Source organism: Streptomyces sp. NPDC000983, assembly GCF_040299205.1.
GTDB lineage: Bacteria > Actinomycetota > Actinomycetes > Streptomycetales > Streptomycetaceae > Streptomyces.
This window is the reverse complement of the sequence record NZ_JBEPBM010000009.1, coordinates 169457-227127: the sequence shown is the minus strand read 5'-3', so window position 1 is coordinate 227127 and position 57671 is coordinate 169457. Positions and strand designations below refer to the sequence as shown.

The following is a 57671-nucleotide window of genomic DNA, read 5'->3' as shown; positions in this document are numbered from 1 at the left end:
CGCCGGATGGGCGGCGCAGAAGGCGAGGGCTGCGGCCCGCAGCGTGGTGCCGTGGCGCTCGGCGGCCTCCTTCAACAGCAGTGCCCGGTCGACGAGTTCGGCGGGCGCCCGGGTGTAGTCGTACGTCGCCCGCGGTCCGGGGTCGGCGAGCAGGCCGGAGTTGAAGGGCCCGCCGAGCACCACCCGGGTGCCGCGCTCCAGGGCCGCGGGCAGGAGACGGGTGCGGGCGCTCTGGTCGAGCAGGGTGTGGCGGCCGGCGCAGAGCACCACGTCGACGTCGGTGTCCCGGACGAAGCGGGTCAGCATCTCCGCCTGGTTCATGCCGGCGCCGATCGCGTCGACCACGCCTTCCGCGCGCAGCCGCTCCAGCGCCGGATAGCCCTCCCGGAAGGCCTGTTCGGCGTGGTCGTCGGGGTCGTGGAGGTAGACGAGGTCGACCCGGTCCAGGCCGAGCCTGAGCAGGCTGTCCTCCAGGGTGCGCCGGATGCCGTCGGCGGTGAAGTCCCACACCCTGCGGTGGGTCGCGGGGACGGCGAAGCCGTTGGCCAGGTCGTCGCCGCCCGCGTGGGACGGCTCCAGGCGGCGGCCGACCTTGGTGGAGATCCGGTACGCCTCGCGCGGGCGTTCGCGCAGGGCCGCGCCCAGGCGGCGCTCGGAGAGTCCGAGCCCGTAGTGGGGTGCGGTGTCGAAGCGGCGGATGCCGCGTTCCCAGGCGGCGTCGACCGTCGCCCGGGCCTGTTCGTCGGTGACCTCGGTGTAGAGGTTGCCGAGTGCGGCGGTGCCGAGGCCGAGCCGGGTCACCGCGCCACCGGCCTCGGGCGCAGACCCTGCATACCGCCGTCGACGGCGAGGGCGGTGCCGGTGGTGGCGCCGGAGAGCGGGCTCGCCAAGTAGGCGATGGCGCCCGCGACTTCGGCGGCCGACACCAGCCGTCCGGAGGGCTGGCGGGCCTCCAGTGCGGCGCGTTCGGCGGCCGGGTCGGCGGCCCGGGAGAGCAGTCGTCCGATCCACGGGGTGTCCGCCGTACCGGGGTTGACGCAGTTGACGCGGACGCCCTCGCGGATGTGGTCGGCGGCCATGGCGAGGGTGAGGGCGTGCACGGCGCCCTTGGTCGCGCTGTACAGGGCGCGTTCGGGCAGTCCGGCGGTGGCGGCGATCGAGCAGGTGTTGACGATCGCCGCGTGCCGCGAGCGGCGCAGGTGCGGGAGGGCGGCGCGGGCCGCGCGGACCATGCCGACGACGTTGACGTCGAGGACGCGGTGCCATTCGGTGTCGTCGTTGTCCTCGACGGTGCCCTGGGCGCCGACGCCGGCGTTGTTGATCAGTACGTCGAGTCCGCCGAGCCCGTCGGCGGCGGCGGTGACGGCCGCGCGCACCGCGGTGTCGTCGGTGACGTCGGCGCGCAGTGCGAGCAGGGTCGGGGGCGCCGGGGAGGGGTCGAGGTCGAGGACGGCGACCCGGGCGCCGCGCTCGGCGAGGAGTTCGGCGGTGGCCAGGCCGATGCCGGAGGCGCCCCCCGTCACCAGCGCGGAGAGTCCCTCGAAGTCGCTCATGTCGTGTGCCCCTTCCGGTCGTCGAGGTCGGCGGCCCAGAAGGCGCCGTCCGGGTAGGTGTGGCGCGCGATCGACTCGGGCCGCATGGCCGCGGAGAAGCCCGGCGCGGTGGGTGCCGTGTAGTGACCGTCGCGGATCACCACGGGGTCGAGGAAGTGGTCGTGCAGATGGTCGACGTACTCGATGACCCGGTTTTCGGTGGTTCCGGAGACGGCCACGTAGTCGAACATCGCCAGGTGCTGGACGAGTTCGCACAGTCCGACCCCGCCCGCGTGCGGGCAGACCGGGACGCCGAACCTGGCCGCGAGGAGCAGGACGGCGAGGTTCTCGTTGACGCCGCCGACGCGGGCGGCGTCGAGCTGCACGACGTCGACGGCGCCGGCCTGGAGGAGCTGCTTGAACACCACCCGGTTGTGGGCGTGTTCGCCGGTGGCGACCTTGACCGGGGCGACGGCGGCGCGGATCGCCGCGTGGCCCAGGACGTCGTCGGGGCTGGTGGGTTCCTCGATCCAGTACGGGTCGAACTCGGCGAGTGCTCCCGTCCAGCGGATCGCGTCGGGGACGTCCCAGCGCTGGTTGGCGTCGACGGCGATGCGGATGTCGGGGCCGACGGCCGCGCGGGCGGCGCGGCAGCGCCGGATGTCGTCGTCGAGGTCGGCGCCGACCTTCAGTTTGATCTGGCGGAACCCGTCGGCGACGGCCTCGCGGGCGAGCCGGGTGAGCTTGGCGTCGTCGTAGCCGAGCCAGCCCGGGGAGGTGGTGTAGGCGGGGTAGCCGTGCCGTTCCAGCAGGGCGCGCCGCTCCCCCGCGCCCGCGCGGCCGCGTTCGAGGAGGTCCAGGGCCTCGGCGGGGGTGAGCGCGTCGGTGAGGTGGCGGAAGTCGATCTGGGAGACCAGCCAGGCGGGTTCGGCGTCGGCGAGGAACCGCCACAGGGGCTTTCCGGCGCGTTTGGCGGCCAGGTCCCATACGGCGTTGACGACGGCGCCGATCGCCATGTGCATCACGCCCTTCTCCGGTCCCAGCCAGCGCAGTTGGCTGTCGCCGGTGAGGTCGCGGTACAACGTGCCCGGATCGGCGCACAGTTCGTCGAGCGGGCGGCCCCACACCTGGTCGCGCAGCGCCCGGATCGCGGCGACCTGGACGTCGTTGCCCCGCCCGATGGTGAAGGTGAAGCCGTGCCCCTCGTGCCCGTCGGCGGCGTCCGTGCGCAGGACGACGTAGGCCGCCGAGTAGTCGGGGTCCGGGTTCATCGCGTCGGAACCGTCCAGCTCGCGCGAGGTGGGGAAGCGGATGTCGTAGGTGTCGACGGCGGTGACGCGGGCGGTGGTCGGGGACACGTCGGTGCCTCTCGCTCGGTCGCGGGGCCGGTCCGGGGCGCGGCCCGGCAGCGGCACGATGTCGCATACTTATCAGACCACTCGGCCGACAGAACACCCTTGTGCGCCACATCGGCGGGGTTGACACTCCAAGTGGTCGGACCACTGCCGTGATGCCCGGTCCGTTCCGGTGGTTACACTGCGGCTGACTCGGTGACGGGAGGAAGTGCGTGGACCAGGGGCCGGCCCCGCAGCGGGGCACCGTGACGCAGCGCGCCGTCGAGGAGATCAAGGCGCTGATCGCCGGGGGGCGGCTGGAGCCGGGCGAGCGGCTGCCGACCGAGCGGGATCTCGCGGCGCGGCTCGGGATCTCCCGCAGTTCGATGCGCGAGGCGATCCGGGCGCTGACGGTGCTGGGGGTGCTGGAGGCCCGGCACGGCTCGGGCATCTACGTCACCCGACTGGAGGCGGGCGACCTCCTGGAGGGCTTCGGGGTGGTCGCCGAACTCGCCCGCGGGGAGCGGCTGGTGGAGTTGCTGGAGGTGCGCCGCTCACTGGAGTCGACGGCGGCCGCGCTGGCCGCCGCCCGGATCACACCCGGTCAACTGGCGGAGGTGGAGCGGCATTTGAAGGCGATGGGCGCCACCGACGACCCGGACGAGATCCTCGCCCACGACCTCGCCTTCCACCGGGCGGTCGCGGAGGCGGCCGGCAACGCGACGATGGCCGCGATCCTGGAGGGCCTGTCCTCGCGCACCTTCCGGGCGCGGGTGTGGCGCGGCTACCAGGAGGAGGACGCGTTCGCCCGGACCCGCCGCGAACACGCCGCCATCCACCGGGCGCTGGTGGCCCGCGACCCGGAGGCGGCCCGGGCCGCGGCGGCCGCCCATGTGGGCGAGGTGGAGCGCTGGTTGAGGGAGCGGCCCGAGGACTGAGGAAGGGGTGAGGGTGTGCGCCGTTCGGCCGAGGCACGCCCCGCGTCTCCACGGCGGTTCGCACCGGCACCCCGACGCCACCTCAGCCCGGCAGGACGCGTACCTCCGCGCCGTCGATCTTCTTCCACCAGTGCCCGTACCGCCCGTAGACGCCCGGTTCGCGGTCCGCCAGCAGCGCCGTCAGGGACTCCGCCTCCCGGGCGAGCCCCTCCCAGGCGTCGGCGGGGAGTGCATGGAAGGCGGTCGCCTCGATGCCGCCCCCGGCCGGGCGCCACACCCCGGCCACCCGCCCGTCCACCAGCAGCGTCGGCAGGACGTCCCCGTTGACCCGGATCACCAGCGAGCGGTACTCCGGCGGGATCACCCGGCTGCGGTCGGCGTGGGCCAGCAGCACGCTGTCCCACATCGCCATCAGCCGGGGCGGGGCCGGGGTGTCCTCGCCCGGACGCGGGGCGCCCGGCAGGTCGTACAGGACCGTCCCGTCGGGGCCGGTCAGCTCCTGGAGGGAGTCCGCGAGCGCGCCTACCGCGGTGCGGACCCGGCCCCGCCGCACGGTGGCGAACTGGGCGATGTCGGCCACCGAGGCGGGCCCGTACGCCGCCAGGTACCGCGGGACCAGCGCCCGCAGGGCCTCCTCGGGCCCGCCGGGGCAGCGGTCCCCGGGTCCGGCGAGGTACGCCGGGGACGTGCCGAACGACCACGGCGGACCGGTCACCGCGTGCACCAGCGGGGCGTAGGACCGCATCCCCCACCAGGCGCCGTCCTGCCGCTCCGCGCCGACCCGCGCGCCGAGCCACGCCGTCAGCTCGCCGTTCGACCGCGGCCGATCCGCGAACTCCAGCAGCCCAGGCTCCAGTTCGGCGGCGTCGACGGGGGTGAGACCGGCGGCGGCGAACCGGGACCCGAGCCGGGAGGCGTGCAGCGTGGGCCGCATCGCCTCCCGGAGCGTCGGATAGTCGTCCCGGTGCACGGCGTGCAGGGTGATCCGCAGCAGCGTCGCCTTCAGCAGGGTGCCGTCGGCGAAGGCGGCGTCCAGATCGGCGGGCGCGAAGCCGGAGATCCGGTTCCACAGGGCGAGGTACGGCGACGCCGGCTGCTGTGCCTGGAGCGCCGTCAGCCGCCGTACCGCCTCGGCGGCCGTCAGCGGCTCCCGGTTCAGCAGCAGTTGGCGGCCGAGGGTGGCCCGGTTCAGTTCCCGCGCGCTGATCTTCATGCGGGGATTGTGCCGTCAGGACCTCCTCAGCCGCAGCGTCCTCAGCTCGAAGGGCCGCAGCCGTACGGCGATCCTGTTGCCCTCGCAGGCCGTGGCACCGTCCGGCAGGGGCCGTTCCAGCAGGTCGGTGGCGGTGGCGTCCGCCACCTCGAACCCGGCGGTGAGGGTCGCGCGGCAGCGGCCGCCGTGCGCCTCGTGGAGGCGGACGACGACGTCGCCGCTGCCGTCGTCGGCGAGCTTGACGGCGGTGACGACGACCGCGTCCCGGTCGACGCCGACCAGCGGGGCGACCTCCGCCGCCCCGGTGCGGGACCGCACGGGGAGGTTGATCCGCCAGCCCTCGCGGACCGCGTCGCCGATGTCGGCGCCCGGCACCAGGGCGTGCCGGAAGCGGTGGACGCCCTGGTCGGTCTCCGGGTCGGGGAAGCGCGGGGCGCGCAGCAGGGAGACCCGGACCGTGGTGGTGGTGCCGTGGTCGCCGTCGGTGCGGACGGTGCGGGTGATGTCGTGGCCGTAGGTGGAGTCGTTGACGACCGCCACGCCCCAGCCCGGCTCCTCCAGGTGCACGAACCGGTGGTTGCACGCCTCGAACTTGGCCGTCTCCCATGAGGTGTTGGTGTGGGTGGGCCGGTGGAAGTGCCCGAACTGGGTCTCGGACGCGTACCGTTCGGCGTGCACGTCGAGCGGGAAGGCGAGCTTGAGGAACTTCTCCGTCTCGTGCCAGTCCACCTCCGTCTCCACCACCAGCCGCCGCTCCCCCGGCGCGAGGGAGAGCACCTGGACGACCCGGGACGCCCCGAAGGACCGCGTGACCCGCACGCCGTCGCCGTCGGGGGCGATCTCGTCGGCGTCGGTCAGGTCGGTGACGGTGTTGCGGTAGAACGCGTCGACGTCCCAGGCGTCCCACATGTTGGGGAAGTCGGGGTGCAGTTGGAGCAGGTTCCCGGCGCGGCCGGGGGCGATCGTCTCGCGGTCGGCGGCGAGGTCGAGGGCGGAGACGACCAGGCCCCGGCCGTCGATCTCGACCCGGAGCAGCCCGTTGTCGAGGACGTGTCCTCCGCCGCGGCGCGCGGTGACGGTGGTTCGGCCTTCGGTGACCGGGGTGCGGGCGCCGCCCGCGGGGACGCCGTCGCGGGTGTGCGGGGCCGGGTTGAACGCCAGCGGGACGGAGCCGTCGCCGGCCAGGGCGTGCTGCGCCGCGTCGACGATCGCCTCCAGTTCGCCGGCCAGCCGCTCGTAGGTGGCGCGGGCCTCCCGGTGCACCCAGGCGATGGACGAGCCGGGCAGGATGTCGTGGAACTGGTGCAGCAGCACCGTCTTCCAGATCCGGTCCAACTCGGCGTACGGGTAGGGGAATCCGGTGCGTACGGCGGCTGTCGCGGCCCACAGTTCGGCCTCGCGCAGGAGGTGTTCGCTGCGCCGGTTGCCCTGTTTGGTGCGGGCCTGGCTGGTGAGGGTGGCGCGGTGCAGTTCGAGGTAGAGCTCGCCGACCCACACCGGCGGGTTCGGATACTCGGCCTCGGCCTTGGTGAAGAACTCGGCCGGGGTCTCCCACACCACGGTCGCCGAGCCTTCGAGGTCGCGCAGCCGGGCCGCCCTGGCGACCGTCTCCCGGGTGGTGCCGCCGCCTCCGTCGCCCCAGCCGGTGGGTGCCAGGGAGTGCCGGGCGGCGCCCTTGTCCCGGAAGTTGCGGGCCGCGTGGGCGATCTCGCGGCCCGTCATCGCGCAGTTGTAGGTGTCGACGGGCGGGAAGTGGGTGAAGATCCGGGTGCCGTCGATGCCCTCCCAGGTGAAGGTGTGGTGGGGGAAGCGGTTCGTCCGGGACCAGGAGATCTTCTGGGTGAGCAGCCAGCGGGCGCCGGCGGCCTTGATGATCTGCGGGAGTCCGGCGGCGAAGCCGAAGGTGTCGGGCAGCCACACCTCCTCGTTCTCGATGCCGAACTCGTCGAGGAAGAAGCGCTTGCCGTGCACGAACTGCCGGGCCATCGCCTCCGAGCCGGGCATGTTGGTGTCCGACTCCACCCACATCCCGCCGGTCGGCACGAACCTGCCGTCGGCGACCGCCTTCTTCACCCGCGCCCAGACCTCGGGCCGGTGCTCCTTGACCCAAGCCCACTGCTGCGCCTGGGACATGGCGAAGACGAACTCCGGTTCGTCGTCGAGCAGGGCGGTCATGTTGGCGGTGGTGCGGGCGACCTTGCGGACGGTCTCGCGCAGCGGCCACAGCCACGCCGAGTCGATATGGGCGTGGCCGACGGCGCTGATGCGGTGGGCGGAGGGCACGGCGGGCTCGGACAGCACGGTCTCCAGCCGGGCCCGCGCCTGGGCGGCGGTGCCGTTCACGTCCTGGAGGTCGATGGCGTCCAGGGCCCTCTCCACCGAGCGGAGGATCTCCCAGCGGCGCGTGGAGTCCACGGGCAGCTCGGCCATGAGTTCGCCGAGCACCTCCAGGTCGATCACCAGTTCCCACACCGTCTCGTCGAGGACGGCCAGGTCCATTCGGGTGAGGGTGTACTGCGGCTCGTCACCCGCGGTGTCCCTGTCGCCCAGCCGTGTGGGCAGGAAGGGGTGGTGGTCGAGGATGACCGGGTTGGACGCGGCCTCGACGTGCAGCCGCACCTCCTCCTCGCCTGCGACCGGCGCGCCGATCCGCACCCACTGGTTGCGCGGGTTGAGGCCCTTCACCGGGGTGCCGTCGGGCCGGTACACCAGGCCCTCGCACTGGAAGCCGGGCATGTCCTCGTCGAAGCCGAGGTCCAGGACGGCCTCCACGGTCCGGCCCGCCCACGCCTCGGGGACGGTGCCGGTGACCCGGAACCAGCTCGTTCCCCAGGGCGCGCCCCAGCGGGCGCCCACCTCGATCGGCCGGGGTTCGGCCGCCAGTCCCTCGGCGACCGGCACGGGCTCCCCGGGCGCGTGCCACACCGCCACGTCGAGGGGGACCGACTCGGGGTACACGGCGGGGCGGATACGTTCGTCGAGGACACGCTTGAGGCGGGCTTCGACCAGGTCGCGGTCGTCATGCATGTGGGGCGCTCCGTAGGTCGTCCGGGTGCGGGTGTTACCGGGAGGGGCACGGTCGCTGTGACAGCTGTGTACTGGTGTGGTCTACACCTCCCCTGCGGCACCGGCTTCGAACCGCCCGGCGGGGCGTGTGCGAGGGCTTGGCGGGGCGGTGCGGGTGACACCGGAGGTTCGACGCAGGTGACACCCCGCGAGGCGTGCACGGGTGACACCCCACGGGGCGGTGCGGGTGACGTCCGGCGGGGGAGAATGGGTTCATGCGGCTGCGCGCACTGGCCTCGGCCGCCGCCGGACTGACGCTCCTGGTGGGGGCGGGCTGCACCGGCGGCGGTGACGAGAGCGCGCGGAGCACCCCGTCGGCGACCCCGAGCCCCCGCACCTCCGCCGCCTCCCCCACGCCCACCCCCGCCGAGCCCGTGGACCCGGTGTCGATCCAGGCCCTGATCGAGCGCGAGCACCGTGGTTCGGGCCTGCGTCTCGGCACGGTCCTGGCCCGCACCGACGCCTACACCTCGTACGCCGTGACGTACCAGAGCGACGGGCTGACCGTCTCGGGGCTGATGAACATCCCCGCGGGCAAGGGCCCGTTCCCGGCGCTGGTGCTCGCGCACGGGTACATCGACCCGGCCGTGTACACCACCGGCCGCGGCCTGGCCCGGGAGCAGGACCTGCTGGCCCGCCGGGGCTACGCCGTCCTGCACACCGACTACCGCAACCACGCCCGCTCCGACGACGACCCCGACAACGACGTGGGCCTGCGCCTGGGCTACACCTCCGACGTGATCGGCGCGGTGCTGGCGCTGCGCGACTCCGGCCGGCCGGAGATCGACGGCGACCGGATCGGGCTGCTCGGCCGCTCGATGGGCGGCGGGGTCGTGTACAACACGCTGGTGGTGGCGCCGGGGCTGGTCGACGCGGCCGTGGTCTTCGCCCCGGTCAGCGGTCGCCCGCAGGACAACGTCGACCGGTTCCAGCGCGGCGAGGGCGACCCGCTCGCCGCCGAGATCGACGCCGCGCACGGGACGCCCGAGGAGGACCCGGAGTTCTGGCGGAACGTCTCGCCGCTGACCTTCGTGGACCGGGTGACCGAACCGCTGCTGATCCACCACGGCACCGCGGACGACACCTGCCCCCTCGCCTGGACCCGGCGGACCGTCGCCGCGTTCGAGGGCGCCGGCAAGGACGTGGAACTGCGCCTGTACCGGGGCGAGGGCCATACCTTCGGACCGCGCTGGCCGGACTCGATGGAGGCGACGATCGCGTTCTTCGAACGGCATCTGCGCTGATCCGCACTCTCGACGCGGGGCCCGGCGGCGGGCAGAGTTCTCCTCGACGTACGCGCGAGTAATGAGGAGCCCCCGTGACCAGCTGGGTCGGCCTGACCGCCGTCGAGATCGCCGCCGCCGTACGGGAGAAGCGGGCCACGCCCCGGGAGGTGGTCGCCGCGCACCTCGACCGGATCGCGCGTCTGGACGGCCGGGTCGGCGCCTTCCGCACGGTGCGCGGGGAGGCGGCGCTCGCGGAGGCGGAGGCGGTCGGGGCCCGCGGCGATCTGGCCGAACTGCCGCTCGCCGGGGTGCCGGTGGCGGTCAAGGACAATCTCGCGGTGGCCGGAGAGTCGCTGCGGGCGGGGTCGGCGGCGACCTCCGACGCGCCGGTCGCCGACGACCATGTCACGGTGGCGCGGCTGCGCGCGGCGGGCGCGGTGGTGGTGGGGCTGACCAATGTGCCGGAGCTGTGCGTGTTCGGCACCACGGACGGGGTGCACGGCACCGCCCGCAACCCGTGGGACACCTCGCGGTCGGCGGGCGGCTCGTCGGGCGGCAGCGCGGCGGCGGTCGCCGCGGGACTGGTGCCGCTCGCGCTCGGCAACGACGGCATGGGCTCCCTGCGCATACCGGCGGCCAACTGCGGCCTGGTGACCCTCAAGCCGGGGCACGGTGTGGTGCCGGCGGGCATCGGCGAGGGCGACTGGTTCGGCATGTCGGAGAACGGGCCCCTCGCCACGACGGTCGAGGACGCCCGGCTGATGCTGTCGGTGCTGGCGGACACGGAACTGCCCGCACCGCCGCCGGGAGGGCTGCGGGTCGCGGTGTCGCTGCGCAGTCCGATCGCGGGGACCCCGGTGAGCGGCCCGTACCGGGCGGCGGCGCGGGAGACCGCGGGACTGCTGATCAAGGCGGGCCACCGGGTGCGCCGCGCCGATCCGCCGTACCCGCTGTCGCTGGGGCCGACCTCGCTCGTCCACTGGACGGCGGGCACCGCGGTCGACGCGCGGGGCCTGGACCGGCGGTCGCTGCACCGCCGGACGCGGGTGCACGCCGCGATCGGCCGGCGCTCCGAGGGCCGGGCCGGGCGGGGTGCGGCCCGTGAAGAACTGCGGCGCCGCCTGGGGCCGTTCTTCGAGGAGTACGACGTGCTCGTGACCCCGGCGCTGGCCCGGCGGTCTCCCGAGGCGGCGCCCTGGCACGAGCGCGGGTGGCTGCGCAATCTGCTGGCGAACACCTCGTACTCGCCGTTCACCCCGCCCTGGAACCTCACCGGCTGGCCCGCGATGGCCGTTCCCGCGGGCACCCTGCCCTCCGGGGCGCCCCGCGCCGTGCAGCTGGTGGGGCGACCGGGGTCCGAGTCCGTCCTGCTGGAGTTGGCCGGCCAGTTGGAGCGGCTGCGTCCCTGGCGGCGGACGGCGCCGCTCGACGAGGAGTGAGCACGAACGTCCGACCGTCCCGGCAGGGCCCGGCGGTCAGAGCGTCTTGTGCATGATGTGCAGTCCCACCCGGCCGTGGCGGGGGTGGTCGAAGGCCTCGGGAACGGTGCCGAGGACGGTGAAGCCCAGGGACTTCCACAAGCCGACCGCGGGGTTGGTCTCGACGACGGAGTTGAAGACCATCGCTTCGAAGCCGTGCGCCTTGGCGGCGGTCAGGACGTGCTCGGCGAGCGCGCGGCCGTAGCCCAGGCCCGCGTGGTCGGGGTCGACCATGAAGCCGGCGTTGGCGACCCGTGCGGCGGGGCCGCCGTAGTTGGGGGTGAGGTAGGCCGAGGCGACGAGGGTGCCGGTCTCGTCCTCGACGACGTAGACGCGCTTCGGGGGGCTGGTCCACAGGGCTCGGGCCGCCTCCTCGGAGGTGTCCCGGGCCCAGGTGTAGGTCTCCCCGGCAGAGACGACACGGTGCCAGAAGGGCCAGATCCGCGGCCAGTCGTCGGCCGCGGCTTCTCTGATCTGCATGGGCGCCAGTCTCGCACGCCCATGCGATCGTCAAGGCAGGAAGGTCGGCCGCCTCAGTCCACGCTGGGCAGGATGTGGGGCTCGGCGAGGTCGTCCTCGTAACCCGCGAGGCGGATCGGGGCGGACCTGGCCCAGACGTCCAGGCTGCCGAGCTCTCCGGGCCGACGGCCCGCGCGCTCCGTACGCTCCTTGGGGCGTGGTTCGCGCTTGGTCTTCTCTGGTGTCACCGCGCACTCCTTATGTGTCGGGTCACCCTCGGGACGGCTGCGCCGGGGCCGTTGTGCCCCGCGTCTGCGGCCCCCTCGGATATGAGTCGAAAGGCAGTTCGGACGCGGTGGCGCCGGTTTCTCGTGCGGAGCTGGCCGATGTGAACCGGCTGTCCCGGGACGGACCGTGGGTGTGGGTGGGACCCAGTAGTGCTGTCCGCCGGCTACAGAGTAACCAAATGAGCGGACCCCCGCTCTATGGCGCTGAAAACTCGGGGTTACTGTCTGAAGACGTCCTGTTTTCTCCCCACGCTACTTCACTCTTCCGAGTTCAGTCGCCGTTGGCCGGTTCGCAAGGCGCCCATGGTCTGCTCGGGGGCGGCAACGGCACGTCCGGCGGGGAGGACTGACGCGTGGAACTGCGCAGTGTCGAAGAGCTGATGGATCTGCTGTACGCCTGCCGGGGCACCGGGCCCCTCCCCGGTCGCGGGCCCGACCCGTACCAGCACGCGCTGCGCACCGCCGCGTTGCTGCGGCGCCGCCGGCCCGCCGACAAGGAGCTCCAGGTGGCCGGGCTGGTCCAGGCGATCGGCCCGCTGCTGGGCCCCGGCGACCGGGCCGGCCGCGCGGCCGACGCCGTACGCCACCTGCTCGGCGAACGGGTGGCCCGGCTGGTCCGCGCTCAGGCGCGGGAGTCGGGACCGGCCGACGACGACCTGCTGCGGCTGCGGCAGGCGGGCGAGGAGAGCCACTGCGCCGCCTTCGACGCCGGGGTGCTGGAGGACTGGCGGACCGTGCTGGAGCTGCTGGCGGCCCGCAACTCCCGCCTCGGGGCGGTCGACTGACGTCCGGCCGGTCCGGCCGGACGTCGACCGTCTACCACTTGCCCGGCGCGTAGTCCTTCATGAAGACGCCGTACAGGTCCTCGCCCGTCTCGCCGCGGACGATCGGGTCGTAGACGCGGGCCGCGCCGTCGACCAGGTCGAGGGGGGCGTGGAAGCCCTCCTCGGCGAGGCGGAGCTTGTCGTAGTGCGGGCGCTCGTCGGTGATCCAGCCGGTGTCGACCGACGTCATCAGGATGCCGTCGGACTGGAACATCTCCTGGGCGCTGGTCCGGGTCACCATGTTCATCGCGGCCTTGGCCGCGTTGGTGTTGGGGTGCCCCGCGCCCTTGTAGCCGCGGCCGAACACGCCCTCCATGGCGGAGACGTTGACGACGTAGGCGCGGCCCGAGGCCGCCTTGGCCGCCGCTTCCGCCATCACCGGGCGGAGCTTGCTGATCAGGATGAACGGCGCCGTGTAGTTGCACAGCTGGGTCTCCAGCAGCTCCACCGGGGAGATCTGCTCGATGGTCTGCACCCAGGTGTTGGTGTCCACGACGTCGGGGACGAGTCCGCCCGCGTCGATGGCGGTGCCGTCGCGGTGCCGCTCCACGCTGGCGTTCCCGGCGACCAGGGCCAGGTCGGCGACCTGCTGGGCGTCGAGCCCCGAGACGCCGAGCGGGAGCGCGGTCAGGCCGTCCACGGCACCGGAGTTGAAGGCGCCGATGACCTGGTGGGCGGGGAGTTCACCGGCGGGCAGCGGCGCCGACTCGCCGTCGACGAGGGCGGCGTAGGCCGCGGGCAGCCGCCGTACCGTCTGGGTGGCGTTGTTGATCAGGATGTCCAGCGGGCCCTGCTCGGTGAGCCGGTCGGCCAGGGCGACGGCCTGCGCCGGGTCGCGCAGGTCGATGCCGACGACCTCCAGGCGGTGGATCCAGTCCGCGGAGTCGTCCATCGCCTTGAAGCGGCGGATGGCGTCCTTGGGGAACCGCGTGGTGATCGTGGTGTGGGCGCCGTCGCGCAGCAGCCGCAGCGCGATGTACATGCCGATCTTGGCGCGGCCGCCGGTGAGCAGGGCGCGCTTGCCTGTCAGGTCCGCGCGGACGTCGCGCTTGGCGCGGTTGACGGCCGCGCAGTCCGGACAGAGCTGGTGGTAGAAGTAGTCGACCTCGACGTAGCGCGCCTTGCAGGTGTAGCAGGAGCGGGGGCGCTGGAGTATCCCGGCGATCCGGCCGGCCTCGGTGACCGAGGAGGGCAGGATGCCCTCCGTCTCGTCGTCGATGCGCTGGGCGGAGCCGGTGGCGGTGGCCTCGGTGACCGCCTTGTCGTGGGCGGTCTTGGCGGCCCGGCGCTCCTGGCGGCGGCGCTGCTTGACCGTGCGGTAGACGCCCGCGGTGGCCCGCCGGACGGCGATGGCGTCGGGGTGGTCGACGTCCAGCCGGTCGAGTTCCTCCAGCACGTCGAGGCAGACGGCCAGCCGCTCGGGGTCGATGCCGGGGCCGTGCACGACCTCTTCCGGGGTCGCCGTGCCTTCCTCTGTCACCGTCATCGCCGCTGCCGTTCCCTGCTCACCCGTGCGGCGCTCCGACCGCGTCCGCTTTCGAACGGGGAATTCTACGGAGCGCCGGGCGTGAGAGCCAAAATGCGGTCCGGTCAAGGGTCGCAGGCGGTGATGAGCGTCTCCACCTCCGCGGTGAGGGCGGCGGCGAGCCGGTCGAGGTCGGGGACCGCCTCGCCGTCGGCGACCAGGCCGTAGTGGACCTGGCCGCGGTAGGTCGAGACGGCCACCGCCAGGGACTGGCCGCGGGCCAGGGGCGCGTAGGGGAAGACGGCGGTGACCGGGTTGCCGCCGAGTTTCAGGCCGAGGCTCGGCAGCGGGACGCTGGTGACGAGGATGTCGAACCAGAGCCGGGCGGCCTGGCCGACGAGGGGGCCGCCGAGCCGGTGCCCGAGCGCGGGGACGTGATCGGCGAGCAGGGCCACGGCGCCCGCGCCGCGGTTCGGGCCGGCGTCCTTGTTGCGGTCCATGGCGGCGCGGACGGTCTCCAGGCGGCGCAGCGGGTCGGGGTCGTCGACCGGCAGCCGCATCAGGTAGCCGGAGAGACGGTTGCCCTGGGGCTGCGCGGTGCGCGGGCGGCGCCTGGAGACGGGGATCAGGGCGCGGGGTGTGACGCCCTCGCTGCCGTCGCCGCGTTCGTCGAGCCAGCGGCGCAGGGCGCCGGCGACGACCGCGATCAGTACGTCGTTGACGGTGCCGCCGACGGTCTTGCGCACCCGGTGCACGTCGTCGAGGTCGATGACCACCCCGGCGGTGCGCCGGGTGCCGCCGACGGCCGGGGCGGTGAGCGCGGGGACGGGGCGCGCGGCCAGGGTGGACACGGCGACGGAGGCGCCGATGTCGAGGGCCCGGCCGACGTCGGACAGGGCGCCGCGGACCAGGCCGGGCAGCTTGCGCACGTCCGGCAGCAGACCCCGGGCGGGCTCGGCCGGGCGGGGCCGGGGCGCGGGCAGGTCCATCGGGTCGAGCACGGCCGCGGCGAGGGTCAGCGCGCGCAGCCCGTCGGCGAGGGCGTGGTGGAACTTGAACAGTACGGCGAAGGAGGCGCCGTCCGCGCCGGGCAGCACATGGGCCTCCCACGGCGGCCGGCCGCGCTGCAGCGAGCGTTCCATCAGCCGTCCGGCGACGGCCTGGAAGTCGTCGGTCGGGGCGTGCAGCCGTACGTGGTCGAGGGGGTCGAAGTGGGGGGCGGCCTCGCGGGTGGCGCCGCCGAAGGCGAGCGGGCGCGGGCCGAGGGGCTGCCAGACGTCCCTGATCCGCATCCGCAGACCGGGGACCGCGGCGGCGCGGGCCGCGAGCAGGTCGGCGGCGTGGGCTCCGGCCGTGGGCGAGTGGGCGGTGAAGACACCGAGGGCGCCGAGGTGCATGGGGTGCTGCTCGGACTCGATGTTCCAGAACGCCAGGTCGAGAGGGGCCAGCAGATCCGGGTTCAAGGGCTTGCCTCACGTCGACGACGGGTGGGCAAGCAGTCAACCGCCATGCCGTGATTACGGTCAAGTACGATCAGGATACGCACAGTTAACACCAGATTAAGTCCACCTCTTGGCCGTATCACCGGCCTCCCCGGCCGCAGCCGTACCGGGGGCCACGGCGCGGCGGCTCAGGGCACCCGCTGGCCCTTGCCGAGGGCGATGACGCCGCCCGGGGAGACCGTGTACAGCTCCGCGTCCCGCTCCGGGTTGACGCCGATCGTCGCGCCCGGCGGGACCTCGACGTTCTTGTCGAGGACCGCCCCGCGCACCACCGCGCCCCGGCCTATGTGGACGTTGTCGTGGAGGATCGAGCCCTGCACGACCGCCCCCGGGTCGACGACCACGCCCGGCGAGAGCACGGACCGGGTCACCTGGCCGCGGATCAGGCACCCGGCGCTGATGATCGACTCCCCCGCGATGCCGCCCGCGTTGAACCGGGCCGGGGAGAGCTGGCCGGAGTGCGTGTAGATCGGCCACTGCCGGTTGTACAGGTTGAAGGCGGGGCGCTCGGCGATCAGGTCCATATGGGCGTCGTAGTACGCGTCCAGGGTGCCGACGTCCCGCCAGTAGCCCTGGTCCCGGGCCGTCTCGCCGGGGACGTGGTTCTCGCCGAAGTCGTACAGCTGCGCCTCGCCGCGCTCGGTGAGCTGGGGCAGGATCGAGCCGCCCATGTCGTGCACGGAGGAGTCGTCCTCGGCGTCCCGGTGGAGCGCCTCGACCAGGGTCTTGGTGGTGAAGACGTAGTTGCCCATCGACGCGAAGACGTTCTCGGGGTCGTCGGGCAGTCCGGGCGGATCCGCGGGCTTCTCCAGGAAGCCCTCCACCGTACGGCCGTCGGAGCCGGGGCTGATCACCCCGAACGACGAGGACTCGGCGCGCGGGACGCGGATCCCGGCCACGGTGACCCCCGCGCCGGACTCGATGTGCTGGGCGAGCATCTGGCGCGGGTCCATGCGGTACACGTGGTCGGCGCCGAACACCGCGACGTACTCGGGGCGTTCGTCGTGGACCAGGTTGAGCGACTGCAGGATGGCGTCGGCGCTGCCGAGGTACCAGCGCGGGCCGAGGCGCTGCTGGGCCGGGACCGGGGTGACGTAGTTGCCGAGCAGGCTGGACATCCGCCAGGTGGTGGTGATGTGGCGGTCCAGCGAGTGCGACTTGTACTGCGTGAGCACGCAGATGCGCAGGATGTCGCCGTTGACGAGGTTGGACAGCACGAAGTCGACGAGGCGGTAGGTGCCTCCGAAGGTGACCGCGGGTTTGGCGCGGTCCGTGGTCAGCGGCATCAGGCGCTTGCCTTCTCCGCCCGCCAGCACGATCCCGAGCACCGAAGGTCCGCCACGACGCATGCCCCGCTCCCCTCACCGTGGTTGATCCATCCCTGCCCCGGCGGGCGGCCCCCTACGCCTGTTCGAGGATCTCCTCGTAGAGGCGGACCGTGCGCCGGGCGACCGCGTCCCAGCCGAACTCCCCCACCGCGCGCTGCCGTCCGGCCTCGCCCATGGCGCGGGCGCCCTCCGGATCGCCGAGGACGGAGTCCAGGGCGCGGGCCAGCGCGCCCTCGAAGACCTCGGGGTCCTCGTCCACGTCGACCAGCAGCCCCGTCTTGCCGTCCTCGACGACCTCGGGGATGCCGCCGACCCGGGAGGCCACCACGGGGGTTCCGCAGGCCATCGCCTCCAGGTTGACGATGCCGAGCGGCTCGTACACCGAGGGGCAGACGAACGCGGCGGCGTGGGTGAGGAGTTGGATCACCTCGGGGCGCGGCAGCATCTGCGGGATCCAGTGCACGCCCGCGCGGTGGTGGCTCAGCTCCTCGAAGAGTTCGCGGAACTCCCGGTCGATCTCCGGGGTGTCGGGGGCGCCGGCGCAGAGCACGACCTGCGCGGCGGGGTCGATGTCCCGTACGGCGCGCAGCAGATGGGGCACGCCCTTCTGGCGGGTGATCCGGCCGACGAACAGGACGTAGGGGCGGGTGCGGTCCAGGCCGACCCGGTCGAGCACGTCGGTGCCGTGGTCGGGGCGGTACAGGCCGGTGTCGATGCCGTTGTGGACGACGCGCACGCGCGCCGGGTCCAGCGCCGGGTAGCAGGCGAGGATGTCCTCGCGCATCGCGGCGGACACGGCGACCACCGCGTCCGCGCTCTCGGCCGCGGTGCGCTCCGCCCAGCTCGACAGGGCGTACCCGCCGCCGAGTTGCTCGGCCTTCCAGGGGCGCAGCGGCTCCAGGGAGTGCGCGGTCATGACGTGCGGGACGCCGTACAGCAGCTTGGCGAGGTGGCCGCCGAGGTTGGCGTACCAGGTGTGGGAGTGGACGAGTTCGGCGCCCTGGAGGGCGGCGGCCATCGCGAGGTCGACGGAGAAGGTGCGCAGGGCGTCGTTGGCGGTGTCCAGCGCGGACCAGGAGCGGTGGCGCAGCACGCCCTCGGCGCGGCCCTCTCCCCAGCAGTGCACGTCGAGGTCGACGAGGCCGCGCAACTCCCTTGCCAGGAACTCCACATGGACGCCCGCGCCGCCGTACACGTCCGGCGGGTACTCCCGGGTCAGCAGTCCCACGCGCACCCGCAACCCCCTGTCTCGGCCGAGGTTCCATGGTCACCCAGATGCGGCGCGCGGGGAAGAGCGCGGGGGCCGTGCGAAGCAGCAGTCGCCGCAGACGCCCCCGCCGGGCACCCGGTAGTAGAGGCAGCAGCTGCGCCGCCGGAACGCGGTCCCGGTCAGGGTGCCGGTGCCGGCGAGGAGGGGGTGGCCGAGGAGCCGGGCGGTGAGGGCGCGGGTGCGCTCGGCCTCCTCGCTGCGGCCCCGGGTCCGCGCCCACTGCTCCAGCAGGCGGGCGGAGCCGGCGAGGGCGGAGGCGACGTTGCCCCACAGCAGGCCCTCGGCGATTCCGTAGCGGGTGCGCACCAGGTCGGTCAGTGGTCGCAGGTGGCCCTCCAGCACGGTCTCCGCGAGGTCCCCGGGTGCCGGGCGCACCTCGGTCAGCCACAGGTCGTCGGGGGCGCCGGCGTCAGGGTCCCAGCGCAGGATCTCGGGGTCGAGGTCGGGGAGGGTGCCGTAGCGGACCGCGCAGCCGAGCGCCACCGACCAGAGCCGGGCCGCGAGCCCCTGCTGGGCCACGGAGGCCGCGACGCGGGTCTCGGGAGCGCGCAGGGCCGCCCCCACCTTCCGGACACGGAAAGTCATAGAATCGACGTAAACATCCGATGTTCCGCCGCCGTACGTCTCCGCCAGCGTCGGCAGGGGGCGTGCGGGCGCGTCGGAGGTGCGTAGTACGAAGAAGCCGCCGAGCGGTCGGAGCGCGGTGAGGCCGGGGTCGAGGTCCACGAGGAGCAGTAGTACCAAGTCCGGCCGTAGAACCCTCAGGGGGTGTCACCCACCCTGGGGAGGACGAGTCACGCTCCGTACTCCATCGGTAGTAGGAGTCAATGCCTGCTCAGGTACGACGACGGGAAGAACTTTTGAGGGCATCGTGTTGGCTATGGAAGCCGACCGTTCGCCGCGCGGGACGAAGAGTCCTCGCCTCACGCAGAGGAGCAGCTCATGAGCGCCCTCGCGTTGTCCGTGCTGCTGTCGCTCGTCTCCGCCGTGGCGTACGCGGGCGGGGCGATCGTGCAGGAGCACGTCGCGGTCTCCACACCCGGGACGCAGTACGCGTCGCTGCGCCGGCCCACCTGGTGGGCCGCGGTGGCGCTCAACGGCCTGGGCGGCCTGCTGCACGTGGTGGCCCTCGCCCTGGGTCCACTGAGCCTGGTTCAGCCGCTCGGCGCGCTCACCATCGTGTTCGCGCTGCCGATGGCGGCGCTCTTCGTCGGCCGCAAGGCCGGAGCCACCGCCTGGCGGGGCGCCATCATGGCGACCGTCGGTCTGGCCGGTCTCCTCTCCCTGGTCGGCGCCTCCGAGGCGCAGTCCCTGGACACCGCGCAGCGCACCGCGGTGGCCGCGGTCACCGTGGGCGCCGTGGCGACCCTGACGATCGCGGGCCGGGCGGCCCACCGGCACCCGGTCGTGCGCAGCGTGCTGCTGGCGACCGCGTCCGGCATCGCCTTCGGTATGTCCTCGGTCTTCACCAAGCTCGTCGCCGTCGACTGGAACGGCGGGGTGACGGCGGGCGACCTGCCGTCGCTGGCCGTCATCGGCGTCTTCGCCACCGCCGGTCTGCTGCTGTCGCAGGCCGCCTACCGGGGTGCCGGACTCGCGGCCCCGCTGGCCGTGCTGACGGTCGTGAACCCCGTGGTGGCGGCCGCGGTCGGCATCACGATGTTCGGCGAGACCTTCCGCTACGGCACCACCGGCACGGTGCTCGCGCTGGGCTGCGGTGTGGTCGCAGCGGGCGGTCTGATCCTGCTCACGACGGAGCGTATCCAACGCACCGAGACACACCCTGTTCCGGTTCCGCGGCCGGAACGACCCGCCCCCGCGGTGAGCGCCGAGGACCTGCTGATCGTGCTCCCCGAGCCGCTGCCCAACGCGGTGATCCCGGCCCCCGCCCGGTCCACGGCGAAGGGCGACGCCCCGGCCCCGGTCGCGCCGCCCCACCCCTACGGACCGTTCTACGGCGGCCCGTACGTCCCGCTGCCGGTCCTGGACCGGCACCGTATGCGCGTCAAATCCTGACGCCGCCCGCCCTGAGGTAGGCGACCGGGTCGATGTCCGACCCGAAACCGGGCCCCGTCCGCACTTCGAAGTGCAGATGCGGGCCCGTGCTGTTGCCGGTGGAGCCCGAGCGGCCGACCGTCCGGCCCGCGCCGACCTGCTGGCCGGTGCGCACCGAGATCGCCGACAGGTGGGCGTACTGGCTGTAGCGGCCGTCGGTGTGCCGGATCACCACCTGGTAGCCGAAGGACCCCTCCCAGCCCGCGCTGACCACCCGTCCGTCGGCCACGGCCTTCACGGAGGTGCCGGTGGGCACGGCGAAGTCGACGCCGGTGTGGTAGCCCTTCGACCACAGGCTGCCCGCCTTGTGGTACGGCGTGCCGGTGGGGGCGCTCACCGGGGAGACCATGGTCTTCGTGGAGGCCGCTTGCCGCGGGGTCTCCTTCTTCTCGGCCTTCTCGGCCTTCTCGGCCTGCTTGGGCTTGGTGGCCTGCTTGGGCTTGGTGGCCTGCTTGGGCTTGGTGGCCTGGCCCGAAGCGGCGCGCTCCGGCTCGGCCTTGGTGGAGCCGCCCTTCAACGCGAGCCGCTGGCCGGGCAGGATGAGGTCCGGGTCGGCTCCGACGGTGCTCCGGTTGGCTTCGTACAGCCGCTGCCAGCCGCCGCGCACGTCCTGCTCGTCGGCGATGGTGGAGAGGGTGTCGCCGCGGACCACCGTGTACATCTCGGCGCGGCCGGCCCGGGACTGGGGTGTGGTCTGCGGCCGGACGTCGGCGACGGTGGTCTTCGGTGTCGGCGCGTCGCCGCCCCGGGTGAGGCCGGCCCGTACCGAGCAGACCGGCCAGGCGCCGGGTCCCTGTCCGTCGAGGACCTTCTCCGCCACCGCGATCTGCTCGTCCTTGGTGGCCAGATCGGCCCGCGGGGCGTACCGGGTGCCGCCGTACTGCTCCCAGGTGGACTGGGCGAACTGGAGTCCGCCGTAGTAGCCGTTGCCGGTGTTGATGTTCCAGTCGTTGGTCGACTCGCACGCGGCGACCTTGTCCCAGGTCTCCACGTCGGCCGCCTGCGCGGTGCCGGTGCCGATGAGCGGGATCGCCATCCCGGCGCTGCCCGCCGTGACGGTCAGCGAGGCTCGGTTGATCCTGTTCGGCTGATACCGGCGGTGTCTGCCGCGAACGGCCATATCGGTGCCCCCATCGACATGCGTCAAGTGGGGCCAAAAGTATGCGCTCGTAACAGGCCATGACAAGAAGGCAATCGGCCGTGCTGTGGCTCAAGGGACAGGGGGCGCACTTCCGTTGGAATTCGACTGAGGCGGCGCACCCTTTCCGTGCGTATCTGCCTGTGAGACAGCGCACTGCCCGGAAGTGCGGTCGGCGTACCGGCACGTCAAGATGGTCACTGCGGCAGACTGGCGGGCACGACCGGCACCACGTATACCGGATTTCTTAGGAGCCAACCGAATGAGCACTTCAGCCCAGATCGGCGTGACGGGTCTGGCGGTCATGGGCCGCAATCTCGCCCGCAACTTCGCCCGCAACGGCTACACGGTCGCGGTGCACAACCGGACGTCGGCGCGGACCAACGCGCTGGTCGAGGAGTTCGGTGACGAGGGCGAGTTCATCGCGGCCGAGACCGCCAAGGACTTCGTGGCGGCCCTGGAGCGGCCCCGCCGGCTGGTGGTCATGGTGAAGGCCGGCGAGCCGACCGACGCGGTGATCCAGGAGTTCGCCCCGCTGCTGGAGCCCGGCGACATGATCATCGACGGGGGCAACGCGCACTTCGCGGACACCCGGCGCCGGGAGCGCGAACTGCGTGAGCAGGGCATCCACTTCGTCGGCATGGGCGTCTCCGGCGGCGAGGAGGGCGCGCTGCTCGGCCCGAGCATCATGCCGGGCGGACCGGTGGAGTCCTACGACTCGCTCGGCCCGATGCTGGAGAAGATCTCGGCGAAGGCCGCGGACGGGGCGCCCTGTGTGACGCACGTCGGGCCGGACGGCGCCGGGCACTTCGTGAAGATGGTGCACAACGGCATCGAGTACGCCGACATGCAGCTGATCGGTGAGGCGTACCAGCTGCTGCGCGACGTCGCGGGCTACTCCCCCGCGCAGATCGCGGAGATCTTCCGGACCTGGAACACCGGGCGGCTCGACTCCTACCTGATCGAGATCACCGCCGAGGTGCTGGCGCACGTGGACGCCGCGACCGGCAGGCCGTTCGTGGACGTGGTCGTGGACCAGGCCGAGCAGAAGGGCACGGGCCGCTGGACCGTGCAGATCGCGCTGGACCTCGGCGTGCCGGTGTCGGGCATCGCGGAGGCGGTCTTCGCGCGCTCGCTGTCCGGGCACGCGGCGCTGCGGGACGCCTCCCGCGACCTCGCGGGCCCGAAGGCCACCGCGCTGAGCGAGTCCGAGGCCGCCGCGTTCGCCGACCGGGTGGAGCAGGCGCTGTACGCGTCGAAGATCGTGTCGTACACGCAGGGCTTCCACGAGATCGCCGCGGGCAGCGACGAGTACGACTGGGACATCGACCTCGGCGCGGTGTCGTCCATCTGGCGGGGCGGCTGCATCATCCGGGCCGCGTTCCTGGACCGCATCCGGGCCGCGTACGACGCCCGCGCGGACCTGCCGAGCCTGCTCTCCGACGGGACGTTCGCGACGGAGATCGCCGAGGCGCAGGACGACTGGCGTGAGGTGATCATCGCGGCGACCCGTCAGGGCGTGCCGACGCCCGGCTTCTCCGCGGCCCTCGCCTACTACGACGGGCTGCGCTCGGAGCGGCTGCCGGCGGCGCTCACGCAGGGGCAGCGGGACTTCTTCGGCGCGCACACCTACCGGCGCGTTGACCGCGAGGGTTCGTTCCACACGCTGTGGGGCGGGGACCGCTCCGAGGTCGAGGCGTAGGCGAGCACGAAGGGGGTGCGGGGCCTGGCTCGGCCCCGCCCCCCCCTTTTCGTCGTCTCCGGCCGTCAGCTGAGCGGCGGGCCCGGTTCCGGGGTGGGTACCGGTTCGGGGCCCGGCGGGATCGGGGACGGCCCCGGCTCCGGGACCGGCTGCGGCCCCGGGGGCGTCGGGCTCGGCGGAGGGGGCGTGGGGGTCGGGGCCGGCGGTGGTTCCGGGGTGGGGGTGGGCCCCGGGGTCGGGTCCGGGTGGACCGGGTCGGGGTACGGGTTGGTCATCGTGTCCTCCAGCCTGGGACGATCGGCGGCTCTCTGGACTACTGCCCCGCGTACCCCGTCTCGGGCTCCCCGTCACCCGGCTGGACCCCGGCGGTCGGCGTCCGCCGGCGCGCCGGGCCGGCTCCGGCCCGTGGGGTCAGAACCGGCCGGGGTGCGCGACCAGCCACTCCTTCGCCGCGCGCAGCAGCTCGGGGTCGGCCGCGGGGGCCTCCTCCGGGTGGCGCTCGGCCCACTTCACGACGTACGGGCACAAGGGGGCGACGACGATGCCCTCGCGCTCGGCGGTGGCGTAGAGCTCCCTGGCGAGGGAGCCCGCGATGCCCTTGCCCTCGTGGGCGGGCTCCACGATGGTGTGCACGGGGACCAGGGCGCGCGCGGGGCTCTCGAGGACGAAGTACTCGATGTGGCCGACGACTTCGTCGCTCTGAAGGGCCTCCAGGCGGCCGCCCGCCCGGTCGTCGCGGATCTCGGTGTCGCTCACTGGCACGCTCCTGGTCGGTCTCACCCGGTTCAGGCCGGCACGGCCTGCGGGCTGCGTTCCTGGTCCGAACCCGGCACCGGCTCGGACGGGTCGGCGCCGAGGGCGACGATGCGGTTGTCGCGGTCCACGTGCACCACGCTCGGCCGCAGGGCCCGCGCCTCGGCGTCGGTCACCTGAGCGTAGCTGATGATGATCACAAGATCGCCGGGGTGGACGAGATGGGCGGCCGCGCCGTTGATCCCGATCACTCCGGAGCCGCGTTCGCCCTCGATGACGTAGGTCTCCAGCCGGGCGCCGTTGGTGATGTCGACGATGTGCACCAGTTCGCCGGGCAGCAGGTCGGCGGCGTCGAGCAGATCGGCGTCGATGGTCACCGATCCCACGTAGTGCAGGTCGGCCTGGGTGACGGTGGCTCGGTGGATCTTGGACTTGAACATGGTGCGCAGCATGTTGAACTCCTGGAGGACGGCTCCCTGCCTGCTTTGTGCAGGTCAAGGGCGGTATCGACCTTACACCGGGACACGCGGTCGAGAATTGTGAGGAACATCGCTCCGCTCGGGCGAGACGGCTTCACGCCTGGGCTTTCGCTCCGCACCGGCGCTTGTTTCAGGCAATCCTCCAGGCAGGCCCGGCGACTCGTGCCGACCGGATGCCGACTTGCCCGATGAGCCGTCAAAGGTACGGGGGCCGATGCTGTCAGCACTGGTAGGGCGCCCTGGCCGACCTCGGTTTCGTCGGCCCGGGCGACCAGCACGACGACGCCCCCGTGATCGTCACCGGCCGCGAGGCCACCCGGAACCACCGACTCACCGATGCCGGGAAGGAAGCGAACCGGCTGATCAGCCGCGAACGCGCCCCGTCGAGCACGGGTTCGCCCGCCTCCGGTCCCGGCGCGTTCCCGACCGCTCTCCGGCCGTCGTTCCCGAACGGTCCTCGGCCGACGGTCCCTCGCTCTCGCCTGGAACAATGGCGATCAGTCACAGCGGGGCGGCGCGACCGGTCGGGCGCCGTTCTTGCCGCGGCCGGGGAGGACGGTGCCCGGCGACGGTGCGGCCGAGGGCGGCGATGCCGTCGGAAGACGGGCTGAGAATACGGAGTGCTGCAGTTCATGCGGTTTCGAAAGAGCGCTGTCATCGCGGTTGCGTGTGCCTTGGTCGCCGGTGTCTCGGGGGACCGTGCCGGCACCTCCGCGCCCGCGGGGGGACCTGTGGAGGACCTCCTGGACGGCAGGGACTGGGCCCACTTCGCCGGCGGGAAGCCCACGCCCACAGGGGTCCGGATCACACCCCTGGACCGGCGCATCACACGCCAGGACGGTACCGGCGGACAGCCGAACCCACCGGTGAACCTGCGCGGTCCCCACCTGGTGTTCCGCGGGGATGTCCGGATCGAAGCCGGCCTGCGGCGCACGGATGACACGGATGCCTACCTGCATCTGTACGGTGAGACGCCGGTCATCTACGACGAATGGCGCTACGAGCGGCGCGGGGTGCGCATCGGCGTGGTCGGCGGGAGGCTCCGGATCGACCGCTGGGACGGGGACTCCGACAGGCCGGCGATGACCCGGACCTTCGGGAGCGGCCTGGGGCTCGGAGTCCGCCTCGCCGTCGAAGTCCGCGCGAACAGGCTCGTGCTGGAGGCCGACGGCAGGGTCGTGGGAACCGTTCCCGCGCGGGACGTCTTCGGCAGTGGCCGCATCTGGTTCGGCGCGGATGCGGGAGTCCGCGGGAGGGGCTGGACCCTCAGCGATCTCCATGCGCGGTCACTGGGACGGGGCCGGATGTCCGTCGTGGACGCGCCTGGGCTGCGAGTGCCCCGGTCCAGCGATGCGATGCGTGATCTGGCGGCGGTTCTCCCACGTCCGATCCGGATGGGAACAGCCCTGGCCGCGGGCCCCTTGCTGACTGACAGCGCCTACCGCCGGACGGCGGGTGAGGAGTTCTCCATGCTTACGCCGGAGAACGACTTCAAGCCGCAGTTCGTCCAGCCTCGACGCGGCGTGTTCGCGTTCGCGGAAGGCGACACCTTGGTGGATTTCGCCGAGGCCAACAGGATGAAGGTGCACGCCCACACCCTCGTCTGGTTCGAGGCCCTGCCCGCGTGGATGCGCGCAGAGATGACGGACGAGCAACGCAGGCGCGTCATGGTGGAGCACATACGCGCGGTGGCGGGCCACTTCCGGGGGAAGGTGGCGGAATGGGACGTGGTGAACGAGCCCATGTCCGACGAGGACGAGGACTACTCCAACGGCAACCGGGGCGTGCGGCCACAGTTGTGGTCCGAAGCGATGGGTGAGCAGTACATCGACATCGCCTTCCACGCTGCCCGCGAGGCCGACCCGCACGCGGTGCTCTACCTCAACGAGTACGGGGTGGAGGAGGACGGTCCACGCTGGGATGCCCTCCACGCGCTGCTGGTCCGGTTGAAGGAGCGGGGCGTTCCGATCGATGGCGTCGGTTTCCAGGACCACGAATACGCCGTCGGCGACCGTACCGACCCCGAGGTCTTCCGACGCAAGGTCCGGGCTCTGGCCGAGCTCGGCCTGAAGGCCCGGGTCTCGGAGGCGGACGTCCTCGTCGACGAGGACGAAGAGGACATCCAGGCCCGCCAGTTGGCGGGGAAACTCGCAGTCTGCGGCGAAGAGCCCAACTGCACCTCGTTCTCGACCTGGGGGTTCACCGACAAGTACGGCTCCACCGCTGACCTGCGCCACTATCCCCCGAGTCCGGGAAACGCTCTTCCCTGGGACGATACGTACGAGGCGAAACCCGCCTACTGGGCTCTGCGTGACGTCCTGGACGACGCTCGCCGCTCAGGTACCGGATAGGTGCGGCGAACACCGCGAACAACCAGCGGGATCGTTTCATCCTGATTCCGCATTCCGCAGCTCGCGGGGCTGAGGGTGGGGCTGGTGCGGTCCGGGAGTGACGGACTCCTGCCGGTCGGGATCATGATCACTGCGGGGGTGCTCGCCGGTCCCCTCCGGACCGGTGCTCGCGGGGACGGATTTCCCCTGCTTGCCAGGGAGGATCGGGCCGCCGTACAGTCCGTGCACCCGGCTTGGCCGGCCGCTTCGTTTATCCCCTTTGAGCACATGAGGAGCGCCCGGTATGACGGGTGTTATGGCGGTCGCAGGCGGCACCGCATCCGGCAAGTCCACCCTTGCCGAAGCCCTGTCGCTGCAGTGTCCCGAGAGTGTCGCCCTCGTCCATCTGGACGACTACTACGTGCCCGCGCACGACCCTCTGAGGGGCGTGTGGACGGTCAGTGCCGACGGGCACCCCATCCTCGACTGGAACCATCCCGGGTCGATCGACGAGACAGCGGTGGCGGACGCCATCGACGCGGCGCTGCTGCGCCCCGGCGTGCTGCTGGTGGTGGTCGAGGGCCTGTTCGCGCTGTCGCTGCCCTCCGTGGTGCGGCGGGCGGCGTGGCGGGTGTTCGTGGACACCCCCGACGACATACGGCTGGCCCGCAAGATCCTCCGGAAGATCGAGGTGCAGCGGCAGGACCCCCGACTGTCCCTGCGCAACTATCTGCAGACCGGCAGGGACCGCCACGCGGACCACGTCGCGCCCTCCCGGGCGGCGGCCGATCTGGTCGTGGACGGGACCGCGAGCGAGGCGGAGATGCTGGCGGCCGTCATGCCCCTGATCAGGCCGGTCCTCGCGCCGCAGCACGCGGCGCCCTCGCGGGGGCAGGTGGCACGCGCTGTCCCCCGTGCCCCCGGGGTCCCCGCGCTCGCGCTGTGACGTGCCCGGGGCTTCCGGCCCCGGCGGGGGCGCCGCGCTGTCACGCTTGCGGCGACACGGCCGAAGCCCCGCCGGGCGGTCCCGCGGCTCCTCGGTGCGAGGGACCGTGATCGTCGCGTCCATGCATCGCCGCCTGGCGGACACACCCCGCCCCGCCTACGCGGCGGTGTCGGCGGTGGTGCGGGGCCTGCGGCCGGCGCGCGGCCGGTGGTCGCCGTCCTCCGCCGAGGCGCGGACGCTCGTGAGGGTGTAGGCCAGGGCGGCGGTCGCCACGATCGCGAGCAGGGCCAGGCCGGCCGCGTACGTGCCGTACGCGCCGTACAGCGAGCCCATCACCAGTGGGGGCAGGAAGCCGCCCAGGCCGCCCGCGGCGCCGACCACGCCGGTGACCGAGCCGACCCGGTCGGCCGGGGTGCGCAGGGCCACCAGCGCGAAGGTCGCCCCGCTGCCCGCGCCGAGGGCGGCGGCCATGGCCAGGAAGGCGAGGGTGCCCACCGGTGCCAGGGCCGGGGTGAAGGTCTGTACGACCGCTCCGGCGACCACCGTGGCCAGCGAGCCGGCGAGTACCCGGACCGGGCCGAGCCGGTCGGACAGCCAGCCGCCGATCGGGCGCATCGCCACGGCGAGGAGGACGAAGCCGGCCATGCGGTTCGCGGCGTCGGCCTGGGTGAGGCCGTACCCGGTCTTGAGGTAGGTGGGCAGGTAGACGGAGAAGGCGACGTAGCCGCCGAACGCCACCGCGTACAGCGCGGACGCCTGCCAGGTGATGGGGAGCCTGGCGGTGGCGGCCAGGCGGCGGGCCAGCGGCTCGGTCGGCACCGTACGGCCGGGCGCGTCGCGCAGCAGCAGCGCGGCGGCCGCGGCGTAGACGGCCAGGACCGCGGCGGTGATCAGGAACGGGGTGGACATGCTGTTCGCGTCGACCAGCTTCACCGTGGTCAGGGCGCTGATGGCCGTGCCGCCCATGCCCGCGCCGAAGACGCCGATGGCGAGTCCGCGCCGCCGGGGCGGGAACCAGGCGTTGACGAACGGCACCCCGACGGCGAACGCGGTGCCGCCGATGCCGAGGAAGAACCCGCCGATCAGCAGGGCGGTGAGGGAGGAGTGGCCGGCCAGGCCGAGGTAGAGCACCGGCACGATGGTGGCCGCCGACACGATCGGGAACATCACCCGGCCACCGAACCGGTCGGTCAGCGCCCCAACCGGGATCCGGCCCAGCGAGCCGACCACGACGGGGACCGCCACCAGCAGCGACTGTTCGAAGGAGGTGAGGTCGAGGCCGTCCTTGAACCGGGGGCCGAGGGGGCTGAGCAGCGCCCACGCCCAGAAGTTCACGGCGAACCCGACGGTGGCCAGTCCCAGCATCAGCCAGGCCCGGCCGGACACCGCCGCCCCGTGCGACGGTGAGCCACCACTCTTCGACTTCATCGGCTGGACCATGTCGTCCGTCCCTTTCCTCTTCCTCGGCAGGGTGGTGCCGCGCGATCGGGACCGCACCCGTCCCACCGGCCTCTCGCCGACGGACGGCCTCCCCTCTTCCACTGTCCGCACCGGGGGCCGCCGGCGGCATGGGCCATCAGTCCCTCCCGGTGGGCGGACGGGCCCCGGGTTCGGGCCCGGACGTCCCCCCATCGCCCCCACGGCCGTTCCATGAGGGCATCCCCAGGGCGGCCGGACGCGCGACCGAAGCGGGCGCCACGCGCCGTACGCGCCGCACCCGCGGCGGCCGGGGACGGGGGACGGGCCGCCCGGCAGGCACGGAACCCGGTCTCGGCGACGGGCGGCCGGAGTTCGATCACCGCCGGCGTGCGACGCCCGGCACATCCGGCTCCCCTGCCGAACGGGCCCCACCATCAGGGCCATTGGTCCCTGTCGTGGCCGGCCGTACAGGGCCGGAAGGCCGGCCGTCGGGGACCGCCGGCCCCAAGTGGGTTATGTGGCGGGCCACTTAGCGTTCCAGGTCATGGAGAACGATCGGAACGCACGGCAGCGGGGACCGCACGCCGCCGAACGCTGGCCGCTGGCGGCCCGCAGGCTGCTGACCCGCAGCGAGGTCTCGGCCGACGGCCGCGCCGTGTTCGGCACGGGCGACCCGAAGTGGGAGGGCTTCTACCGGGACCGCTGGGCGCACGACAAGGTGGTGCGCTCCACCCACGGGGTGAACTGCACCGGTTCCTGCTCGTGGATGGTGTACGTCAAGGACGGTCTGATCACCTGGGAGCACCAGGCCACCGACTATCCGTCGATCGGCGCGGACTGTCCCGAGTACGAGCCGCGGGGCTGCCCCCGCGGGGCGTCGTTCTCCTGGTACACCTACTCCCCCAGCCGCGTCCGCTACCCCTATGTGCGGGGCGCGCTGCTGAAGCTGTGGCGCGAGGCCCGTGCGCGGCTGGGCGACCCGGTGGCGGCCTGGGCGGAGATCACCGGTGATCCCGCGAAGGCGCGCGCCTACAAGCGGGCCCGCGGCAAGGGCGGCCTGGTGCGCGCGGACTGGGACGAGGTGAGCGAGCTGATCGCCGCCGCCCAGGTGCACACCGTCAAGACCTACGGTCCCGACCGTGTCGCGGGCTTCTCGCCGATCCCGGCGATGTCGATGGCGTCGTTCGCGGCCGGTGCCCGGTTCCACTCGCTGATCGGCGGCACGCTGCTGTCGTTCTACGACTGGTACGCCGACCTGCCGATCGCCTCGCCGCAGGTGTTCGGTGACCAGACGGATGTGCCGGAGGCGGCCGACTGGTGGAACGCCGGCTATCTGATCATGTGGGGCTCCAACATCCCCGTCACCCGCACCCCGGACGCGCACTTCCTCACCGAGACGCGCTACAACGGCACCAAGGTCGTCGCGGTCAGCCCCGACTACGCGGACAACGTCAAGCACGCCGACGAGTGGCTGGCCCCGCACCCGGGCACCGACGGGGCGCTGGCCATGGCGATGGGCCAGGTGATCCTGCGCGAGTTCCTCGTCGAGCGCGAAGTGCCCTACTTCCGGGACTACTTGCGAAAGTTCACCGACGCGCCGTTCCTGGTGACGCTGCGCGAGAGCGGGCACGGTCTCGTCCCCGACGGGTTCCTGACCGCCGCCGATCTCGGCCACGACGAGGAGCACGCCGAGTCCAAGACGGTCCTCCTGGACGGGGTCACCGGTGAACCGGTGGTCCCCGGCGGCTCGCTCGGCTTCCGGTGGGGGGAAGCCGGGCGAGGCCGCTGGAACCTCGAACTCGGCGACACCGTACCTGAGTTGAGCCTGCTGGAGCGGGCGGAGGAGACGGTCGCCGTCGCCCTGCCCCGCTTCGACGAGGGCGCCACGGAGGGCGGCTCGGTCATGGTGCGCGGTGTTCCGGTCCGGCGGATCGGCGGGCGCCGGGTCACCACGGTCTTCGACCTGCTGCTCGCCCAGTACGGGGTGCGGCGTCCGGGACTGCCGGGCAGCTGGCCGTCGTCGTACGAGGACGCGAGCGAGCCGTACACCCCGGCCTGGCAGGAGACGATCACCTCGGTGCCGGCCGCGCAGGCGGCCCGCATCGCGCGGGAGTTCGCCCGCAACGCCGAGCGCACCAACGGCCGTTCGATGATCGCACTGGGTGCCGGCACCAACCACTGGTTCCACTCCGACACCATCTACCGGGCCTTCCTCGCGCTGACCACCATGACCGGCTGCCAGGGCGTCAACGGCGGCGGCTGGGCGCACTACGTCGGCCAGGAGAAGGTCCGTCCGGTCACCGGGCAGCAGCACCTGTCGTTCGCCTTCGACTGGCAGCGGCCCACCCGGCACATGGCGGGCACCTCGTACTGGTACCTCAACTCGGACCAGTGGCGCTACGAGGCGTTCGGGCCCGAGGAGTTGGCATCCCCGCTCGGGGAGGGGCGGTTCGCGGGGAAGGGCTTCGCGGACTGTCTGGCGCAGGCCGTCCGGCTGGGCTGGACCCCGGGCCATCCCGGCTTCAACCGCAACCCGCTCGACCTGACGGACGAGGCCCGGGCCCGGGGGAAGGAGGTAGCCGAGCACGTCGTCGACGAACTGCGGTCGGGGCGGCTGCGGTTCGCCGTCGAGGACCCCGACGACCCGGCCAACTTCCCGCGCGTGCTGACCGTGTGGCGGGCGAACCTGCTGGGCTCCTCGGGCAAGGGCAACGAGTACTTCCTGCGCCATCTGCTGGGCACGGACGCGGCGGTGCGCTCCGAGGAGACCCCGCCCGGGCACCGGCCGAAGGACGTGGTGTGGCGGGAGGAGGCGCCCGAGGGCAAGCTCGACCTGCTGGTCTGCATGGACTTCCGGATGACCTCCACGGGGCTGCTCGCGGACGTCGTCCTGCCGGCGGCGACCTGGTACGAGAAGGACGACCTGTCCAGCACGGACATGCATCCCTTCGTGCACGCGTTCACCCCGGCCATCGCCCCGCCCTGGCAGGCCCGCACCGACTACGACACGTTCCTGACCATGGCCGACCGGTTCAGCGAGCTGGCGGCCGAGCACCTGGGCACCCGCACCGACGTGCTGGCCGTGCCGTTGCTGCACGACACCCCCGACGAACTCGCCCAGCCCGGCGGGACGGTACGGGACTGGAAGACCGGCGAGTGCGAGCCCGTGCCGGGGCGGACCATGCCGAAGCTGGTCGTCGTCGAGCGGGACTACGCGGCCGTCGCGCAGAAGATGCGCGCGGTCGGCCCGCTCCTGGACGAGCTGGGCACCACCACCAAGGGGGTCTCCGTCACGGTGGGCCCTGAGATCGAGGAGCTGCGGCACCGCAACGGCACCGTCCGGGACGGGATCGCCGCCGGACGGCCCTCGCTGGCCACCGCCTCCGACATGTGCGAGGCGATCCTCGCCCTGTCCGGCACCACCAACGGACGCCTGGCCACCGAGGGTTTCCGCGCACTGGAGCGGCAAACCGGCAGCGAGGGCCTGGTGGAACTCGCCGCCGAACGCGAGGCGGAGCGCATCACGTTCGCCGACACCCGCAGCCGGCCGCGCTCGGTGATGACCTCCTACGAGTGGTCGGGCAGCGAGTCCGGCGGGCGCCGCTACTCGCCCTTCGTCATCAACACCGAGCACAAGAAGCCCTGGCACACCCTCACCGGCCGCCAGCACTTCTTCGTCCAGCACGACTGGATCGCCGAGCTCGGCGAGCAACTGCCCGTGTACCGCCCGCCGTTGAACACGCCCCGGCACTACGGCGACGAGCGACTGGGCGAGGACGGACGGGCGGAGGTCACCGTCCGCTATCTCACCCCGCACTCGAAGTGGTCCATCCACTCCAACTACCAGGACAACAAGTACATGCTCGACCTGTCCCGCGGGGGACCCACCGTGTGGATGTCCTCGGCGGACGCCGAGAGGATCGGCGTGAAGGACAACGAGTGGATCGAGGCGTACAACCGCAACGGCGTCGTCGCCGCCCGCGCCGTGGTCACCCACCGCATGCCCGAGGGCACCGTGTACATGTACCACGCCCAGGACCGCACGGTGAACGTGCCGAGGACCGAGGTCGGCGGGAGGCGCGGCGGCATCCACAACTCCCTGACCCGGCTGCTGCTCAAGCCCACCCATCTCGCGGGCGGCTACGCCCAGTTCACCTACGCCTTCAACTACTACGGCCCCACCGGCAACCAGCGCGACGAGGTCACCGTCATCCGCCGCCGCGATCAGCGAGTGGAGTACTGACATGCGCGTGATGGCCCAAGTGGCGATGGTGATGAACCTCGACAAGTGCATCGGCTGCCACACCTGCTCGGTCACCTGCAAGCAGACGTGGACCAACCGCACCGGTGTCGAGTACGCCTGGTTCAACAACGTCGAGACCAAGCCCGGCGTCGGCTACCCGCGCCGCTACGAGGACCAGGGGCAGTGGAAGGGCGGCTGGACGCTCGACCGGCGCGGCCGTCTCGTCCTGCGCTCCGGCGGGAGGGTCAGGCGGCTGCTGTCCCTCTTCTCCAACCCCGACCTGCCGTCCATCGAGGACTACTACGAGCCGGTCACCTACGACTACGACAACCTCGTCAGCGCGCCCGCCCAGCAGGACATGCCCGTCGCCCGCCCCCGCTCCGTCCTCACCGGCGAGCCCACCGCCATCACCTGGGGCGCCAACTGGGAGGACGGCCTCGGCGGCGCACCCGAGCACGCCGCCGCCGACCCCAACCTCAGTGGTGAATGGGCGCGGAGGGTGAAGTTCGAGTTCGAGCAGACCTTCCTCTTCCACCTGCCCCGGCTGTGCGAGCACTGCCTCAACCCGGCCTGTGTCTCCGCCTGTCCGTCCGGCGCGCTGTACAAGCGCGTCGAGGACGGCATCGTCCTGGTCGACCAGGACCGCTGCCGCGGCTGGCGGATGTGCGTCACGGCCTGCCCGTACAAGAAGGTGTACGTCAACCACGCCACCGGCAAGGCCGAGAAGTGCACCTTCTGCTTCCCGCGCATCGAGGCCGGCCAGCCCACCGTCTGCTCGGAGACCTGCGTCGGACGGCTCCGCTACCTCGGCCTGCTCCTCTACGACGCCGACCGGGTCGGCGAGGCCGCGGCCACCCCGGACGAGCAGGACCTCCTGGACGCCCAGCGCGGGGTGTTCCTCGACCCGCACGACCCCGAAGTCCGATCGGCCGCGCGGGAGTCGGGCATTCCCGAGGACTGGCTGGACGCGGCCCGCCGCTCGCCGGTGTACGACCTGGCCGTACGGTTCAAGGTCGCGCTGCCGCTGCACCCGGAGTACCGGACGATGCCGATGGTCTGGTACGTCCCGCCGCTCTCCCCCGTCCTCGACGCCGTCGACGCGGCGGGCGGCGACCAGCACGACCCCGACCATGTCTTCGCCGCCGTCACCCGGCTGCGCATCCCGTTGGAGTACCTGGCCGAGCTGTTCACCGCCGGGGACACCGACGTGGTGGGCGGGGTGCTGATGAAGCTCACCGCGCTGCGCTCCTTCATGCGCGGGCGCTTCCTCGGCGAGGACGGCGACGAGGGGGTCCTCAAGGCCGTCGGGCTCACCGTGCGCGAGGCGGAGGACCTGCACCGGCTCCTCGCCGTCGCCAAGTACCAGGACCGGTACGTCGTTCCCGCCGCGCACAAGGAGGACGCCGCCGCGCTCTCCGCGACGGAGAACCGCTGCCCGGTCGAGTCGTCGGGCGATCCCGAGCCGCGCAGGGTCATGCTCGGCATCCCCACCCTGCGCCGCGACAACACCACCGGAGGCCACTCGTGAGCCCGCTGCCGGCCACCATCCCCGCCCTCGTCCGCACCCGCCTCCGGGCGGCCGTACGCCGGCCGGCCCGGCTCACTCCCGAGGAGCGGGCGGACCGGGCGCTGACCCTGCGGCTCGTGTCGCTGCTCCTGCAGTATCCGGACGCCGAACTGGTCTCAGCGCGAGCGGAGTTGACCGCCACCGTGCGGGCCCTGCCCGCCACCCCCGCGGCGGAGCACCTCGCCCGGTTCACCGACTGGTTCGCCGCCCAGGAACCCGAGGCGCTGGAGCGCCACTACGTCGACATGTTCGACCTGCGCCGCAGGAGCAGCCTCTACCTCACCTACTACCTGCACGGCGACACCCGCCGCCGGGGCATGGCCCTGCTCACCCTCAACCAGCGCTACCGGGCCGCCGGCTGGAACGCCGACGGCGGGGAACTCCCCGACCACCTGCCGGTCGTGCTGGAGTTCGCCGCCCTGGCCGGCCCGGGTGCCGGTGAGGCGCCGCTGCGCCAGCACCGGCGCGGGCTGGAACTGATCCACCGTGCCCTGACCGACGTCGGCTCGCCCTACCGGCATGTGCTCGCCGCGCTGCTCACCCTGCTGCCGCCGCCCACCGAGGCGGACCGCGCGGCGGTGGACCGACTCCTCGCCGAGGGCCCGCCCGACGAGGAGGTCGGCCTCGACCCCTACGGCACCCACGGCGCCTACGGGGACGGGGAGTTCGCGCCGCCGGGCACCTTCGTACCGCCCGTGCAGGCCCCGCCCACCCGGGTCCGGCACGCCCCCGACAGCCGTACGGAAGGCTCCCGATGAACGCCGAACCCGTCCTCCTCGCCGCCGCTCCGGCGAGCGGCACCGATCTGCTCCTGTGGGTCGCCGTTCCCTACGTCTGCCTCGCCGTGTTCACGGTCGGGCACGTCTGGCGGTACCGGCACGACCAGTTCGGCTGGACCTCGCGGACCACCCAGCTCCTCGAACACCGCTGGCTGCGCTGGGGAAACCCGCTGTTCCACCTCGGCGCGTTCATGGTCATCGCCGGGCATGTCGTGGGGCTCGCCGTGCCCGCCTCGTGGACCGAGGCCGTCGGCTTCGGCGAGCACGCCTACCACACCACGGCCGTCTGGGCCGGTTCGATCGCGGGCGTCACCATGGTGACGGGGCTGGGCATGCTGTGCGCGCGCCGGCTGCTGACACCCCGGATCCGGCTCGGCACCGACCGCAGCGACAAGGTCCTCTTCCCGCTGCTGTCCGCCACCGTGCTGCTGGGCATCACCGCCACCGCCGCCCACAACGTCTTCGGCGCCGGGTACGACTACCGCTCGACCGTCTCCGTCTGGTTCCGCGGGCTGTTCGTCCTCCAGCCGGAGCCGGGGGCCATGGCCGGGGCGCCGTTGCTGTTCCAACTGCACGCGCTGACCGCGTCCTTGCTCTTCGCGGCCTGGCCCTTCACCCGCCTGGTGCACATGTGGAGCGCGCCGATCGGCTACCTGACCCGCCCCTACCTGGTCTACCGGCGGCGGGCCGTGGCGGTGACCGCCCCGGCGGCCGGGGGCCGGCCCCGGAACGCCTCGGGTTCGCGGCGAACGGCGTGAGCCACCGGCCCGCACCGGCGACCGCCGGTGCGGGCCGGCCGGTGCGGCCGGTCCGTCACACCACGTCGAGGACGGCCGCGACCGGGCGGCGGGGCGTGGCCGGGCCGCTCGGTCCGTAGCCGAGCCGCAGCACCATCTGCACCTGGCCGGTGCCCGCGCCGGGGTCGCGGGTCAGCAGGCGCAGCTCGCGGTCCTCCAGGGCGTGGGAGGTCAGCGAGGTGGCCAGGCCGGCCAGCGTGGCCTCCAGCAGGACGCGCTCCAGGGCCTGGCCGGCGCGCAGCCAGTCGGCGGGGCCGTCGCCGGGGGTGCTCAGCAGGGCCAGGTGCGGGGTGTGCTCGAAGGCGGCGGTGCCGCGGTCGGCGACCGGGCGGCGCCCGGTGAAGTCCCGTACGGGAGCCTTGCCGTCGCGCCTGCGGGGCCCGAAGGCGTACTCGGGGACGCCGTCGACGGCGGTGTCCGCCTCCAGGCCGAGCCGGGTCCAGCGCACCACGTCCTCGTTGGCGTCGGGGTCCGTGACGTCGCGGCTCTCCGCGTCGCGTACCAGGTCGAGCACGGTCTCGGCGTGCCAGGCGCCGGGGAACAGCAGCTGGGCGCCCTCCAGGGCGGCGCCGTCGCGGAGTGCGGCCCGTACGTCCTCGGGCACCTCCTTGTCGGCGAAGGGGTGGCGGCTGGTGTGCCGCTGCCGGATCGCCGGGTACAGCCGCGCCAGGTCGTCCTGGGGCGGGCCGTCGGCCGGGTCTGTCAGGTGCACGGCGGCCAGCAGCAGCGGGTCGTGCGGTTCGGGCCGCAGACGTGTTCCGGGAGCGAGGCCGGCGTGCGCGGCGGCGACGCGCAGGTTGAACAGGGCCGCGCCGCAGCCGATGTACAGCGCCCGGTTGTCGGGATCCGAGTGGGGCATGGCCCGCCCCGGGTCGGCGTACAGCTCGACGAGGCGCTCACCGGTCAGGAAGCGGAAGCGCCAGGGCTGCGCGTTGTGCATCGACGGGGCCGCGGTGGCCGCGGCCACCAGCCTCGCCACCGTCCGCTCATCCAGCCGCGATGCCATGGCAACCTCCTCGCGCCTTCGCGAAGCCGTGGATTCCCGAGCGCACGCCCGTGTCCGTCGCCGTCCCGGTCGCTCCGCGTCCGTATGCACTGCCAGCGTGCCTGCCGGGGCGGGCGCGGGCTTGGGCCGGACGGGGGCGGGCCCGGGGACCTTCGGCCCCGCGGTCCGGCCGGGCCGCGACCGGGGTACCCGGCCGGGCCCTCCCCGCTCGGTCCCGGCGGCCGCCTCCCGCGCGGGCGGCGGGGCGCGGGCCCCGTGGGGGCCGTCCGGCCCTGGTGTCCGGGGCCGGTCGGACGCCGACCGGGGACCGGGCGGATCTGCGCGGCGCGGTGGCTCCGCAGGGACGCTGACGGGGGAGCGGCGCCGATCCCCCGCGGCGCCGCTCCCCCGCCGGCCGCCGACCGGGCGGCCGAACCTCTCGACGACGGAGGCACACCCATGACCCGCCACGCCGACCGGACCGTGACCGCCGCCCCCGCCGAGCCGCCGTCGGAGACCGCCGTCGCCGTCGACCGGCTGGTGACCAACGGGCTCAAGGCCCTGGCCGACTACGAGGCCCTCGACCAGGAGCAGGTCGACCGCATCGTCAAGAAGGCGTCGGTGGCCGCGCTGGACCGGCACACCGCGCTGGCGCGGCTGGCGGTGGAGGAGACCGGCCGTGGCCTCTTCGAGGACAAGGCGGCCAAGAACATGTTCGCGTGCGAGCACGTCACGCACGGCATGGGTCCGATGAGGACCGTCGGGGTCATCGCCCGCGACGACATCGAGGACATGGTGGAGATCGCCGAACCGGTCGGCGTGGTCTGCGCCGTCACCCCCGTCACGAACCCCACCTCCACCACGATCTTCAAGGCGCTGATGGCGCTGAAGACGCGCAACCCGGTCGTCTTCGCCTTCCATCCCGCCGCGCAGCGGTGCAGCGCCGAGGCCGCGCGGATCGTGCGCGACGCCGCCGTCGCCGCGGGGGCGCCGGAGCACTGCGTGCAGTGGATCGAGCAGCCGTCGGTCGAGGCCACCGGCGCCCTCATGCGCCACAGCGGTGTCTCGCTGATCCTTGCCACGGGCGGCAACGCCATGGTCAGGGCGGCCTACTCGGCCGGCAAGCCCGCCCTGGGCGTCGGCGCCGGCAACGTCCCCGCCTACGTCCACAAGGACGCCGAGCTGCGCCGGGCCGTCAACGACCTGGTGCTCTCGAAGTCCTTCGACAACGGCATGATCTGCGCCTCCGAGCAGGCCGTCATCCTGGACGACGAGATCTACGACGCGGCGCTCGCCGAGTTCCGCACCCTGCACGCCCACCTGGCGAGCGCCGAGGAGAAGGAGAAGCTGGAGGCGTTCCTCTTCCCGGCCGGCGGGGCGGCGGGCGGCGGCTGCGAGCCCAAGGTGAACTCCGCCGCCGTCGGACAGAGCCCGGCGTGGATCGCCGAGCGGGCCGGGTTCACCGTGCCGGCCGACACCTCCCTCATCCTGGTCGAGGCCGAACGGGTCGGCCCGGACGAGCCGTTGACCCGCGAGAAGCTGTGCCCGGTGCTGGCCGTGCTGCGGGCCGGCTCCGCGCAGGAGGGCTTCGACCTGGCGGCCGACATGGTCGCCTTCCACGGCGAGGGCCACAGCTCCGTCATCCACACCGAGGACCCGGCACTGGCCGAGGCGTACGGCAGGCGCATGAAGACGGTGCGGGTCATCGTCAACGCCCCGTCCTCGCAGGGTGCCATCGGCGGCATCTACAACGGCCTGCTGCCCTCGCTCACGCTGGGGTGCGGTTCCTGGGGCAGCACCTCGGTGTCCAACAACGTCTCCGCCGCCCAACTCCTCAACGTCAAGCGGGTCTCCACCCGCCGCAACAACCTCCAGTGGTTCAAGGTGCCGCCGAAGATCTACTTCGAGCCGCAGGCCATCCGCTATCTGACGGCCATGCCGGACGTCCACCGCGTCACGATCGTCACCGACGCCACCATGACCCGCCTCGGCTTCGTCGACCGCGTCACCCGCGTCCTGCAGCGGCGCGACGAGCCGGTGACCGTGCAGATCCTCGACGACGTCGAACCCGAGCCGAGCATCGACTCCGTGCGCCGCGGCGCCGGCCTCATGCGGGACTTCCGCCCGGACACCATCGTCGCGCTCGGCGGCGGCTCCCCGATGGACGCGGCGAAGGTGATGTGGCTGCTGTACGAACACCCGGACATCGACTTCGCCGACATGCGGCACAAGTTCTCCGACATCCGCAAGCGCGCCTTCCGGTTCCCCGCGCCGGGCAGCCGCGCCCGTCTGGTCTGCGTCCCCACGACCTCCGGCACCGGCGCCGAGGTGACCCCGTTCGCGGTCATCTCCGACCCGGCCACCGGCCGGAAGTACCCGCTCGCCGACTACGCGCTCACCCCCAGCGTGGCCATCGTGGACTCGCTGCTCACCACCGAACTGCCCCCGGCGCTCGCCGCCGACAGCGGCTTCGACGCCCTCACCCACGCCATCGAGGCGTACGTGTCCGTCTACGCGAGCGACTTCACCGACGGCCTCGCGCTGCACGCGATCCGTCTGGTCTTCGACCACCTCGAAGACGCCGTGAACCAACGCGCGGGCTCGGCGCGGGCGCGGGAGAGGATGCACAACGCCGGCACCATCGCGGGCATGGCCTTCGGCAACGCCTTCCTCGGCATCGTCCACGCCATGTCCCACACCCTCGGTGCCACCTTCCACATCGCCCACGGCCGCACCAACGCCGTCCTGCTCCCCCACGTCATCCGCTACAACGGCACCGTCCCCACGAAGCTCACCGGCTGGCCCAAGTACGAGAGCTACCGCGCCCCCGAACGCTTCCAGGACATCGCACGGACCCTCGGCCTGCCCGCCGCCACCCCGCGGGAGGGTGTGGAGTCGCTGGCCGGGGCGGTGGAGCGGCTGCGCGACGCGGTCGGGATCGAACCGTCGTTCAGGGCGCTCGGCGTCGACGAGCGCACGTTCCTCGACGCCCTGCCCCAGCAGGCCCTCAACGCCTTCGAGGACCAGTGCGCGCCGGCCAATCCGCGCATGCCGATGCTGGACGACATGCGGGAGATCATGCGAGCGGCCTACGAGGGCCCCGTCTGCGCACCCGGCGCATAGCCCTGTCCCCGGTGGGCGCGGGAGGGCCCACCGGGGAAAGGCACGCCGCAGGGCCTGTCGTCCGGTTCCCCTCCGCGTCGCGGCGGGAAGCGGACGGCAGGCCCTTGCGGCGTGCCTTTCCCGGTCACAGTGCCCGCAGGCCGTGCTCCCGGAACTGTTCGCGCACTCGTTCCGTCAGGTCCGGATCCGGCGTGGGTGTGTCCCGCAGGGGGAAGGGGATGCCCAGCGCGTCGTACTTGTGCGCGCCGAGCTTGTGGAACGGCAGGACGTCCACCCGGTCGACGTTGCCGAGCCCGGCGAGGAACGCCCCGAGGCCGTCGACGGCCGCCGGGTCGTCGGTCCACCCGGGGACGAGGACGTAGCGGAGCCACACCGGGACGCCGAGCCGGTCCAGGCGGGTGGCGAAGGTGAGGGTCGGGGAGAGGTCCTGGCCGGTCAGCTTCCGGTAGGTGCGGACGTCGAAGGACTTGATGTCCAGCAGTACCAGGTCGGTGTCGGCGAGCAGTTCGTCGCTCGCGCGGGCGCCGAGGAAGCCGGAGGTGTCCAGGGCGGTGTGCAGGCCCAGTTCCTTGCAGCGGCGGAGGATCGCGGCGGTGAACGCGGGCTGCAGCAGGGCCTCGCCGCCGGTGAGCGTCACTCCCCCGCCGGCGGTGGTGAGGAAGGGCCGGTACTTCCCGATCTCGGCCATCACCCCGTCCACGGTGGCCGGCCTGCCGTCACGCAGGTGCCAGGTGTCGGGGTTGGCGCAGTACAGACAGCGCAGCGGGCAGCCGCTGAGGAACAGCACGAACCGGGTGCCGGGGCCGTCCACGCCGGTGGACAGGTCCCAGGAGTGGATCCGGCCCGGGACCTGTCCGACGGCGTGCCGCGTCCCGGTGCTCACAGCGCTCCGTGGAAGGTGCGGCTGATCACGTCGAGCTGCTGCTCGCGGGTCAGGCGGACGAAGTTGACGGCGTAGCCGGAGACCCGGACGGTCAACTCCGGGTACTTCTCGGGGTGTTCCATGGCGTCCTGGAGCGTGGCCCGGTCCAGGACGTTGACGTTCATGTGGAAGCCGCCGGAGACCGTGTACGCGTCCAGAATGCCGACCAGGTGCCCGGGGCGCTCGGCGGGGTCGTGGCCCAGTCCCTCGGGTGTGATCGTCGTGGTCAGCGAGATGCCGTCCCGGGCGTGCTCGTAGGGCAGTTTGGCGACCGAGAGGGCCGAGGCGGCGACCCCGTGCCGGTCCCGGCCGTTCATCGGGTTGGCGCCGGGCGCGAAGGGGGCGCCGGCGCGGCGGCCGTCGGGCGTGTTGCCGGTGTGCAGGCCGTACACCACGTTCGAGGTGATGGTCAGCACCGACTGGGTGTGCTCGGCGTCCCGGTAGGTGGGGTGCTTGCGCACCTTCGCCATGAACGACTCCACCAGGTCGACGGCGATGCCGTCGGCGCGGTCGTCGTTGTTGCCGTACGCGGGGAACTCTCCCTCGGTGCGGAAGTCGACGGCGAGTCCGGTGGCGTCCCGGAACACCTTCACCCGGGCGTACTTGACGGCGGACAGGCTGTCCACGGCGACCGACAGGCCGGCGATGCCGCACGCCATGAAGCGGTGCACCGGGTGGTCGTGCAGCGCCATCTCGATGCGCTCGTAGGCGTACTTGTCGTGCATGTAGTGGATGACGTTGAGGGTGTTGACGTACGCCTCCGCCAGCCAGTCCAGGACGCGGTCGTACGCCGCCGACAGCTCCTCGTGGTCGAGGTGGTCGCCGGTCAGCGGGGGTGTCTCGGGCGCGATCTGCGCGCCGGTCAGCTCGTCGCGGCCGCCGTTGACCGCGTACAGCAGGGCCTTGGCGAGGTTGACGCGGGCGCCGAAGAACTGCATCTGCCTGCCGACCGTCATGGCGGAGACGCAGCAGGCGATCGCCGTGTCGTCGCCGGTGCGCGGGCGGGTCAGGTCGTCGGACTCGTACTGGATCGCGCTGGTGTCGATGGACACCCGGGCGCAGAACTCCTTGAAGGCGGACGGCAGCCGGGGCGACCAGAGCACGGTCAGGTTGGGCTCCGGGGCCGGGCCGAGGTTGTACAGGGTGTGCAGGAAGCGGAAGGAGGTACGGGTGACCAGCGGGCGGCCGTCGGTGCCGATGCCGCCGATGGACTCCGTCACCCAGGTCGGGTCGCCGGAGAACAGGGCGTCGTACTCGGGGGTGCGCAGGAACCGTACGATGCGCAGCTTGATCACGAAGTCGTCGATCAGCTCCTGGGCGCGGGTCTCGTCGATGGTCCCCTCGTCGAGGTCGCGCTGGAGGTAGACGTCGAGGAACGTGGAGGTGCGGCCCAGGGACATGGCGGCGCCGTTCTGCTCCTTCACGGCGGCCAGGAACCCGAGGTAGAGCCACTGCACCGCCTCGTGCGCGGTGGCGGCGGGCCGGGTGACGTCGCAGCCGTAGGAGGCGGCCATCTCACCCAGTTCCCCGAGCGCGCGGATCTGCTCGGCGAGTTCCTCCCGGTCGCGGATGACGTCCGGGGCGGAGGGCCGGGCGTCGAGCAGGGCCCGCTCGGCGCGCTTGGCCGCGATCAGCCGGGTGGTGCCGTACAGCGCGACGCGCCGGTAGTCGCCGATGATCCGGCCACGGCCGTAGGCGTCCGGCAGGCCGGTGATGATCCCGGCCTTGCGGGCGGCGCGCATCTCGGGGGTGTAGGCGTCGAAGACACCGTCGTTGTGGGTCTTGCGGTACGTGCCGAAGACCCTGCTCACGAAGGGGTCGGGCGCGCGGCCGTACGCCTTGAGGCCGCTCTCGATCATCCGCAGCCCGCCGTTCGGCATGATCGCGCGCTTGAGCGGGGCGTCGGTCTGCAGGCCGACGATCAGCTCGCGCTCCCGGTCGATGTAGCCGGGTGCGTGCGAGGTGATCGTCGACGGGGTCGCCGCGTCGACGTCGTGGATGCCCTTCGCGCGCTCCTCCGGGAAGAGGGCACTGACCTTCTCCCAGACGGCGCGGGTACGGTCCGTCGGTCCCACGAGGAACGTGGCGTCGCCTTCGTAGGGCGTGTAGTTGCCCTGGATGAAGTCGCGCACGTCGACCCGGTCCCGCCAGCCCGTACCGGCGAAGCCCCGCCACGCCTCGGCCGTCGCCCGGGGTCCAGCTGTCACCGTTGCCGTCATCGCCGGTCTCTCCCTCGCTGTGCGGCTGAACTGCTCTTGCTTCGATGCTCGTTGCTCGGGACGCGCGCGAGGAGGGCCCATCGGCGTACCGGGGCGCGCCGATGGGCCCTCGTCGAGGGCCGATGGTCCCGCCGCCCCGCCACCGCACCGGCCGGCCGAAGGCCGGTGGGCATCCGGGTGTGCCGCGTCCGACAGGGCCGACCGGAGGTCGCCGCCGCGCCGAGCGGCCCTGCGACCGGGCCGGTTCCGGGACCGATGGGCCCCGATCGCGGGGCCGCTCGGCCCTGCTTCGCCCGGCGCGGCCCATCAGCGCCGATTCCCGGTCCGGTGCCTGCTACACAGAGGACGCCGCCGACGCGATGCGGCGGCCGTTCCCCCTCATGTCCCCTGCCCGGGAGGCTCCATGCTGTCCGCAGAATCCGCCGCGGTGGTCCGTGCCACCCTGCCCGCCGTGGCCGGCGCCCTCGACGAGATCACCACGCGCTTCTACGGCGCGATGTTCCGCGACCGGCCGGAACTGCTCGACGGGATGTTCAACCGCGGCAACCAGGCCAGTGGAGCCCAGCGCCGGGCGCTGGCCGGTTCGATCGCCGGATTCGCGAGCGCGCTGCTCGCCGATCCGGACACCCGCCCGGACACCCTGCTGGACCGGATCGCGCACAAGCACGCCGCCGTCGGCGTCACCGACGACCAGTACACGATCGTGCACAAGTACCTGTTCGGTGCGATAGCCGAGGTGCTCGGCGACGCCGTCACCCCGGAGGTGGCGGCCGCCTGGGACGAGGTGTACTGGCTGATGGCCGGAGCCCTGATCGGCCGTGAGGCCCGCCTGTACCAGGACGCGGGCGTCGAACCCGGCCGGATCTGGCGGCGGTGGAGCGTCGTGGAGCGCCGCACCGAGACCCCTGACGTGGTGTCCTTCGTCCTGCGCCCCGCGGACGGGCGACCGGCGCCGAGGGCGCGGGCCGGCCAGTACGTGAGCGTGCGCGTCCGGACGGCCGACGGCGTCCACCAGCTCCGCCAGTACAGCCTGTCCTCGGACCCGGGCGGGCAACTGCGGCGGATCACCGTCAAGCGGGTCGCCGGCACGGACGGCGCGCCGGACGGCGAGGTCTCCGGTCTGCTGCACGAGCAGGTCCACGAGGGCGACGAACTGACCCTGTCCGCCCCCTTCGGGGACGTCTTTCTCGACGACCCCGCCGACGCCACCACGCCCGTCGTCCTGGTCTCCGCGGGCATCGGCGGTACCCCCATGACCAGCATCCTGGCCCGTCTTGCCGCCCTCGGATCATCCCGCCCGGTGGTGGTCCTGCACGCCGACCGCTCACCCGCCGACCACGCCTTGCGCGCCGAGACGCGCGAACTCGTCGGACGACTGCCGGGCGCCCGCGCGGTCTTCTGGTACGAGCGGTCCGCCGAGGAGGAGGTCGGCGCCCGCGAGGGGCTGATGAACCTGGACGGCATCGAACTGCCCGAGGACGCCACGGTGTTCCTGTGCGGCCCGCTGCCCTTCATGCGCGACGTCCGCGGGCAACTGCTGCGCGCCGGAGTTCCGGCACGGCGCATCCGCTACGAGGTGTTCGGCCCCGACCTGTGGCTGCCCGGCCCGACGGCCTGACCGCCGCCCCGGCCTGACCGCCCGCGTGCCCAGAGGGGTCGGGCGGCGGTTTCGTGGGGCCGTCGGCGTGAGGACCGTCACTCCGGCGGGCGTGCGCCACGGCCCCTACCGGGCGGTAGCTTTGCGGGACGTCCGAACGGCATTCTCGTCCCCGGTGGGAGGCAGCACTGTGGCCCGACGGTTCACCGTGAGCAGCAGCATCGTCGTCGATGTCGCGCCCGACGTCGTCTACCGGGCCGTGAGCCGTCCGCAGGAGATGGGGCGCTGGAGTCCGGAGAACCTGGGCACGACCGCGGACTCCGCCGCCGGTCCGGCCGTCGTGGGCGGCAGTTTCGTGGGGCGCAACAAGCGGGGGCCGTTCCGGTGGGTGACGCGGTGCACCGTGACGGCGGCCGAGCCGGGCCGCCGGTTCGCGTTCCGGGTCCACGCGATCGGGCTCGGCAAGCCGCGGCTGCCCGGTCCGATCGCCTCGTGGGAGTACCGCTTCGAGCCGGCCGGTGAGGGCACCCTGGTCACCGAGACCTGGACGGACGACCGGCGCGCCTGGCCCACGTTCGTGGCCAACGCCTTCGACCGGGTGGTCACTTCGGGCCGGACCTTCGCCGACTTCCAGACCCGCAACATCGAGGTGACCCTGCGCAACCTCAAGCGCGAGCTGGAGCGGGAGCGCGAGACGGGCGCGGTGTGATCCGGGGGCGGCGCACGGCCGGATGACCGCGGCCGCCCGCCCGCCTTCCGGAGCCCGGGCAGCCGGCAGGCGCGTCCGCCGGTCCGCGACGTGAGCGCGGCTCCACCCGGTCGGACCGCCCCGAGCCCACGGCCGAGCGAGCCCGGCGCCCTCGACCGCGGCCCGCCGAGCGCCCCGCGCGTACACGCCGAGCGCACCCCCAACACCCCCTCACCGCATGTCCACCACCCAGTCCAGCCACCGTTCCCCCGCCGCCCTCAGCACGTACAGCGACCGGCCGCCGTGGCCGTGGCTGCCTATCTCCGTGGGGAGTTCCACCCCGGTCCGCAGCTCGCGCTCCGTGCGGCCCGTGACGTCGAGCAGCAGTCCGTCGAGCGGGCCGCCCACCAGCTCGCCGTAGATCCGGCCGGGCCGGGGCCCGGCGTCCTCGTGGTCGGCGCCGTAGACGCGCCCTCCCATGATCTCCACCCAATCCGCCCCATCCGCCGAGCGCATCCCGTCCATGCAGGCCAGCATCGCACCCGCCACTGACAACGGCCTGCGGCGCCGGAGTCGGCAGCCACTCTTACTTACTCGGGGGTAGGCCCGGCCGACACCCTTGTTATACATTCCGTCTAACAAGGGCTCGACGGCGGCTCTGGACGCCGCCGTTCCGCCCTGCCCGCATGCGCCACACCGACGGATCCGCTCCGTCACTCGACTGAGGAGTTGGGAGCATGGCAAGCAGCACGGTCCGGCCCGAGGCGGAGCACGGCACCGGGACGGAGACGGTCGCGGGCCGACTGCTCGACTCGGCCGCCACCCTCTCGTACGACCCGCTGGCGGAGGTGGACTGGGAGACGCCGCTGGACGAGGACTTCCACGGCGCCAGCCCGGAGTGGAGCACCCTGTACGGGACCGCCTACTGGAACGAACTCACCGAGGCCCGGCGCAAGGAGCTGACGCGGCAGGAGGCCGCCTCGGTCGCCAGCACCGGCATCTGGTTCGAGATGATCCTCCAGCAGCTGATCCTGCGGGACATCTACGCCAAGGACCCGACCGACGACACCTTCCAGTGGGCGCTCACCGAGATCGCCGACGAGTGCCGGCACTCGATCATGTTCGCCCGCGGCGCCAAGAAGCTCCGGGCGCCCGCGTACCGGCCGCGCCGGGCCGCCGTCGAACTGGGCAGGGCCTTCAAGACCCTGGCGTTCGGCGAGGCCGCGTACGCCGCGATCCTCGTCGCCGAGGAGGTCCTCGACGTCATGCAGCGCGACTGGATGCGGGACGAGCGGGTGGTGCCGTTCGTGCGGACCATCAACAACATCCATGTGGTCGAGGAGTCCCGCCACATGAAGTTCGCCCGCGAGGAGACCCGGCGCCATCTGGCCAAGGCCGGGCGGGTGCGCCGCCACATCCACGCGTTCGTGATCGCCGTCGCCGCGTACGTCATCGTCACGAGCATGGTGAACAGGGACGTGTACGGCAACGCGGGCCTCGACCCGCGCCGGGCGCTCGCCGAGGCCCGCGGCAACGAGCACCACAAGGCGATGATGCGCTCCAGCTGCGCCGGCCTGATGGAGTTCCTCGCCTCGGCCCGGCTGCTGACCAAGCCCGCGCTGGCCTTCTACAAGCGCGCCCACCTGATCTGACGTTCCCCCGGGGAGCGGGGGCGCGCCCGCCCGGCGACGGCGCGCCCCCCATCCGACCGACCCACCGGCAGCGTTGCCGAGCAGAGCGGACACCATGACCTACGCGATCACCCAGACCTGTTGCGCCGACGCCACCTGTGTCGCCGTCTGCCCGGTCAACTGCATCCATCCCACGCCGCAGGAGCGGGAGTTCGGGAGCACCGAGATGCTCCACGTCGACCCGAGGGCGTGCATCGACTGCGGTGCCTGCGCGGACGCCTGCCCGGTGGACGCGATCGTCCCGGTGGACCGGCTCACCGGTCCGCAGCGGGTGTACGCGGAGATCAACGCGGCCTACTTCGCGGGCACTCCGGCGCCCGCTCCCGCCGAGGGCAGCCCGAACTTCCACGACTGGGACCGGCCCACGTTCGAGCGTGCCCTGCCGTCCGACTTCCGCCCGCTGCGGGTCGCGGTCGTCGGCACCGGGCCGGCCGGCATGTACACCGCGCAGGATCTGCTGCTGCACACCAACGCCGAGGTCACCCTCATCGACCGGCTGCCGGTGGCCGGCGGTCTGGTGCGCTACGGCGTCGCCCCCGACCACCCCTCGACCAGGAAGGCCGGGGACACCTTCGCCCGCTTCCACGACCACCCCCGGGTGCGGATGCTGCTGGGGCTGCGGGTCGGCGAGCATGTGTCGGCGGAGGAACTCGCCGCCCATCACGATGCGGTGGTGTACGCCGTGGGCGCGTCCGGCGACCGCCGGCTCGGCGTGCCCGGCGAGGACCGTACGGGCGTGCTGTCCGCGTCGGCGTTCGTCGCCTGGTACAACGCGCATCCCGAGGTCGCGCCCGACGCGGTCGACCTGTCCGCGGAGCGGGTCGTCGTGGTCGGCAACGGCAATGTCGCCCTCGACGTGGCCCGCGTCCTGCTCGGCGACCCGCGGGAGCTGGCCGGTACGGACATCGCCGAGCACGCGCTGCGGGCGCTGCGCGACTCGGCCGTCCGGGAGGTCGTCCTGCTCGGCCGCCGGGGCCCCGAACACGCGGCCTGCACCCGGCCGGAGCTGATCGCACTGACCCGACTGCCGGGCGTGGAGCTGGTCGTGGACGACCACGACCCGCGGGTCGGGGAGGCCATCGACTCCGCCGGGCCGCGCGAACTCGCCGCGGTACTGCGGAACACCGCGCGGGAGAAGGTCGACTGGTCGCGTCCGCCGGGCGAGGGGCGGCGGATCGTGCTGCGCTTCCACTCCGCACCGGTGGAGTTCGCCGGGGAGGGCGCGGGTGTGGACGCGGTGCGGGTGACCGGCGCCGGCGGTGAACTCCCGCTGCCCGCAGGGTCGGTGGTACGGGCCATCGGCTACCGGGGGGCGCCGGTGCCGGGGCTGCCGTTCGACGAGGGCACCGGGACCGTCCCGCACGAGGGGGGCCGGGTGGCCGGGATGCCGGGCACCTACGTCGTCGGGTGGATCAAGCGCGGCCCCTCGGGCGGCATCGGCGCCAACCGGACCTGCGCCGCCGAGACCGTCGGCACGCTGCTCGCCGACGCCGTCGAGGGCAACCTGGCCACGCCCGCCCCGTCGGCGAAGGCGTTCGCGCGGCTCGCCCGCCGCCGGACCCCGCACCTGGTGGACGCCCGCGGCATGGCCGCCATCGACCGGGCCGAACGCGCCCGCGGCGCGAACGACGGCCGGCCGCGCACCAAGCTCGCCACGGTGGGCGAACTCGTCACCGCCTCGCGGCGCCGATGGCGTTAGCCGCCCCCGCGAGCCCGGAGAGCGGCGGGGTCACCGGTCCGCGATGACTGGTGATTCTGCCGATCTCCGGGCGTACGCCGTCCCACGAATCTGGGCGGGTCCAGCACCCGCACCCTCGTTGGGAGGGCTCCATGAGCCGTCGTTCAGCACGTCGACTGACGGGCGCCGTCGCGGCCGTGACCGCCGCACTCGCCCTGTTCTCCTCGGCCGGCTCGGCCGGCGCCGCCGACCGCGCGAGCGCCCCCGCCGCCTCCGTCGCCTCGGACGCATCGGCCCTGTCGACCAGCACGCCCGTCGTCTTCGTGCACGGGTACACCGGCAGCGCCTCCAACTGGACCTCCGCGATGAGCGTCTTCCGGCTCAACGGCTGGTCCGGCTCCAACCTGTTCGCCTACGAGTACAACTCCTACGGCAACAACATCACCAACGCGCAGGGCCTGGCGACCTTCGTCAACAACGTGAAGGCGCGCACCGGCGCGAGCAAGGTCGCGATCGTCAACCACTCCATGGGCGGCCTGGTCAGCCAGTACTACCTGAAGGTCCTCGGCGGCAACACCAGCGTCAGCCACCTCGCCTCGATCGCGGGGGCCAACCACGGGACGACGTTCGCGGGCGCCTGTCTGATCTACACGACCTGTCAGCAGATGTACCCCGGCTCCTCCTTCATCGCGCAGATCACCTCCGGGGACGAGACACCCGGGAGCACCCGGTACGCGACCTGGTACTCGGCGTGCGACGGCATCATCCTGCCGTACACGAGCACACGTCTGAGCGGCGCGAGCAACAACCTCGTGGCGTGCCAGACACACATCGGCTTCCTCACCGACACCTCGGTGCTCGGCGACATCGCCGACTTCGTCGCCTCCTGACCGGGGGCCGCGGTCCGTCGACGGCGCACCCCACAGGTGCCGTCGGCGGACCGCCCACGCCGTACCACTTCTGGAAGGAACCGGACGAGATCATGCCGCAGTTCGACGCCGCCGACGGAACGGCCATCGCGTACAAGGTCTGGGAGCGGGACTCGGACCTGCCCCTGGTCCTGCTGCACCACGGGTTCATCGCCTCGGGGCTCACCAACTGGGAGCTGCCGGGGGTGGTGTCCGCGCTGGCCTCCGCCGGGCGGCGGGTGGCGACCGTCGACGCCCGCGGACACGGTCTGTCCGGCAAGCCCCACGACCCCTCCCGGTACGGGGAGTCCCTGATGGCGCGGGACGTGATCGCCCTGATCGACCTGCTGGGCGAGGAGCGGGTCGATCTCGTCGGCTACTCGATGGGCGCCGTCGTCGCGCTGCTCACCGCGGCGCGTGACCGGCGGATCCGCCGGCTCGTGGTCGGCGGGGTCGGGGCGGGCGTGGTGGAGTGCGGCGGGGTGGACACCCGGGTCGTCGACGGCGGCGCGCTGCGGCACGCCCTGCTCACCGACGATCCGGCGTCGGTCACCGACCCGACGGCGGCCGCCTTCCGGGCCTTCGTCGACGCCACCGGCGGCGACCGGCCGGCCCTCGCCGCGCAGGCGGCGGCCGCGCACTCCGAGCCGATCGCCCTGGCGGCGATCGAGGCCGAGACGCTGGTCCTGGCGGGGCGCGACGACCCCCTCGCCGTCCGTCCGGCGACCCTCGCGGCGGCGCTGCCCAGGGCCACGCTGCGCCTGGTCGAGGGTGATCATCTGGCGGCGCTGCGGGATCCCGCGTTCACCGAGGCGCTGGTCGGCTTCCTGGGCGGGCCCACCGAGGAGGGGTAGCCGGCGCTACTCCGTTCGAGTGGTGGGTTGGGGTGGGCGGTCGTAGCGTCGGGTGCGGGACATCCGTCGGCGAACCCTCACCGGGAGCGGCCATGCACCTTCGCTCACGCGCACTCACGTCCGCGGCCGCGCTCTGCGCCGTCGCCGCCCTGGCCACCGTGGCGGGCGCGCCGTCCGCAACCGCGCAGGGGGCGCCGCCCACGCGGGCGGTGCAGGCGCCCGGTGACGCCCCGGTGCTCGTGGACTGCCTGTCGCACGCGAAGGTCCGGCCCGCCGAGTTCCTGCTGGCCTGTGGCGACGGGAACAGCCGGCTGGCCGACCTGCAGTGGTCCCGGTGGGGCGAGTGGACGGCCCGCGCCAAGGGGGTGAACCGGGTCAACGACTGCAAGCCGTACTGTGCGGCGGGCCGTTTCCACGACTATCCGGTGACGGTACGGCTGGACCGTCCGGAGCCCTGGAAGGGGCATCCCGGGGTCGCGCACTACTCGCGGATCACCCTCACGTACACCGAGGCCAGGCCGGCGGGCTACCCGGCCACGGTGTCGTATCCGCTGTGGAGCTGACGGCTCCGCCCGCGCGGGGCGAAGGGGCTACGGGGTGGTCGTGACCTGCTCGTTCCGGGTGCCCTCGGGCTCCCCGGACGAGGTGATCACCTCGGAGGGGCCGCCGTCCCGGTCCATGCGCCCGCCCATGAAGGCCAGGCCCAGGCCGGCCACGCCGAGCGCCGCGCCCACCAGGACGGGCGAGGTCCAGCCCCAGCCCGCCGAGATGGCGAGCCCGCCGAGCCAGGCGCCGCCGGCGTTGGCCAGGTTGAAGGCGGAGTGGTTGGAGGCGGCCGCCATGGTCGGCGCGTCCTTGGCCTTGGCCATCAGCAGGATCTGCACGGGCGTGGTGATCAGGGCGCCCATCGCGCCGATGACGACGATCGTGATCAGCGCGGGCACCGTGCTGTGGACGGTGAACCGGAAGAGGACCAGCGCCGCGGAGAGCAGGGCGAGGCCGCCGTAGAGCGTCGGGCGCAGGGCTCGGTCGGTGAGGGGGCCCGCGACCAGGGTGCCGAGGGTCATGCCGACGCCGTAGAGGGCGAGGACCAGGGTGGTGGAGGAGTCGGACAGGCCCGTGATGTTGGTCAGCATGGGCACGAGGTAGCTGTAGAAGGCGAAGAAGCCGCCGAAGCCGACGACCGCCGTGGCCAGGCCGATGAAGACCTGCCGGTTTCCCATCGCCCGCAGCTCGTGGCGGACGCCCGCCTGGGCGTCGCGGGGCTGGTGGGGCACGAACGCGGCCAGGGCCGCCAGGGCGAGCACGCCGATGACGGCCACCGCGACATACGCGGCACGCCAGCCGAACTGCTGGCCGAGCGCGGTACCGGCCGGGACTCCGATGATGTTGGCGACGGTCAGTCCGAGGAACATCCGTGACACCGCGGTGGCCGCCCGGTCCGGGGCGACCAGCTTGGAGGCGACGACCGCGCCCACGCCGAACAGCGCGCCGTGCGGCAGCCCCGCCAGGAAGCGCGCGGCGAAGAGAAGCCCGAAGTTCGGGGCGAGGGCGGACGCGACGTTGCCGATCACGAAGAGCCCGGACAGGAGCAGCAGCAGGCGCTTGTGCGGGATGCGCGCTCCGATGCCGGTGAGGACGGGGGCGCCGACGACGACGCCCAGCGCGTAGGCGGACACGATGTTGCCGGCCTGGGGCACCGACACGTCGATCCCGTCGGCGATCTGGGGCAGCAGTCCCATCGTGGCGAACTCGGTCGTGCCGATGCCGAAGGCGACGACAGCCAAAGCCAGGAGAGCCAGTGGCATGGCGCAGGGGAACCTTTCGAAGGTGGTGCGGTGAAGCAGGGCGGGGGCGGGTCGGGGCCGCGACGCCGCGGCTCTCCCTGCCCGGCTTCGTCGCCCGGCGCCCCCAGGGCATGGTGAGCCCGTAACGGGTGCAGCAGCGACGCGGAACCAGGCATTCCAAGATCTCGCGCCGGGTTCGCATGACCTGCGTCACATCCCGCCGACGACCGTCCCCGGCCTCCGGGCGACGACGGGAAGGTGACGACAGCCCCCGGCCCGCTACTCGGCCCAGACGCGTCGCGCGTAGTCGACGAAGTTGCGGCCCATGATCTTCTCGATCCGCTCGGTGGAGAAGCCGCGCCGCTCCAGCAGGCGGATCAGTTCGCGGAACTGGTCCACGCCCCGCAGGTCGACCACGAAGGGGTAGGTGTCCGCGCGCTCCCCCGCGGCGGATACCCCGGCCCGCTGCCGCCGGGCGACGTGCTCGGCGAGGTGGTCCCGGTAGGCGTCGAGGTCGTCGATGGCGGTGACCGGCCCGTCGGTGCCGATGCCGACGTGGTCCTCCCCGCAGACGTTCACGGCGTGCGCGATGTGCTCGACGACGTCGGCGGCGCTCGCGTGCCCGGTGGGGCTCAGGAACGGCATGAAGTAGATGCCGACGAACCCGCCCCGGGAGGCGACCAGCCTCAGCTCCTCGTCGGTCTTGTTGCGCGGCAGGTCGGTCAGGGCCCGGCATCCGGTGTGGTTGATCGACACGGGCGCGGCGGAGTGGCGCGCGGCTTCCAGACAGGTGCGTTCGCCGCTGTGCGAGAGGTCGACCATGAGGTGCCGGTCGTTGAGGGCGTCGATCACCTCGCGCCCGAAGCCGGTCAGCGCGGTGTCGCCGGGCGCCGACGAGCCGCCACCGAGGTGGTTGGCCCCGTTGTAGGTCAACTGCACCACGCGCACGCCGCGTTCGGCGAAGACGGCGACCCGTCCGGCGTCGTCGCCGACGGCCTCGGCGTTCTGGAAGCCGTAGATGACGCCGACGCGGCCGTCCCGTGCAGCGGTGTCGATGTCGGTGACGGAGGTGACCTTGAGCAGGTCGTCGGGGTGCCGGGCGACGACGTCGTCCCAGACCTCGATCTCGTGCAGGGTGTGCTCGTAGGGCGGGAGGTCGCCCATCACGTAGCCGAGGGTGATGTTGACGGCGGTCAGGCCGGAGGCACGCGCCTCGGCGAGGGTGCGGGTGTCGACGGTGAACTGTTCGCCGGTCGCGTTGAGCTCGCTCGCCGCCGCCTGTGAGCGGGGGTCGTTGGGGTTGTCGAGCTGGCCCAGCGCGTTGATGATCATCGGCGTGCCGGTCATGGGTTCTCCCGAAGGCGATCAGCGGAGCGCGGGAAGCGCCGGCCGCGCTTGACGGTCAGGGTGATGGTGCGCAGGTGGTCGATGTCGGCGAGCGGGTCGCGCGCGAAGACCGCGAGGTCGGCGAGCTTGCCCGGTTCGACGCTGCCGGTCAGGTCGCCGACGCCGGCGCTCCGGGCGCCGACGAGGGTCGCCGACCTGAGGACGTCGCGCTCCGGGATGCCGCACCGCCGTACCAGGAAGGCGAGTTCCTCGTAGAGGGCGGGGAAGGGGTCCTCGGGCGGGGTCTCGTAGTCGGTGCCGGTGGCGATCTCGACTCCGGCCCGGTGGGCCTGTGCGGTCAGGGCGATCGCCAACTCGGTGTTGCGGGCGGCCCGTTCGGCGGTCTCGGGGTCGCCTCCGGCGAACTCGCGGGAGGCGTAGAGGCCAGCGGTCGCGTCGAAGACGACGCCCCGCTCCCGCATCCGGGCGAAGAGCTTCTCCATGCGCTCATCCTCCCCGGTGACCAGCGCGGCGTGGTCGACGGGCGGCTTGTCCCGGTAGGAGGTCAGCGGCCCCGTCGCCGCCTCGTGAGCCAGGAGGGTCACGTGCGAGACGGCGTCCACGCCCGCCTCCACGACCTCGCCGGGCGTCGCGGGAAAGACGGCGGCGTGCGCCCAGACCCGCAGGCCCTGCCGGTGGGCCTCCGCGGTGATCGCCGCGACGAGGCCCGCGTCGAGGTCGGCGTACACCTTGATCGCGGACGCGTACGTCCCGCGGGCGAGGGCGACCGCGAGGGGCAGGTCGGTGGTGTCCGTGACGGCCTGCATCCAGGGGACCTCGCCGGGCACGGCTCCCCGGCTGACCTGGTGGGTGCGGGGGTCGTCGAAGAAGCCGGGGCCGGCCGTCAGCGCCGCGTAGTGGATGTCGGGACCGGCGATCTCGCCGACCCGGGCGGCCCGGGCGAGGTCGCCGATCTGGCGGAGGTCGTCGGCCATGTCCCGGATGCCGGTGACCCCACTGTGCACCAGCCGGTCCAGCACGGCTTCGGCGGCGGGGCGGTCGGGCGGGGTGGCGAGGTGCTGGTGGGCGTCGATGAGTCCCGGGGTGACGAACTGCCCGGTGAGGTCGACGACTTCGGCGCCCTCGGCGAGGGCCGCGGCGTCCGCGTCCGGTACGACCGCGCGGATCAGGGGGCCGTCCACCACGATCGACAGGCCGGCGCGGGGCGGGCTGCCGGTCCCGTCGAACACGGCGGCACCCCGGTAGACGACCGTCGGCCCCGCGCCCCGTTCCGGCGGCGCGTACGGCGTGGCCGCCCCGGCGCTGTCGCTCGTCATGACCACCGCTCCTTTGTTACGCTCTAGGTAACATCGTTCTCACAGGACGAAACAATCGGTACCCTACATCCGGATTCCGGCGGTGCACACGCCCCACCGGACCGTTCTCGACCGACGTTCCGGAAGGGTTTCGATGCCGCAAGCGCAGCGCACGGCCGTGGACAAGGCGCTGGACCTCGTCGAGGCGGTCGCCCGTGCCCCCCGGCCGCCCCGCCTCACCGATCTCGCCGACACGGTCGGTCTGCACCGCGCCACCGCCTACCGGATCCTGGTGGACCTGGTGCGCCGCGGCTGGGTGCTGCGCGCCGACGACCGCTATCTGCCCGGTACGGCCGTCCTGCTGCTGTCGGCGCGCGCGGCACACAACTCGCTGACCACGATGGCCCGTCCGGTGCTGGAGGACCTGTCCGCGCGCACCGGTCTGATGGTCAACCTCCAGGTACTGGAGCGCACCGGCTCCCGGGTGGTGGACGTCGTACGGCCCGATCCGCTGGCGATGATCAGCACGCTGCTCGACGAGACCCTGCCCGTGCACCGCTTCGCCGGACCCCTCGCCCTGGTGGCCGCCCTGCCGCCGGAGGCCCGCGCGTCCCATCTCGAGGCGGCCGCGGCAGCCGGGCATCCGCTCGACGGCGACACGGGGCTGCTCGCCGACCTCGCCCGCGCCGAGGCCGACGGCTTCGCCGCCGAGGACGGGCGCAACGACCGCCTCGTGGCCTCCGTCAGCCGGGCCGTCGTACCCGCCGAGGGGGTGCCCGTGTGCGCGCTCACCGTCGTCGGACCGTCGTCGGAGATCGACGACGACCGCCTCGCACTGATCCGCTCGGACCTCGCCGCCGCGGCCGACACCCTCGGCGGCCTGCTCGCCGGACCGCACCAGGAGGCCCGCGCGTGAGCGACGTCCTCGTCCTCGACCACGAGGCCACCCTCGCCGCCCTCGACCCGCACCGGCTGATGGGCGCCGTCTCCGAGGCCCTCGTCGCCGTCGCCCGGGGCCTGGCGTCCGCCCCCGCGCGGACCGCCGCCCTCGCCCCGAACGGCCTGCTCGGCGCGATGCCCGGATACGTTCCCGGCCTGGGCCTCGCGGCGAAACTCGTGTCCGTGTTCCCCGACCCCGAGCGGCCCGGCCGCAGCAGCCACCGGGGCGTGGTCGTCCTGTTCGACCCCCAGGACGGCAGCCCCCTCGCCGTCCTGGACGCCGAGCCGATCACGGCGTGGCGCACCGCCGCCTCCGCCACGCACAGCGCGCTGGCCCTCGCCGGACCCGGTCCGGTCGTGGTGGTCGGCACCGGCGCCCAGGCCCGCGCGCAGGTCGCGCTGCTGGCCGTGGTGCGGCCCGGCACCCCGGTCACCGTCGCGGGCCGCGACCCGCAGGCGGCCCGGACGACCGCGGCACTGCACCCCGAGGGCCGGGCGGCGCGGGACATCGAGGGCGCCGTGCGCGAGTCCGCGACGGTCTACTGCTGCACCGGCGCCACCCGTCCCGTCGTGCGCCGCGCCTGGCTGGCACCGGGCGCCCATGTCAGTTCCGTGGGCGGCTCCCACGGCCCCGAACTCGACGCCGACACCATCCGGGACGCCGACCTGTTCACCGAGTGGCCCGGCGCCGCCGACACCCAACCGCCCTCCGGCGCACACGAGTTGCAGGGTCTGCCCGTCGGCCGCCGGGTCACCCTCCTCGGCTCCGTCCTGGCCGGCGAGGCCCCGGGACGGCGCTCCCCCGAGGCACTGACCGTCTTCAAGTCCACCGGACACGCCGCCCTCGACGTGGCCGCCGCCCATGTGGTGCACGGCACGGTGACGGGACGGCTCGCCCAGTAGCACCGGCGCGCACCACCCGGCGCGGGCCGGTACCGCGTGCCGCGCGCTGCAACGGTGCCGCAACCTGCCGCACGGCACGGTGGCTCCGGCCGCGTCCGCTCGCCGGGCGGCACCCCCCGGCCTCGTACTGTCGGCGGTACGAGGCCGGGCACCGGCACGCCCCTTCCCGGAAGCGGCGCTGCCCGCGTCCGCCGCGCCCCTCCCGGAAACGGCGCACCCCGCGCCCGCCGCGCCCCTTCCCGAAGGCGCGCCCCACGCCTTCCCTAAAATCGCGCGCCCCGCGCCCGCTCCGTCCCTACACTCTGGGTACGCGTCCGCGCCCCAAGTGGCCGACGCATTCCGCGTGTTCCGAGTTCAGATGTGAGGGGAGACCGACCGTGCGTACCACTGTCGCCGTCGTCGCCCCCTGGGCGCGGTTCGACGTGATCCTCGTGTCTTCGTGAGCCCGGTGCCCGCCGCGCGGCCGGCACTGGATGTCCCGGTCGAAGACCGTCGCTGACCCCTGCCCCGCCACCGCCCGGCGCGCCCTACGGCCGCCGCGCACCGGCGCGCAGGTGCGTTCCCCCGGCTTCGTCCGCCCATCGCGCTGCCTCCGCACCACTCAC

The 57671-nt window shown here is 73.1% G+C and carries 45 protein-coding genes (1 of these 45 cut by a window edge); 22 read left to right on the top strand and 23 right to left on the bottom strand.

From position 1 onward, the window contains the following. The 3 genes in view from ABT296_RS13380 to ABT296_RS13370 are tightly spaced (each overlapping or abutting the next) and all read right to left on the bottom strand, a layout consistent with a single transcriptional unit that may run on beyond the window. Positions 1 to 801 carry the 5' portion of an aldo/keto reductase gene (locus ABT296_RS13380; RefSeq protein WP_351926493.1) on the bottom strand. It extends 138 nt beyond the left edge of the window, so only the first 801 of its 939 coding nucleotides appear in the window; its start codon is at positions 799 to 801; its stop codon lies beyond the left edge, outside the window. Next, the gene (locus ABT296_RS13375) at positions 798 to 1553 is read right to left on the bottom strand and encodes an SDR family NAD(P)-dependent oxidoreductase (RefSeq protein WP_351926492.1); all 756 of its coding nucleotides are present in this window, start codon (positions 1551 to 1553) and stop codon (positions 798 to 800) included. Before ABT296_RS13375 ends, ABT296_RS13380 begins: the two co-directional genes overlap by 4 nt. Continuing rightward, entirely contained in the window at positions 1550 to 2890 is a 1341-nt protein-coding gene (locus ABT296_RS13370; RefSeq protein ID WP_351926490.1) for an enolase C-terminal domain-like protein, read from the bottom strand. Before ABT296_RS13370 ends, ABT296_RS13375 begins: the two co-directional genes overlap by 4 nt. 209 nt (positions 2891 to 3099) lie before the next feature. Here ABT296_RS13370 and ABT296_RS13365 point away from each other — a divergent pair, with 209 nt between their 5' ends. After that, a complete protein-coding gene (locus ABT296_RS13365) occupies positions 3100 to 3804 on the top strand; it encodes a FadR/GntR family transcriptional regulator (RefSeq protein WP_351926487.1) in 705 nt (234 codons plus the stop codon). A gap of 82 nt (positions 3805 to 3886) precedes the next feature. Here ABT296_RS13365 and ABT296_RS13360 read toward each other — a convergent pair whose 3' ends face one another. After that, a complete protein-coding gene (locus ABT296_RS13360; protein WP_351926485.1) occupies positions 3887 to 5017 on the bottom strand; it encodes a winged helix DNA-binding domain-containing protein in 1131 nt (376 codons plus the stop codon). A gap of 15 nt (positions 5018 to 5032) precedes the next feature. Next, complete coding sequence (locus ABT296_RS13355) at positions 5033 to 8044, bottom strand: alpha-mannosidase (RefSeq protein ID WP_351926483.1); 3012 nt, start codon at positions 8042 to 8044, stop codon at positions 5033 to 5035. A 254-nt stretch (positions 8045 to 8298) separates the two neighbouring features. Between ABT296_RS13355 and ABT296_RS13350 the strand changes: the two genes are divergently transcribed. Together ABT296_RS13350 and ABT296_RS13345 are read left to right on the top strand one after the other, a co-directional pair. Further along, the gene (locus ABT296_RS13350; protein WP_351926481.1) at positions 8299 to 9327 is read left to right on the top strand and encodes an alpha/beta hydrolase family protein; all 1029 of its coding nucleotides are present in this window, start codon (positions 8299 to 8301) and stop codon (positions 9325 to 9327) included. A 74-nt stretch (positions 9328 to 9401) separates the two neighbouring features. Beyond that, positions 9402 to 10748, top strand: coding sequence for an amidase (locus ABT296_RS13345; RefSeq protein WP_351926479.1), 1347 nt, complete (start codon positions 9402 to 9404; stop codon positions 10746 to 10748). A 36-nt stretch (positions 10749 to 10784) separates the two neighbouring features. Here the strand turns inward: ABT296_RS13345 and ABT296_RS13340 are convergent, their stop codons facing one another. Together ABT296_RS13340 and ABT296_RS13335 are read right to left on the bottom strand one after the other, a co-directional pair. Beyond that, complete coding sequence (locus ABT296_RS13340) at positions 10785 to 11267, bottom strand: GNAT family N-acetyltransferase (protein WP_351926477.1); 483 nt, start codon at positions 11265 to 11267, stop codon at positions 10785 to 10787. Between the two features lie 53 nt (positions 11268 to 11320). Then, positions 11321 to 11494, bottom strand: coding sequence for a hypothetical protein (locus ABT296_RS13335; protein WP_351926475.1), 174 nt, complete (start codon positions 11492 to 11494; stop codon positions 11321 to 11323). A 392-nt stretch (positions 11495 to 11886) separates the two neighbouring features. Between ABT296_RS13335 and ABT296_RS13330 the strand changes: the two genes are divergently transcribed. Beyond that, positions 11887 to 12318, top strand: coding sequence for a hypothetical protein (locus ABT296_RS13330; protein WP_351926473.1), 432 nt, complete (start codon positions 11887 to 11889; stop codon positions 12316 to 12318). 31 nt (positions 12319 to 12349) lie between these two features. Here ABT296_RS13330 and ABT296_RS13325 read toward each other — a convergent pair whose 3' ends face one another. The 5 genes from ABT296_RS13325 to ABT296_RS13305 form a co-directional block, all read right to left on the bottom strand. Then, the gene (locus ABT296_RS13325; protein ID WP_351926471.1) at positions 12350 to 13843 is read right to left on the bottom strand and encodes an SDR family NAD(P)-dependent oxidoreductase; all 1494 of its coding nucleotides are present in this window, start codon (positions 13841 to 13843) and stop codon (positions 12350 to 12352) included. A gap of 104 nt (positions 13844 to 13947) precedes the next feature. Continuing rightward, positions 13948 to 15285, bottom strand: a complete 1338-nt coding sequence (locus ABT296_RS13320; protein WP_351926469.1) for a wax ester/triacylglycerol synthase family O-acyltransferase — start codon at positions 15283 to 15285, stop codon at positions 13948 to 13950. 167 nt (positions 15286 to 15452) lie between these two features. Beyond that, positions 15453 to 16673, bottom strand: a complete 1221-nt coding sequence (gene glgC, locus ABT296_RS13315) for a glucose-1-phosphate adenylyltransferase (RefSeq protein WP_351926467.1) — start codon at positions 16671 to 16673, stop codon at positions 15453 to 15455. A gap of 52 nt (positions 16674 to 16725) precedes the next feature. Beyond that, on the bottom strand, positions 16726 to 17886 hold the full coding sequence (gene glgA / locus ABT296_RS13310; protein WP_351926465.1) for a glycogen synthase: 1161 nt from the start codon (positions 17884 to 17886) through the stop codon (positions 16726 to 16728). Positions 17887 to 17919: 33 nt separating this feature from the next. Continuing rightward, on the bottom strand, positions 17920 to 18666 hold the full coding sequence (locus tag ABT296_RS13305; RefSeq protein WP_351926463.1) for a (2Fe-2S)-binding protein: 747 nt from the start codon (positions 18664 to 18666) through the stop codon (positions 17920 to 17922). Between the two features lie 198 nt (positions 18667 to 18864). On the opposite strand from ABT296_RS13305, the gene ABT296_RS13300 reads away from it, so the two are divergent. Continuing rightward, on the top strand, positions 18865 to 19938 hold the full coding sequence (locus ABT296_RS13300) for a DMT family transporter (protein ID WP_351926461.1): 1074 nt from the start codon (positions 18865 to 18867) through the stop codon (positions 19936 to 19938). Here the strand turns inward: ABT296_RS13300 and ABT296_RS13295 are convergent. Beyond that, positions 19928 to 21097: a transglycosylase family protein gene (locus ABT296_RS13295; protein ID WP_351926459.1), complete on the bottom strand. Its 1170-nt coding sequence runs from the start codon at positions 21095 to 21097 to the stop codon at positions 19928 to 19930. The two genes, ABT296_RS13300 and ABT296_RS13295, sit on opposite strands and share 11 nt — an antisense overlap. Positions 21098 to 21377: 280 nt before the next feature. Here ABT296_RS13295 and gnd point away from each other — a divergent pair, with 280 nt between their 5' ends. Continuing rightward, positions 21378 to 22817: an NADP-dependent phosphogluconate dehydrogenase gene (gene gnd, locus ABT296_RS13290; RefSeq protein ID WP_351926457.1), complete on the top strand. Its 1440-nt coding sequence runs from the start codon at positions 21378 to 21380 to the stop codon at positions 22815 to 22817. Between the two features lie 411 nt (positions 22818 to 23228). Here the strand turns inward: gnd and ABT296_RS13285 are convergent, their stop codons facing one another. Continuing rightward, the gene (locus ABT296_RS13285) at positions 23229 to 23573 is read right to left on the bottom strand and encodes a GNAT family N-acetyltransferase (RefSeq protein ID WP_351926455.1); all 345 of its coding nucleotides are present in this window, start codon (positions 23571 to 23573) and stop codon (positions 23229 to 23231) included. A gap of 29 nt (positions 23574 to 23602) precedes the next feature. Beyond that, positions 23603 to 24022 (bottom strand): aspartate 1-decarboxylase, encoded by a 420-nt coding sequence (panD, locus tag ABT296_RS13280; RefSeq protein ID WP_351926453.1) that lies wholly within the window; start codon positions 24020 to 24022, stop codon positions 23603 to 23605. Between the two features lie 647 nt (positions 24023 to 24669). Here panD and ABT296_RS13275 point away from each other — a divergent pair. Together ABT296_RS13275 and ABT296_RS13270 are read left to right on the top strand one after the other, a co-directional pair. Next, the gene (locus ABT296_RS13275) at positions 24670 to 26400 is read left to right on the top strand and encodes an endo-1,4-beta-xylanase (protein WP_351926451.1); all 1731 of its coding nucleotides are present in this window, start codon (positions 24670 to 24672) and stop codon (positions 26398 to 26400) included. 283 nt (positions 26401 to 26683) lie between these two features. Further along, positions 26684 to 27325, top strand: coding sequence for a uridine kinase family protein (locus ABT296_RS13270; protein ID WP_351926449.1), 642 nt, complete (start codon positions 26684 to 26686; stop codon positions 27323 to 27325). A 156-nt stretch (positions 27326 to 27481) separates the two neighbouring features. Here ABT296_RS13270 and ABT296_RS13265 read toward each other — a convergent pair whose 3' ends face one another. Continuing rightward, positions 27482 to 28753 carry an MFS transporter gene (locus ABT296_RS13265; RefSeq protein WP_351926447.1) on the bottom strand — a complete coding sequence of 424 codons (1272 nt, stop codon included), beginning with the start codon at positions 28751 to 28753 and terminating at the stop codon, positions 27482 to 27484. A 535-nt stretch (positions 28754 to 29288) separates the two neighbouring features. On the opposite strand from ABT296_RS13265, the gene ABT296_RS13260 reads away from it, so the two are divergent. From ABT296_RS13260 to narI, 4 genes are read left to right on the top strand one after another with little or no spacing between them, the layout of a single operon-like run. After that, the gene (locus tag ABT296_RS13260; protein WP_351926445.1) at positions 29289 to 32987 is read left to right on the top strand and encodes a nitrate reductase subunit alpha; all 3699 of its coding nucleotides are present in this window, start codon (positions 29289 to 29291) and stop codon (positions 32985 to 32987) included. Between the two features lies 1 nt (position 32988). Then, on the top strand, positions 32989 to 34515 hold the full coding sequence (gene narH, locus ABT296_RS13255) for a nitrate reductase subunit beta (RefSeq protein WP_351926443.1): 1527 nt from the start codon (positions 32989 to 32991) through the stop codon (positions 34513 to 34515). Then, a complete protein-coding gene (gene narJ, locus ABT296_RS13250) occupies positions 34512 to 35312 on the top strand; it encodes a nitrate reductase molybdenum cofactor assembly chaperone (RefSeq protein WP_351926441.1) in 801 nt (266 codons plus the stop codon). Before narH ends, narJ begins: the two co-directional genes overlap by 4 nt. Continuing rightward, entirely contained in the window at positions 35309 to 36091 is a 783-nt protein-coding gene (gene narI, locus ABT296_RS13245; protein WP_351926439.1) for a respiratory nitrate reductase subunit gamma, read from the top strand. Before narJ ends, narI begins: the two co-directional genes overlap by 4 nt. A 55-nt stretch (positions 36092 to 36146) precedes the next feature. Here narI and ABT296_RS13240 read toward each other — a convergent pair whose 3' ends face one another. Further along, positions 36147 to 37136: an Acg family FMN-binding oxidoreductase gene (locus ABT296_RS13240; protein ID WP_351926437.1), complete on the bottom strand. Its 990-nt coding sequence runs from the start codon at positions 37134 to 37136 to the stop codon at positions 36147 to 36149. Positions 37137 to 37574: 438 nt separating this feature from the next. Between ABT296_RS13240 and adhE the strand changes: the two genes are divergently transcribed. Next, on the top strand, positions 37575 to 40238 hold the full coding sequence (gene adhE, locus ABT296_RS13235) for a bifunctional acetaldehyde-CoA/alcohol dehydrogenase (protein ID WP_351926435.1): 2664 nt from the start codon (positions 37575 to 37577) through the stop codon (positions 40236 to 40238). Between the two features lie 124 nt (positions 40239 to 40362). Here adhE and pflA read toward each other — a convergent pair whose 3' ends face one another. Both pflA and pflB read right to left on the bottom strand, forming a co-directional pair. Continuing rightward, positions 40363 to 41121 carry a pyruvate formate-lyase-activating protein gene (gene pflA / locus ABT296_RS13230; RefSeq protein WP_351926433.1) on the bottom strand — a complete coding sequence of 253 codons (759 nt, stop codon included), beginning with the start codon at positions 41119 to 41121 and terminating at the stop codon, positions 40363 to 40365. After that, positions 41118 to 43379, bottom strand: a complete 2262-nt coding sequence (gene pflB, locus ABT296_RS13225) for a formate C-acetyltransferase (protein WP_351926431.1) — start codon at positions 43377 to 43379, stop codon at positions 41118 to 41120. Before pflB ends, pflA begins: the two co-directional genes overlap by 4 nt. 403 nt (positions 43380 to 43782) lie before the next feature. Between pflB and ABT296_RS13220 the strand changes: the two genes are divergently transcribed. Both ABT296_RS13220 and ABT296_RS13215 read left to right on the top strand, forming a co-directional pair. After that, positions 43783 to 44997 carry a globin domain-containing protein gene (locus ABT296_RS13220; RefSeq protein ID WP_351926429.1) on the top strand — a complete coding sequence of 405 codons (1215 nt, stop codon included), beginning with the start codon at positions 43783 to 43785 and terminating at the stop codon, positions 44995 to 44997. Positions 44998 to 45166: 169 nt separating this feature from the next. After that, on the top strand, positions 45167 to 45685 hold the full coding sequence (locus ABT296_RS13215) for an SRPBCC family protein (RefSeq protein WP_351926427.1): 519 nt from the start codon (positions 45167 to 45169) through the stop codon (positions 45683 to 45685). A gap of 210 nt (positions 45686 to 45895) precedes the next feature. Here the strand turns inward: ABT296_RS13215 and ABT296_RS13210 are convergent, their stop codons facing one another. Further along, positions 45896 to 46144 carry a hypothetical protein gene (locus tag ABT296_RS13210; RefSeq protein WP_351926583.1) on the bottom strand — a complete coding sequence of 83 codons (249 nt, stop codon included), beginning with the start codon at positions 46142 to 46144 and terminating at the stop codon, positions 45896 to 45898. Positions 46145 to 46401: 257 nt separating this feature from the next. Between ABT296_RS13210 and ABT296_RS13205 the strand changes: the two genes are divergently transcribed. The 5 genes from ABT296_RS13205 (at position 46402) to ABT296_RS13185 (ending at position 51358) form a co-directional block, all read left to right on the top strand. Beyond that, the gene (locus ABT296_RS13205) at positions 46402 to 47316 is read left to right on the top strand and encodes an AurF N-oxygenase family protein (RefSeq protein ID WP_351926425.1); all 915 of its coding nucleotides are present in this window, start codon (positions 46402 to 46404) and stop codon (positions 47314 to 47316) included. 94 nt (positions 47317 to 47410) lie between these two features. Further along, entirely contained in the window at positions 47411 to 49054 is a 1644-nt protein-coding gene (locus tag ABT296_RS13200; protein ID WP_351926423.1) for an FAD-dependent oxidoreductase, read from the top strand. 131 nt (positions 49055 to 49185) lie between these two features. Then, complete coding sequence (locus ABT296_RS13195; RefSeq protein ID WP_351926421.1) at positions 49186 to 49923, top strand: esterase/lipase family protein; 738 nt, start codon at positions 49186 to 49188, stop codon at positions 49921 to 49923. Between the two features lie 92 nt (positions 49924 to 50015). Then, positions 50016 to 50795 (top strand): alpha/beta fold hydrolase, encoded by a 780-nt coding sequence (locus ABT296_RS13190; protein ID WP_351926419.1) that lies wholly within the window; start codon positions 50016 to 50018, stop codon positions 50793 to 50795. Positions 50796 to 50887: 92 nt separating this feature from the next. After that, the gene (locus ABT296_RS13185; protein ID WP_351926416.1) at positions 50888 to 51358 is read left to right on the top strand and encodes a hypothetical protein; all 471 of its coding nucleotides are present in this window, start codon (positions 50888 to 50890) and stop codon (positions 51356 to 51358) included. A gap of 27 nt (positions 51359 to 51385) precedes the next feature. Here ABT296_RS13185 and ABT296_RS13180 read toward each other — a convergent pair whose 3' ends face one another. The 3 genes from ABT296_RS13180 to ABT296_RS13170 form a co-directional block, all read right to left on the bottom strand. Then, a complete protein-coding gene (locus ABT296_RS13180) occupies positions 51386 to 52603 on the bottom strand; it encodes an MFS transporter (RefSeq protein WP_351926414.1) in 1218 nt (405 codons plus the stop codon). Positions 52604 to 52861: 258 nt separating this feature from the next. Continuing rightward, positions 52862 to 53929, bottom strand: coding sequence for a dipeptidase (locus tag ABT296_RS13175; RefSeq protein WP_351926412.1), 1068 nt, complete (start codon positions 53927 to 53929; stop codon positions 52862 to 52864). Then, the gene (locus tag ABT296_RS13170) at positions 53926 to 55245 is read right to left on the bottom strand and encodes an amidohydrolase family protein (RefSeq protein ID WP_351926410.1); all 1320 of its coding nucleotides are present in this window, start codon (positions 55243 to 55245) and stop codon (positions 53926 to 53928) included. Before ABT296_RS13170 ends, ABT296_RS13175 begins: the two co-directional genes overlap by 4 nt. A gap of 133 nt (positions 55246 to 55378) precedes the next feature. Here ABT296_RS13170 and ABT296_RS13165 point away from each other — a divergent pair, with 133 nt between their 5' ends. Together ABT296_RS13165 and ABT296_RS13160 are read left to right on the top strand one after the other, a co-directional pair. Next, positions 55379 to 56140 (top strand): IclR family transcriptional regulator, encoded by a 762-nt coding sequence (locus tag ABT296_RS13165; protein WP_351926408.1) that lies wholly within the window; start codon positions 55379 to 55381, stop codon positions 56138 to 56140. After that, a complete protein-coding gene (locus ABT296_RS13160; protein ID WP_351926406.1) occupies positions 56137 to 57066 on the top strand; it encodes an ornithine cyclodeaminase family protein in 930 nt (309 codons plus the stop codon). The genes ABT296_RS13165 and ABT296_RS13160 overlap by 4 nt, the downstream gene beginning before the upstream one ends. The last annotated feature ends 605 nt before the right edge of the window (positions 57067 to 57671 follow it).

Bases quoted from the DNA above. Each gene is read 5' to 3' on its own strand.
- narI (WP_351926439.1), top strand. From the start codon at position 35,309: ATGAACGCCGAACCCGTCCTCCTCGCCGCCGCTCCGGCGAGCGGCACC.
- pflB (WP_351926431.1), bottom strand. From the start codon at position 43,379: ATGACGGCAACGGTGACAGCTGGACCCCGGGCGACGGCCGAGGCGTGG.
- ABT296_RS13210 (WP_351926583.1), bottom strand. From the start codon at position 46,144: ATGGGAGGGCGCGTCTACGGCGCCGACCACGAGGACGCCGGGCCCCGG.
- ABT296_RS13240 (WP_351926437.1), bottom strand. From the start codon at position 37,136: ATGGCATCGCGGCTGGATGAGCGGACGGTGGCGAGGCTGGTGGCCGCG.
- ABT296_RS13265 (WP_351926447.1), bottom strand. From the start codon at position 28,753: ATGAAGTCGAAGAGTGGTGGCTCACCGTCGCACGGGGCGGCGGTGTCC.
- ABT296_RS13350 (WP_351926481.1), top strand. From the start codon at position 8,299: ATGCGGCTGCGCGCACTGGCCTCGGCCGCCGCCGGACTGACGCTCCTG.
- adhE (WP_351926435.1), top strand. From the start codon at position 37,575: ATGACCCGCCACGCCGACCGGACCGTGACCGCCGCCCCCGCCGAGCCG.
- narH (WP_351926443.1), top strand. From the start codon at position 32,989: ATGCGCGTGATGGCCCAAGTGGCGATGGTGATGAACCTCGACAAGTGC.
- ABT296_RS13355 (WP_351926483.1), bottom strand. From the start codon at position 8,044: ATGCATGACGACCGCGACCTGGTCGAAGCCCGCCTCAAGCGTGTCCTC.
- ABT296_RS13195 (WP_351926421.1), top strand. From the start codon at position 49,186: ATGAGCCGTCGTTCAGCACGTCGACTGACGGGCGCCGTCGCGGCCGTG.
- ABT296_RS13185 (WP_351926416.1), top strand. From the start codon at position 50,888: ATGCACCTTCGCTCACGCGCACTCACGTCCGCGGCCGCGCTCTGCGCC.
- ABT296_RS13170 (WP_351926410.1), bottom strand. From the start codon at position 55,245: ATGACGAGCGACAGCGCCGGGGCGGCCACGCCGTACGCGCCGCCGGAA.
- ABT296_RS13260 (WP_351926445.1), top strand. From the start codon at position 29,289: ATGGAGAACGATCGGAACGCACGGCAGCGGGGACCGCACGCCGCCGAA.
- ABT296_RS13180 (WP_351926414.1), bottom strand. From the start codon at position 52,603: ATGCCACTGGCTCTCCTGGCTTTGGCTGTCGTCGCCTTCGGCATCGGC.
- ABT296_RS13270 (WP_351926449.1), top strand. From the start codon at position 26,684: ATGACGGGTGTTATGGCGGTCGCAGGCGGCACCGCATCCGGCAAGTCC.
- ABT296_RS13220 (WP_351926429.1), top strand. From the start codon at position 43,783: ATGCTGTCCGCAGAATCCGCCGCGGTGGTCCGTGCCACCCTGCCCGCC.
- glgC (WP_351926467.1), bottom strand. From the start codon at position 16,673: ATGCGTCGTGGCGGACCTTCGGTGCTCGGGATCGTGCTGGCGGGCGGA.
- ABT296_RS13295 (WP_351926459.1), bottom strand. From the start codon at position 21,097: ATGGCCGTTCGCGGCAGACACCGCCGGTATCAGCCGAACAGGATCAAC.
- ABT296_RS13300 (WP_351926461.1), top strand. From the start codon at position 18,865: ATGAGCGCCCTCGCGTTGTCCGTGCTGCTGTCGCTCGTCTCCGCCGTG.
- ABT296_RS13325 (WP_351926471.1), bottom strand. From the start codon at position 13,843: ATGACGGTGACAGAGGAAGGCACGGCGACCCCGGAAGAGGTCGTGCAC.
- ABT296_RS13165 (WP_351926408.1), top strand. From the start codon at position 55,379: ATGCCGCAAGCGCAGCGCACGGCCGTGGACAAGGCGCTGGACCTCGTC.
- ABT296_RS13205 (WP_351926425.1), top strand. From the start codon at position 46,402: ATGGCAAGCAGCACGGTCCGGCCCGAGGCGGAGCACGGCACCGGGACG.
- ABT296_RS13175 (WP_351926412.1), bottom strand. From the start codon at position 53,929: ATGACCGGCACGCCGATGATCATCAACGCGCTGGGCCAGCTCGACAAC.
- ABT296_RS13360 (WP_351926485.1), bottom strand. From the start codon at position 5,017: ATGAAGATCAGCGCGCGGGAACTGAACCGGGCCACCCTCGGCCGCCAA.
- panD (WP_351926453.1), bottom strand. From the start codon at position 24,022: ATGCTGCGCACCATGTTCAAGTCCAAGATCCACCGAGCCACCGTCACC.
- ABT296_RS13190 (WP_351926419.1), top strand. From the start codon at position 50,016: ATGCCGCAGTTCGACGCCGCCGACGGAACGGCCATCGCGTACAAGGTC.
- ABT296_RS13340 (WP_351926477.1), bottom strand. From the start codon at position 11,267: ATGCAGATCAGAGAAGCCGCGGCCGACGACTGGCCGCGGATCTGGCCC.
- gnd (WP_351926457.1), top strand. From the start codon at position 21,378: ATGAGCACTTCAGCCCAGATCGGCGTGACGGGTCTGGCGGTCATGGGC.
- ABT296_RS13375 (WP_351926492.1), bottom strand. From the start codon at position 1,553: ATGAGCGACTTCGAGGGACTCTCCGCGCTGGTGACGGGGGGCGCCTCC.
- ABT296_RS13200 (WP_351926423.1), top strand. From the start codon at position 47,411: ATGACCTACGCGATCACCCAGACCTGTTGCGCCGACGCCACCTGTGTC.